At 62.7% G+C, this 57,671-nt stretch carries 51 protein-coding genes and 1 tRNA gene (1 of these 52 running past the window's edge); 20 read left to right on the top strand and 32 right to left on the bottom strand.

Annotated features, from left to right (window positions below; translation table 11 throughout):
• From metK to DKB74_RS05435, 3 genes are all read right to left on the bottom strand, one after another.
• Positions 1–983 (bottom strand): methionine adenosyltransferase (metK, locus tag DKB74_RS05425; protein WP_109807148.1); only part of this gene is annotated, 983 nt, incomplete at its 3' end.
• 48 nt (positions 984–1,031) lie between these two features.
• A complete protein-coding gene (locus DKB74_RS05430; RefSeq protein ID WP_109807149.1) occupies positions 1,032–2,240 on the bottom strand; it encodes a hypothetical protein in 1,209 nt (402 codons plus the stop codon).
• A gap of 449 nt (positions 2,241–2,689) precedes the next feature.
• Positions 2,690–3,745: a PLP-dependent cysteine synthase family protein gene (locus DKB74_RS05435; protein WP_109807150.1), complete on the bottom strand. Its 1,056-nt coding sequence runs from the start codon at positions 3,743–3,745 to the stop codon at positions 2,690–2,692.
• Positions 3,746–4,057: 312 nt separating this feature from the next.
• Between DKB74_RS05435 and DKB74_RS05440 the strand changes: the two genes are divergently transcribed.
• A complete protein-coding gene (locus DKB74_RS05440; RefSeq protein WP_161956802.1) occupies positions 4,058–4,912 on the top strand; it encodes a MaoC/PaaZ C-terminal domain-containing protein in 855 nt (284 codons plus the stop codon).
• Positions 4,913–4,931: 19 nt separating this feature from the next.
• Here DKB74_RS05440 and DKB74_RS05445 read toward each other — a convergent pair whose 3' ends face one another.
• Complete coding sequence (locus DKB74_RS05445) at positions 4,932–6,452, bottom strand: class I adenylate-forming enzyme family protein (protein WP_109807152.1); 1,521 nt, start codon at positions 6,450–6,452, stop codon at positions 4,932–4,934.
• Positions 6,453–6,521: 69 nt separating this feature from the next.
• Positions 6,522–7,031 carry a redoxin domain-containing protein gene (locus DKB74_RS05450; RefSeq protein ID WP_161956803.1) on the bottom strand — a complete coding sequence of 170 codons (510 nt, stop codon included), beginning with the start codon at positions 7,029–7,031 and terminating at the stop codon, positions 6,522–6,524.
• A 159-nt stretch (positions 7,032–7,190) separates the two neighbouring features.
• On the opposite strand from DKB74_RS05450, the gene DKB74_RS05455 reads away from it, so the two are divergent.
• Positions 7,191–7,478: a DUF1330 domain-containing protein gene (locus tag DKB74_RS05455; RefSeq protein ID WP_109807154.1), complete on the top strand. Its 288-nt coding sequence runs from the start codon at positions 7,191–7,193 to the stop codon at positions 7,476–7,478.
• 50 nt (positions 7,479–7,528) lie between these two features.
• Here the strand turns inward: DKB74_RS05455 and DKB74_RS05460 are convergent, their stop codons facing one another.
• A complete protein-coding gene (locus tag DKB74_RS05460) occupies positions 7,529–8,704 on the bottom strand; it encodes an alpha/beta hydrolase family protein (protein ID WP_109807155.1) in 1,176 nt (391 codons plus the stop codon).
• 270 nt (positions 8,705–8,974) lie between these two features.
• On the opposite strand from DKB74_RS05460, the gene DKB74_RS05465 reads away from it, so the two are divergent.
• From DKB74_RS05465 to DKB74_RS05480, 4 genes are all read left to right on the top strand, one after another.
• Complete coding sequence (locus DKB74_RS05465; protein WP_161956804.1) at positions 8,975–10,315, top strand: homogentisate 1,2-dioxygenase; 1,341 nt, start codon at positions 8,975–8,977, stop codon at positions 10,313–10,315.
• Between the two features lie 260 nt (positions 10,316–10,575).
• Complete coding sequence (locus tag DKB74_RS05470; RefSeq protein ID WP_109807157.1) at positions 10,576–11,868, top strand: acyl-CoA dehydrogenase family protein; 1,293 nt, start codon at positions 10,576–10,578, stop codon at positions 11,866–11,868.
• A gap of 176 nt (positions 11,869–12,044) precedes the next feature.
• Positions 12,045–13,175 carry an acyl-CoA dehydrogenase family protein gene (locus tag DKB74_RS05475; protein ID WP_109807644.1) on the top strand — a complete coding sequence of 377 codons (1,131 nt, stop codon included), beginning with the start codon at positions 12,045–12,047 and terminating at the stop codon, positions 13,173–13,175.
• 130 nt (positions 13,176–13,305) lie between these two features.
• Positions 13,306–13,734, top strand: coding sequence for a hypothetical protein (locus DKB74_RS05480; protein WP_145960908.1), 429 nt, complete (start codon positions 13,306–13,308; stop codon positions 13,732–13,734).
• 110 nt (positions 13,735–13,844) lie between these two features.
• Here the strand turns inward: DKB74_RS05480 and DKB74_RS05485 are convergent, their stop codons facing one another.
• Positions 13,845–14,795 (bottom strand): NAD(P)H-dependent flavin oxidoreductase, encoded by a 951-nt coding sequence (locus DKB74_RS05485; RefSeq protein ID WP_109807159.1) that lies wholly within the window; start codon positions 14,793–14,795, stop codon positions 13,845–13,847.
• Between the two features lie 143 nt (positions 14,796–14,938).
• Between DKB74_RS05485 and DKB74_RS05490 the strand changes: the two genes are divergently transcribed.
• From DKB74_RS05490 to DKB74_RS05505, 4 genes are all read left to right on the top strand, one after another.
• On the top strand, positions 14,939–15,724 hold the full coding sequence (locus DKB74_RS05490) for an enoyl-CoA hydratase/isomerase family protein (RefSeq protein WP_109807160.1): 786 nt from the start codon (positions 14,939–14,941) through the stop codon (positions 15,722–15,724).
• A 76-nt stretch (positions 15,725–15,800) separates the two neighbouring features.
• Positions 15,801–17,039 carry a thiolase family protein gene (locus tag DKB74_RS05495; RefSeq protein WP_109807161.1) on the top strand — a complete coding sequence of 413 codons (1,239 nt, stop codon included), beginning with the start codon at positions 15,801–15,803 and terminating at the stop codon, positions 17,037–17,039.
• Between the two features lie 19 nt (positions 17,040–17,058).
• Positions 17,059–17,832 carry an SDR family NAD(P)-dependent oxidoreductase gene (locus tag DKB74_RS05500; RefSeq protein WP_109807162.1) on the top strand — a complete coding sequence of 258 codons (774 nt, stop codon included), beginning with the start codon at positions 17,059–17,061 and terminating at the stop codon, positions 17,830–17,832.
• 106 nt (positions 17,833–17,938) lie between these two features.
• The gene (locus DKB74_RS05505) at positions 17,939–19,000 is read left to right on the top strand and encodes an aromatic ring-hydroxylating dioxygenase subunit alpha (RefSeq protein WP_109807163.1); all 1,062 of its coding nucleotides are present in this window, start codon (positions 17,939–17,941) and stop codon (positions 18,998–19,000) included.
• Between the two features lie 64 nt (positions 19,001–19,064).
• On the opposite strand, the gene DKB74_RS05510 is transcribed toward DKB74_RS05505, so the two are convergent.
• From DKB74_RS05510 to DKB74_RS05530, 5 genes are all read right to left on the bottom strand, one after another.
• On the bottom strand, positions 19,065–20,147 hold the full coding sequence (locus DKB74_RS05510; RefSeq protein WP_109807164.1) for a CaiB/BaiF CoA transferase family protein: 1,083 nt from the start codon (positions 20,145–20,147) through the stop codon (positions 19,065–19,067).
• 77 nt (positions 20,148–20,224) lie between these two features.
• Entirely contained in the window at positions 20,225–21,388 is a 1,164-nt protein-coding gene (locus tag DKB74_RS05515; protein WP_109807165.1) for an acyl-CoA dehydrogenase family protein, read from the bottom strand.
• Between the two features lie 48 nt (positions 21,389–21,436).
• On the bottom strand, positions 21,437–23,068 hold the full coding sequence (locus tag DKB74_RS05520) for a long-chain-fatty-acid--CoA ligase (protein ID WP_109807166.1): 1,632 nt from the start codon (positions 23,066–23,068) through the stop codon (positions 21,437–21,439).
• Between the two features lie 44 nt (positions 23,069–23,112).
• Positions 23,113–25,299, bottom strand: coding sequence for a 3-hydroxyacyl-CoA dehydrogenase NAD-binding domain-containing protein (locus DKB74_RS05525; RefSeq protein ID WP_164497921.1), 2,187 nt, complete (start codon positions 25,297–25,299; stop codon positions 23,113–23,115).
• A gap of 23 nt (positions 25,300–25,322) precedes the next feature.
• Positions 25,323–26,528: an acetyl-CoA C-acetyltransferase gene (locus DKB74_RS05530; protein ID WP_109807167.1), complete on the bottom strand. Its 1,206-nt coding sequence runs from the start codon at positions 26,526–26,528 to the stop codon at positions 25,323–25,325.
• 244 nt (positions 26,529–26,772) lie between these two features.
• Here DKB74_RS05530 and DKB74_RS05535 point away from each other — a divergent pair, with 244 nt between their 5' ends.
• The gene (locus DKB74_RS05535; RefSeq protein WP_275658159.1) at positions 26,773–27,579 is read left to right on the top strand and encodes an SDR family oxidoreductase; all 807 of its coding nucleotides are present in this window, start codon (positions 26,773–26,775) and stop codon (positions 27,577–27,579) included.
• Between the two features lie 54 nt (positions 27,580–27,633).
• Here the strand turns inward: DKB74_RS05535 and DKB74_RS05540 are convergent, their stop codons facing one another.
• From DKB74_RS05540 to DKB74_RS05605, 14 genes are all read right to left on the bottom strand, one after another.
• Positions 27,634–28,608, bottom strand: coding sequence for a zinc-binding dehydrogenase (locus DKB74_RS05540; RefSeq protein WP_109807168.1), 975 nt, complete (start codon positions 28,606–28,608; stop codon positions 27,634–27,636).
• 123 nt (positions 28,609–28,731) lie between these two features.
• On the bottom strand, positions 28,732–29,547 hold the full coding sequence (locus DKB74_RS05545) for a TetR/AcrR family transcriptional regulator C-terminal domain-containing protein (RefSeq protein ID WP_109807169.1): 816 nt from the start codon (positions 29,545–29,547) through the stop codon (positions 28,732–28,734).
• 231 nt (positions 29,548–29,778) lie between these two features.
• Positions 29,779–30,777 (bottom strand): zinc-binding dehydrogenase, encoded by a 999-nt coding sequence (locus DKB74_RS05550; protein ID WP_109807170.1) that lies wholly within the window; start codon positions 30,775–30,777, stop codon positions 29,779–29,781.
• A gap of 5 nt (positions 30,778–30,782) precedes the next feature.
• The gene (locus DKB74_RS05555) at positions 30,783–31,673 is read right to left on the bottom strand and encodes an SDR family oxidoreductase (RefSeq protein WP_109807171.1); all 891 of its coding nucleotides are present in this window, start codon (positions 31,671–31,673) and stop codon (positions 30,783–30,785) included.
• A 187-nt stretch (positions 31,674–31,860) separates the two neighbouring features.
• Positions 31,861–32,718, bottom strand: coding sequence for an enoyl-CoA hydratase/isomerase family protein (locus DKB74_RS05560; protein ID WP_161956805.1), 858 nt, complete (start codon positions 32,716–32,718; stop codon positions 31,861–31,863).
• A 475-nt stretch (positions 32,719–33,193) separates the two neighbouring features.
• Positions 33,194–35,371 (bottom strand): TonB-dependent receptor, encoded by a 2,178-nt coding sequence (locus DKB74_RS05565; protein ID WP_109807173.1) that lies wholly within the window; start codon positions 35,369–35,371, stop codon positions 33,194–33,196.
• Positions 35,372–35,686: 315 nt separating this feature from the next.
• Complete coding sequence (locus DKB74_RS05570; RefSeq protein WP_161956806.1) at positions 35,687–36,742, bottom strand: MBL fold metallo-hydrolase; 1,056 nt, start codon at positions 36,740–36,742, stop codon at positions 35,687–35,689.
• Positions 36,743–36,863: 121 nt separating this feature from the next.
• Positions 36,864–37,349, bottom strand: coding sequence for a flavin reductase family protein (locus tag DKB74_RS05575; RefSeq protein ID WP_109807647.1), 486 nt, complete (start codon positions 37,347–37,349; stop codon positions 36,864–36,866).
• A gap of 322 nt (positions 37,350–37,671) precedes the next feature.
• Complete coding sequence (gene leuB / locus DKB74_RS05580; protein ID WP_109807175.1) at positions 37,672–38,715, bottom strand: 3-isopropylmalate dehydrogenase; 1,044 nt, start codon at positions 38,713–38,715, stop codon at positions 37,672–37,674.
• Between the two features lie 28 nt (positions 38,716–38,743).
• Positions 38,744–39,322, bottom strand: a complete 579-nt coding sequence (leuD, locus tag DKB74_RS05585) for a 3-isopropylmalate dehydratase small subunit (protein ID WP_109807176.1) — start codon at positions 39,320–39,322, stop codon at positions 38,744–38,746.
• Positions 39,319–40,767 (bottom strand): 3-isopropylmalate dehydratase large subunit, encoded by a 1,449-nt coding sequence (gene leuC, locus DKB74_RS05590; RefSeq protein WP_109807177.1) that lies wholly within the window; start codon positions 40,765–40,767, stop codon positions 39,319–39,321. The genes leuD and leuC overlap by 4 nt, the downstream gene beginning before the upstream one ends.
• Positions 40,768–40,781: 14 nt before the next feature.
• Positions 40,782–42,077: a dihydrolipoamide acetyltransferase family protein gene (locus DKB74_RS05595; RefSeq protein WP_109807178.1), complete on the bottom strand. Its 1,296-nt coding sequence runs from the start codon at positions 42,075–42,077 to the stop codon at positions 40,782–40,784.
• 4 nt (positions 42,078–42,081) lie between these two features.
• Positions 42,082–43,095 carry an alpha-ketoacid dehydrogenase subunit beta gene (locus tag DKB74_RS05600; protein WP_109807179.1) on the bottom strand — a complete coding sequence of 338 codons (1,014 nt, stop codon included), beginning with the start codon at positions 43,093–43,095 and terminating at the stop codon, positions 42,082–42,084.
• 2 nt (positions 43,096–43,097) lie between these two features.
• Positions 43,098–44,327, bottom strand: coding sequence for a thiamine pyrophosphate-dependent enzyme (locus DKB74_RS05605; RefSeq protein WP_109807180.1), 1,230 nt, complete (start codon positions 44,325–44,327; stop codon positions 43,098–43,100).
• Positions 44,328–44,450: 123 nt separating this feature from the next.
• Between DKB74_RS05605 and DKB74_RS05610 the strand changes: the two genes are divergently transcribed.
• Positions 44,451–44,903 carry an Lrp/AsnC family transcriptional regulator gene (locus DKB74_RS05610; protein ID WP_109807181.1) on the top strand — a complete coding sequence of 151 codons (453 nt, stop codon included), beginning with the start codon at positions 44,451–44,453 and terminating at the stop codon, positions 44,901–44,903.
• An 83-nt stretch (positions 44,904–44,986) separates the two neighbouring features.
• Here DKB74_RS05610 and DKB74_RS05615 read toward each other — a convergent pair whose 3' ends face one another.
• From DKB74_RS05615 to DKB74_RS05625, 3 genes are read right to left on the bottom strand one after another with little or no spacing between them, the layout of a single operon-like run.
• The gene (locus tag DKB74_RS05615; protein WP_109807648.1) at positions 44,987–46,867 is read right to left on the bottom strand and encodes an acetyl/propionyl/methylcrotonyl-CoA carboxylase subunit alpha; all 1,881 of its coding nucleotides are present in this window, start codon (positions 46,865–46,867) and stop codon (positions 44,987–44,989) included.
• Positions 46,868–46,872: 5 nt separating this feature from the next.
• A complete protein-coding gene (locus DKB74_RS05620; RefSeq protein ID WP_109807182.1) occupies positions 46,873–48,480 on the bottom strand; it encodes a carboxyl transferase domain-containing protein in 1,608 nt (535 codons plus the stop codon).
• A complete protein-coding gene (locus tag DKB74_RS05625; protein ID WP_109807183.1) occupies positions 48,477–49,646 on the bottom strand; it encodes an acyl-CoA dehydrogenase family protein in 1,170 nt (389 codons plus the stop codon). The genes DKB74_RS05620 and DKB74_RS05625 overlap by 4 nt, the downstream gene beginning before the upstream one ends.
• 96 nt (positions 49,647–49,742) lie before the next feature.
• Here DKB74_RS05625 and DKB74_RS05630 point away from each other — a divergent pair, with 96 nt between their 5' ends.
• Positions 49,743–50,606 (top strand): LysR family transcriptional regulator, encoded by an 864-nt coding sequence (locus tag DKB74_RS05630; RefSeq protein WP_109807184.1) that lies wholly within the window; start codon positions 49,743–49,745, stop codon positions 50,604–50,606.
• 204 nt (positions 50,607–50,810) lie between these two features.
• On the opposite strand, the gene DKB74_RS05635 is transcribed toward DKB74_RS05630, so the two are convergent.
• Positions 50,811–50,900, bottom strand: a tRNA-Ser gene (locus DKB74_RS05635).
• A 135-nt stretch (positions 50,901–51,035) separates the two neighbouring features.
• On the opposite strand from DKB74_RS05635, the gene hspQ reads away from it, so the two are divergent.
• From hspQ to DKB74_RS05655, 4 genes are all read left to right on the top strand, one after another.
• The gene (gene hspQ, locus DKB74_RS05640) at positions 51,036–51,416 is read left to right on the top strand and encodes a heat shock protein HspQ (protein ID WP_109807185.1); all 381 of its coding nucleotides are present in this window, start codon (positions 51,036–51,038) and stop codon (positions 51,414–51,416) included.
• A gap of 141 nt (positions 51,417–51,557) precedes the next feature.
• The gene (rplU, locus tag DKB74_RS05645; protein ID WP_109807186.1) at positions 51,558–51,929 is read left to right on the top strand and encodes a 50S ribosomal protein L21; all 372 of its coding nucleotides are present in this window, start codon (positions 51,558–51,560) and stop codon (positions 51,927–51,929) included.
• 31 nt (positions 51,930–51,960) lie between these two features.
• Positions 51,961–52,230 (top strand): 50S ribosomal protein L27, encoded by a 270-nt coding sequence (gene rpmA / locus DKB74_RS05650; RefSeq protein WP_109807187.1) that lies wholly within the window; start codon positions 51,961–51,963, stop codon positions 52,228–52,230.
• 179 nt (positions 52,231–52,409) lie between these two features.
• Positions 52,410–52,973, top strand: coding sequence for a GNAT family N-acetyltransferase (locus tag DKB74_RS05655; protein ID WP_109807188.1), 564 nt, complete (start codon positions 52,410–52,412; stop codon positions 52,971–52,973).
• An 18-nt stretch (positions 52,974–52,991) separates the two neighbouring features.
• Here DKB74_RS05655 and DKB74_RS05660 read toward each other — a convergent pair whose 3' ends face one another.
• Positions 52,992–54,053 (bottom strand): NAD(P)H-dependent flavin oxidoreductase, encoded by a 1,062-nt coding sequence (locus tag DKB74_RS05660; protein WP_109807189.1) that lies wholly within the window; start codon positions 54,051–54,053, stop codon positions 52,992–52,994.
• Between the two features lie 47 nt (positions 54,054–54,100).
• Positions 54,101–54,958 carry a metal-dependent hydrolase gene (locus DKB74_RS05665; protein ID WP_109807190.1) on the bottom strand — a complete coding sequence of 286 codons (858 nt, stop codon included), beginning with the start codon at positions 54,956–54,958 and terminating at the stop codon, positions 54,101–54,103.
• A 51-nt stretch (positions 54,959–55,009) separates the two neighbouring features.
• Between DKB74_RS05665 and DKB74_RS05670 the strand changes: the two genes are divergently transcribed.
• The 3 genes in view from DKB74_RS05670 to proB are tightly spaced (at most 33 nt apart) and all read left to right on the top strand, a layout consistent with a single transcriptional unit that may run on beyond the window.
• Positions 55,010–55,615: a TetR/AcrR family transcriptional regulator gene (locus tag DKB74_RS05670; protein ID WP_109807191.1), complete on the top strand. Its 606-nt coding sequence runs from the start codon at positions 55,010–55,012 to the stop codon at positions 55,613–55,615.
• A gap of 33 nt (positions 55,616–55,648) precedes the next feature.
• Entirely contained in the window at positions 55,649–56,713 is a 1,065-nt protein-coding gene (gene obgE / locus DKB74_RS05675; RefSeq protein WP_109807192.1) for a GTPase ObgE, read from the top strand.
• Positions 56,695–57,671, top strand: the 5' portion of a protein-coding gene (gene proB, locus DKB74_RS05680; RefSeq protein WP_109807193.1) for a glutamate 5-kinase. The gene runs 169 nt beyond the window's last position; the window shows 977 of its 1,146 coding nt (coding positions 1–977); its start codon is at positions 56,695–56,697; the stop codon falls past the right edge of the window. Before obgE ends, proB begins: the two co-directional genes overlap by 19 nt.

Here is a 57,671-nt window from a genome sequence, read left to right on the forward strand (position 1 = left end):
TCGACATAGAGCGACAAGGGCTTGCTGACGCCGATCGCATAGGCAAGCTGGATCGTGCAGCGCTTGGCAAGGCCGGCGGCAACGATGTTCTTGGCAAGATAGCGCGTGATATACGCCGCCGAACGATCGACCTTGGTCGGATCCTTGCCGCTGAACGCGCCACCGCCATGCGGGGCCGCGCCGCCATAGGTGTCGACGATGATCTTGCGCCCGGTAAGCCCCGCATCGCCGTCCGGACCGCCGATTTCGAAGCTGCCGGTCGGGTTGATGTGATATTCGGTCGCATCCGACAGCAGTTCGGCCGGGATCACATCGGCGATCACCTGCTTCACATAGGATTTGAGCTCGGCCTCCTTCTCGCCAGCGTCATAGCCCTTGCCATGCTGCGTCGAGACCACCACCGCCGTGCACGCCACCGGCTTGCCGTCGCGATAGCGCAGCGTCACCTGGCTCTTGGCATCGGGCTCAAGGAACGGTGCCGCGCCCGAATGGCGGTCGGCCGCCATCCGCTCGAGAATCTGGTGGCTGTAATAGAGCGTCGCCGGCATCAGGTCCGGCGTGTCGTCGATCGCATAGCCGAACATGATGCCCTGATCGCCCGCGCCTTCGTCCTTGTTGCCCGCGGCATCGACGCCCTGGGCGATATGCGCCGACTGGCCGTGCAGGCGGTTTTCGAAGGTCAGCGTTTCCCAGTGAAAGCCGTCCTGCTCATAGCCGATCGCCTTCACCGTATCGCGGACGGTCTTTTCGATCTCCTCAAGCGCGCCCGGTGCCCATTGCCCGTCCTCATACACGCCCTTGCAGCGGATCTCGCCCGCCAGCGCCACGAACTGCGTCGTCGTCAGCGTCTCGCACGCGATCCGCGCCTCCGGATCCTTCGACAGAAACAGGTCGACAATCGCATCGGATATCTGATCCGACACCTTGTCAGGATGGCCTTCAGAAACCGATTCGGACGTGAAAAGATAGCCGTCACGCGTCATGTCGCGTTCCCCTCCTCGCAGAATTGAAAATGGTTTTGCCCGGGCGCGCTATTGCGCGGCGTTGCGGGAAATGACGTAGCTTTCGTCGTTGAACCAAAGCTCGCCATTCTTGCGCAGCACAGCGCGCGTCGCTTCGAGATAGTTCGAGTTCGACATCGCGTCGGCGAGCCGCTCATCCTCGATCTGCGCCACATAGGTCGCGGCATTCCACGCCGCGAGCAATGTCGAGGTGCCGATCGTCCCGGTATCCGCGTCGATCTCGTCGGGCAGCGTGTGCATTTCGTAGCGGAACAGCGCCTGCGCGTTGGGCAGGCTGTCGAACCGATAGTTTTCGCCATCCGGCCCCATCGCTCCCCGCGTCGCTTCGAGCAGGTCTCGGCGCGACGTGGTGAAGGGATCTTCGGCCGGCCAGACGCGCTGGATGATCTCAAGCCCCGGATCATTCCCCGCCGAATGGATGCCGAGCAGGCGCCCGCCGGGACGCAGGCTGCGGGCGAGCGGCGCCAGCACGCGCTTCGCCTTGAATTCGGTTTTCGCGCGCAGCCGGAACGGCTGGCTGGCGAGCACCAGATCATAATCCGCCACCGGTGCTTCGCGGCGCGGGATCACGTCATCGAGCATGAAGGCGCAATCCTCGCGATAGAGGATCAGCGTGGTCGGGGTTTCGGGAATCAGGCTGCCGGTCTTTTCGGAGACTTTCGTCTTCCAATGTTCGGCAAGGAAAGGCTGAAGTTCGAGGATCTGCCGTTCGAATTCTGCAGTGGTCGAACCCTTGAGCGCGACCGTTTTCCACACCATCCGCTCGCGCGCTTCGGGCTTGTTCGGGACGAGCCAGGGCGCTTCGGAATAGGAGATGTTGGTGATCGCCATCACGGTTTCGGCATGTTCGAACAGCCGGTCGGGCATCTTGTCGAGCGTCAGCCGGACATCCTCCAGGCTGATCTCCTTGCCCGCAATCAGGAAGGGAAAGCGCGGGAAGCGATGGTGCATGGCCCGCATGACCCGCGACAGCACCGTGCCGTCGCCCATCCCGGCGTCGAAGAAACGTACCGCCGGGGGCTGCGGTGTCAGATATTCCAGTTCCTGCGCCACCCGGTCGGCAACCATCCATTTTTCCGAACAGGTGTTCACGAACATCAGATATTTCTGACGATTGTCGTAGAAGCGGAAGTTCTGCTCCTCTTTCTCGACTCCGCCCTTGGTATCCGCGCCCTTGATATCGCTGGATTCAATGACCGTTTTTTCAGCCACCGCCATTCCGGTTTCCTTTCAGAATTTCCCGCCCCGTTTGTTTTGTTGTGGCGATCCGAAGACCGCATGATCCGGGGAAGGATCGAAGCATCCACTTGAATTGATGGTCTAAGGGTTCTGGGAAACGCGGATCGGGTAAACCACATTCGTGCCCAATTCTGATCGTGGGCATCGTCCCACCGCAGCGACGGCGAAAATGCGTGGTTTCGGATCGTAATCAGAGACGAATCGCCGCTGGGAGGAAATCTCCCCGGCTTTTTGATGCCAAAATCGTGGGACGCCGACGATGCTTCGACACCGGCCGCGCGCAAGACACGCTAAAGCGCCAGCCTATGCACCTGAAAATTCAGCAATATTGGCCGTTATAAAAGGGGAAGGCGCACCGTTCCGCCCCCCATTCGATGCGTGGGCACAGGCTCGATCGACTGGATCGCGTTCGGATATTCCGCGCCGGGTCAGCCGAGCAGTTCGGCGATACGGCGCGCGGGCGCCTGCCACGCGATACCGCGTTCGGTCAGCCACGCATCGTCATAATAGGTTTCGCTGTACCGATCGCCTTCGTCGCACAGCAAGGTGACGATGCTGCCGCCCTGCCCCGCCTGTGCCATCTGTTCGATGAACTGCGCGCAGGCCCACAAATTGGTGCCCGTCGATCCGCCGACGCGCCGCCCCAGCACGTCCGACAGCGCCCGCATCGCGCCGATGCTGTCGGCATCCTCGACCGCGATCATGTCATCGACCACGCCCGGCACGAAGCTGGGCTCGACGCGCGCGCGACCGATCCCTTCGATGCACGAGCAGGCGCCCGGCGGCAGTGCCGTCATCGCGCGATCGTGAAAGTGGCGATGGAAGATCGAATCGACCGGATCGGCGACGCATAGCCGCGTTGCGAGCCGACGATAGCGGATATAGCGCCCGATCGTCGCCGAAGTGCCGCCCGTCCCTGCGCCGCAGACGATCCATTCGGGAACCGGATGCTCTTCCTTCGCCATCTGCGCGAAGATGCTTTCGGCGATGTTGTTGTTGCCGCGCCAATCGGTCGCACGCTCGGCATAAGTGAACTGGTCGAGATAATGGCCGCCGGTTTCGGCAGCGAGCTGTTGCGCGGCCTGATAGACGGTGCGCGGATCGTCCACCTTGTGAATCTCGCCGCCCTGAAACCGGATCGCCTCCAGCTTCGGCGCGGCCGTCGTCGCGGGAACCACCGCGATGAAACGCAGGCCGAGCATCTTGGCGAAATAGGCTTCGCTGACCGCCGTCGAACCCGAAGAGGATTCGATCACGCACGTATCCGGGCCGATCCACTGATTGCACAGCGCATAGAGAAACAGCGAGCGCGCCAGCCGGTGTTTGAGGCTGCCGGTCGGGTGGCTGCTTTCGTCCTTGAGATACAGCGTGATGTCCGGAAAGCGATCGAGCTCCATGCGGATCAGATGCGTATCCGCCGAACGGTTGAAATCCGCCTCGATCTTGCGGATCGCTTCGTTCAACCAGTCGCGTGCGTTGCTCATTCGGACTCCCAGGGGATTTGCGCAGAGGCGCCGGCAAATCCATGCGATACATGTGAAAGGATCGAAGTGCCGCTGTGGGAAACGCGCGCCGGATGGTCAAGTGCACGGAAAGCGTCGGCGGAAAGGCTGGCCCACGGCCTCAAGCGGCAAAGCGACAGGACGACAAGGAAATGGCGTGGAGTCCACGACGGGTTCCGTGCGCGGGATCGGTTGCGTTGTATAATATCCCTATTAATATCATCGCCCCGAGCCCCGGCCCGATCGATGAAGCAGCATGCCGGCCGGTCGGGCACGAAACCAGAAAGCCTGACCATGAATGCAGACGAGGTGATCGCTTATCGCTTCGAGGATATCGAGCAGACCTATTCGGAGCGCGATGTCATCCTCTATGCGCTGGCGACCGGTTACGCGACACAGCCTCTCGATCCGCGCCACCTTCGCTACCTCTATGAAAAATCGCTGATCACGGCGCCGACATTTGCCAATGTTCTGGGCTTTCCGGGTCTGTGGATGAAGGATCCGCGCGTCGAGATCGACTGGGTGAAGATGCTCCATGCCGAACATCGCATGACGCTGCACCGCCCACTGCCCCCGGCGGCCTCCACGGTTTCGACCAACCGCGTGACGGGCCTGCGCGATCTCGGCCCGCGCGGGGCGATGGTGCAGTATCAGACCGACATTGCGCTGGCGGAAGAGGGCGAACCGCTTGCCACCCTGATCACCTCGGTGATCGCGCGCGCAGATGGCGGATGCGGCGACTGGGGCGAGGCACCGCCTCCCTTGGAACAAGTCCCCGAGCGCAGTCCCGACGCCACGCTCGAACTCGCGACTAGCGAGATACAGCCGCTGCTGTACCGCCTGTCGGGCGACCTGCACCCGATCCACATCGACCCTGCCGTGGCAAGCGCAGCGGGCCTGCACCGCCCGCTGCTCCACGGCCTCGCGACCAAGGGCATGGCGGGCTATGCGCTGTTGCGGCAGTTCTGCGATCTTGATGCGGCGCGGCTCGTGTCGATGGCGGTGCGGTTTACCCGCCCGGTGATGCCCGGCGACGTGCTGCGGTTCGAATTCTGGGGCGAGGCGCCGGGCAAGATCCAGTTCCGCGCGGTGGCCGTCAACGAAGGGGATGCACCCGTGCTGGACCGCTGCGAAGCGGTGGTCACCTGACCACGCGCCCCGGCCCCGCTCACTCGAAGCGCTTGCGCAGTTCGCGCTTCAGGATCTTCCCATAGTCGCTCTTGGGAAGCTCTTCGATGAAGAAATAGTCCTTCGGCCGCTTGAAGCGCGCGATGTTGTCGAGGCAGATCTGGTCGAGTTCATCGCGCTCCACCGACTGCTCCGGCTTGGCTACGATGAAGGCGACCACGTCTTCACCCCATTCGGGATGCGGACGCCCGACCACCGACACCTCGAAAACGGCGGGATGGAGGAGCAGCACCTCTTCGATCTCGCGCGGGTAGATGTTCATCCCGCCCGAGATGATCAGGTCCTTGGAGCGATCCTTGAGCGAGAGATAGCCGTCCTCGCTGACGCAACCGACATCGCCGGTGTAGAGCCAGCCGTCGCGCAGCGCCTTGGCGGTCGCTTCGGGGTTTTCCCAATAGCCTGCCATACAGACATCGCTGCGCACCACGATCTCGCCGATTTCGCCGGCGGGAAGATCCTTGCCGTCTTCGTCGACGATCCGGAACTCGGTGCCGGTAAAGGCCGTGCCGACCGACGAGAGCTGCTCCTCGTAGCGCGGATTGTCGACATTCGCGTGCAGGTGTTTGGGCAGAACGGAGATCGCACAGGGCGCTTCGCCCTGCCCGTAGCCGCCGACCAGCTTGGGACCGAACTTCGCCAGCGCGAGCTTCAGATCCTCGAAATACATCGGCGCGCCGCCGTAGAAGATCGTCTTGATCGCATCGAGATTGGCGTTGGCGAAGGCCGGATCATTGACCAGCCGCCCCACGATCGTCGGCACCGCGAAGAACATCATATTCTCGTAATGGTGGGTCAGATCGGCGATTTCCGCCGCATCGAAGCCGCCGCTTTTCGGGATCACATGATGCGATGCCTTTGCGATGTGCGGCAGCGATTCAAGGCCCGAAGCGTGCGACAGCGGCGCGACATGGAGCATGCAGTCATACTCGGTCAGGCTGTCCACGTCGGAGAGATAGCGCAGCATCATACCGCGCAGCGAACGATGGGTCAGGGTCGCGCCCTTGGGCCGGCCCGTGGTGCCGCTGGTGTAGAATATCCATGCCGGGTCGAGGTCTTCGGCATCCGCCATCTCCATCGGCGGCGTATCGAACAGCGCGCGATACTCATCGCTGCCGGCGATCACGATCCGCTCCAGCGAAGGCACATCGTCCGTCAACGAAGCGAGTTTGCCCGCCAGGTCATCCGAGGTGAAGAACCAGCGCGCGCCCGAATTTGTCAGTGCATAGCTGATCTCGCGCGGGTGCAGCTTGGCGTTCATCGGCACCGCGCACAGGCCGGCGTGCCAGATGCCGAACATGATCTCGAGATATTCGGGCGCGTTGCCCATCGCGATGCCGACCCGGTCGCCCCTGGCGAGGCCCTGTGCCCCGAATGCCGCTGCGAGCCGGGCCGCGCGTTCGCCGAACTCGCCATAGGTCGCGTAAAGCTCCGTCCCGAGGGATATTGCGGGGCGGCCTGCAAAGGAACGGGCCGAGTTCTTCAGCAGGACTGCAATGTTCATGCGTGGAGTCCTTGTTGGGGAAAGGCGCGTCAGGCTGGCAGCGATCGCCCGAATGGCAGAACGCGCGTGTCAGGCATTTCCGCGGGTGGGAAAGCCCTGATCCGCCAGCAGTTTGAGACCGGTCAGCAGCGATTCCAGATCGGGACGGCCGCAGGAGACAGAGCTCTGGATGGTAAGGAACAGCGCGCCATCGGGCCGGACCAGCCACAGCGCAGGCTCGCCGAAATACAGCTCTTTCCCATCGCGGGTGAAGTGCGAGGCGAACAGGCCGCAGGCTTCGATCTGCTGCCGCGTCAAGCCATAGCCGATCGCGATCTTGTCGATCCCGTTATCCTTGGCCCAGGCCTTCGCGACCTCCTCCGGGTCGACGCTGACCCCGGCGAGGTCGATGCCGAGCTCCGCGAATTCGCCATGCAGCCCGTTGAGCTGTTGCATGAAGCGAGTGCAGAACCCGCAAAAGGCGCCCCGGTAGAACGAGATCAGACGGAGCGATGCGCCGGTGCCCTGATCGAGCGACCATGAGCCACCTGTTACCAGCGGAAACGCCAGTTTCGGAACCTGTTGCCCGGGCTTAAGCACGCGACCATTCCCTGACCGCGGCACATTGTCGACCGATCACAAAGACACCTCATCCTGTAAATTGCTTGTCTTTTTATGGCGGCGATCCTCATAGTAATTATCCCCCCTGTCAAGATCGCGATACGCGTCAGGGCCCAAATCAAAAGGGAGATATTGCCGATGACCGCCTACATCGTTTTTACCCGCGAGCGGACGCGAAACGCGTCGGACATGGAGGCCTATGCGCCGCCTGCCCGGGCGAGCCTTGCCGGCCATGAATTCGATCGTCTGGCCGCCTATGGGAAATGCGAAACGCTGGAAGGCGCGCCGATCGAAGGCGCGGTGATCTTCGCCTTTCCGAGCATGGCAGCGGCCAGGGCCTGGTACGATTCCCCGGAATATACCGAGGCCCGCAAGCACCGCCACCTCGGCGCAGACTATCGCGCCTTCATCACCGAAGGCGTCTGATTTGTAGCGGCGTCTCGCAAGGGAGAATTGCGAGACGCCGCATCCCGATGTCAGTCCACGAAGCCCCGCGCATCGAGCCAGCCGTGGATCAGGTCGATCGCGTCCGCCAATTCCTGCGGCTGATCGACGTAATAGTGGTTGGCGCCCTTCATGAGCTTGTATGTTTTGTCCTCGCCGGCATAGGCGTTGAAGAACCGCTTCGTGTGCGTCCCCGGGATTGCATCGTCGGCGGAATTCTCGATCGCCAGCATCGGGACCGAGATGTTCGGCGCGTGAATTTCGGCATGGGCATTGGTGTCATCGAACGACCATTGCGACAGCCATGCACGGGTATTCGAAAAGCGCCCCACCCCGGCCGGGCTGCTGTTCGCGGTCTTGGGATCGCCCATGAAGCACCAGTTGATGCGCCGGTCGTTCGGGTCGATGGTCGCGTCGAGGAACAGCGGGTTGGCAAGCGTGCGGTGGGTCAGCATGCAGCGCTCGATCTCGTCGGTCGTGCCGGTCCGGATCAGCTCCAGCGTTTCCCTGGCCAGCGCCGTGCGGCGGCGCATCCGCGCGAGCTGGCTCTGGCGGAAATGCTCGAGGTAATCCGCGCTGTAGGGCGGCTTGTTGGGGTTGCGCGGATCGTAAAGATCGAGTTCGACATCGCGGATCGCCGGGTTGTGCTCATCGACCACCGACGGGTCGATAAAGTCGCGCAGGATTTCCGCGCGGGACAGGTGCGCGGCGTGGAAAATCATCGCGTCGCCCGGGATCATCCCGGTAAGGTCGACCGGATCGCCTGCGGGCGTCTGGGTGATGGTCGGCTTTTCGGCCATCGCCTGGTAGAACGCAGTGAGCGATCCGCCGCCGGACCATCCGGCGACCACGATCTTCTCATAGCCCATCCGCTCCTTCATATGGTGCACATAGACGGCATAGTCGCGCACGACGTTTTCCATGATCAGCGCGGATTCGTTGCGGTTGTAACGGCTGCCTGCGCACAGGACATGATAGCCCATCCGCACCAGCTCCATCGGCAGGGGCAGGTGGTGCACCGTCGATGCCGGATGCATGTAGATGATCAGCGTCTTGGACGGCTTTCCGATCGGGCGGAACAGGAACCCGTCGAGTTGTACGTTGCCGGCCGAACTGCGGAAACCATAAACGTCGCGCGTGGCCAGGCTGTCGTTATACGCCAGGCTTATCAGCGTACGATCGATTTCGAATTGTTCTTTTTGTGCCATCGGCCAATCCTCTCGGTCCGGTCCGCAAGTCGCTGCTCAGGCGCAATTTCGCCGGCAACGCTGGGGACTCTTTTCGTTCAACACGCGCCACTGCCCGCCACTACGGACGTCAGGCTTCACCACCTTGCAGCGGTTCGCTCAGCGGCTTTCCCTTGGCTTACACCATGGCAAAACATTTGCCAGCCCTATAAATTGATGATAACGATTCAAGCCGATAAATACGGCTGAACCGGCCCTGTCGAGGCCAGTATGCGCGAGAGGATCAAGCACATGAACGACATTGCGGATGCCAAACAATTTGCGGCCACCGGAGAAGCGCGCGGCGCGCTGAAGTATCAGGTTGGCTTCGGCAATGAGTTCGAGACCGAGGCGGTGGCCGGCGCGCTCCCGCAAGGCCAGAACAGCCCGCAGAAAGCGCCCCACGGCCTTTATAGCGAACTCGTTTCGGGCACGGCTTTCTACACGCCGCGACACCTGAACCGGCGCAGCTACACCTTCCGCATTCGTCCGTCGGTGTTCAGCATGGATTACCAGCCGTGGGACGGCGGCGCCGATTTCCGCACCCCGCCGCTCGACGTGCCGCCGTTGCCGAACCGCATGCGCTGGCTCCAGCGCAAGGACGAGGGCGTGAACGCCGACTTCCTCGAAGGCATCACGACCTTGATGGGCTGCGGCTCGCCCAATGTTCACGAAGGCATCGCGGTTCATTTCTACCGCGCGACCAGGTCGATGGAGAACCGCGTTTTCAGCAATGCGGACGGGGAAATGCTCATCGTCCCGCAACAGGGCGATCTTCGCATCGTGACCGAATTCGGCGTGATCGAAGCGGGCCCTTGCGAGTTCGTGCTGATGCCGCGCGGGGTGAAATTCCGCGTCGAGCTGATGGGCGCCTTTGCGCGCGGCCTGATCTACGAAAACTATGGCCATCCCTGGGTGCTGCCCGATCTGGGCCTCATCGGCTCGAACGGCCTCGCCAACCAGATCGACTTCCAGGCCCCGGTCGCCAGCTTCGAGGATAAGGGAGTCCAGACCCAGTTGATCCACAAGCTTGCCGGCAAGCACTGGACGGTCGATCTGGATCACTCGCCCTTCGATGTGGTCGCCTGGCGCGGCAGCCTTACGCCGTTCAAGTACGACATGCGCAAGTTCGTCGCGATGAGCACGTCGACCGTCGACCATCCCGATCCGTCGATCTTCTGCGCGCTCACCTCCCCCGCGCACGACATGAGCGGCTGCAACGCCGACTTCATGATCCTCCCGCCGCGCTGGATCGTTGGCGACAAGACGCTGCACCTGCCCGGTTTCCACCGCAACACCGTAGCCGAAATCAGCAGCATCGTGTGCGGCCTGCCAGAGATCAATGGCATGGATCTGAATGGCAGCATCGGCGTGACCAACAACTGGACCCCCCACGGGCCCGACGCCAAGGCGTTCGAAGCGGTCCGCGCGGCCGAAAACCTCGATCCGCACAAGGTCGAAAACCTCATCTCGATTCTGGTCGAGACCCGCTATCCGCTCGAATTCACGCAGGCCGCGATGGATATGAAAGAGCGCATTCGCGACATCAACGCGGGGCTGAGCGGCTACGTCAAACGCTTTCCCGAGGGCTGATCGCCAGGCGCCCCGTGCGTGCGTTTCCGGCATCGGCCAGCGGGGTCGATGCCGGGCAAGCCGCAAGGATCGCCATCAGCGCAATCATCGCAGGATCGGGAGCGATTCCGGCACAGTGAAACCCGCCCGGGGCAAGCGGAAAACCATGCCCAATGGGCGCTGCAAGCCGCGGAACTGCGCTCCACCCGGGGATTGACCGTACAATTTTATTTTATTACCCTATTAAATCTTAGGAGAGAGGTGCTCTGCGGGAATCGACAATGTCGAATTTCGGCAGGTTGCCGTGGTTCAACTTCAGTCAGGCGGAAAAACAAATGTCGAGCAAACCCGCAATAATGCAACCTTTGGCGACCTCGGATAGCGAGGACGTGCGCGAGGAAATCGTCAAACGTGCTCGCGCCATGATTCCCGATCTCATCGCCCGTCAGGCAGAGACCGAAGAGCGCACCTATTACGGGCCGGAAACGCATGAAGCGTTCAAGGAAGCGGGCTTTTACCGCATATTGATGCCGAAGAAGTTCGGCGGCCTCGATCTCGATGTTATGACCTATTACCGTGTCGTTCAGGAGATCGCGATCGGTTGCCCGTCGACCGCGTGGCAGTTCTGCCTTGGCTCGGCGCACGCGGTGACGCTGTGCGGCATGATCGACGAGGACGCCCAGAAGGAAATCTTCGATCTCGACGAGCCCTTCATCTGCGCGATGACCACCCGCCCGCAAGGCGAAGCGCACCGCCAGCCCAATGGAGACTGGATATTGAACGGGGTGTTCAATTTCTGCTCCGGCGCGCCCTACTCATCGCACTTCATGAGCCACACCATGGGCTTCGAAGCCGACGGCAGCGAGATCGGCGTCATCACCTTCGTCGCACCGCGCAGCGAATGGACGATGCTCGATGACTGGGGAGGCTCGCTCGGATTGAAGGGTAGCGGATCGCACAGTCTCGAATTCAAGGACGCCCACATTCCCGCTTCCTATGTGAACGAAGATGCGATGATCATCACGCATCGATTGCCGCCGAAGGGCCAGGGAGGCCCCGATTTCGACAATCCACTCTATTATGGCGGCACATTGAGCCTCTGGTTGCTCGAACCCACGGCGCTGACCCTCGGCATGGTCAAGGGAGCGCTGGACGAGTGCACCATGTTCATGAAGAAGAAGACGGTCCCGGTGCCGCCGATCACACTGAAAGCGGAAAATCCTGATTTTCAGCGCTGGTATGGCTCCGCCGCGGCCAAGATCGCGACGGCAGAGGCGGCTTACGCGATTGCTTGCGAAAAATGGACCGAGGACGCCCGGCTCAACATGCAAGGCCGCCTGACACCGGACATGACGCTTGAGATCACGTCGAACGTGATATGCGGCGAGGTGATGGAAATGTGCTGGGAAGCCATGCAGTTGCTGTACCGCGTGGCCGGAACGACAGCGATCTTCAACGGTCAACGGTGGCAACGGATTTACCGCGACCTGTCGACCGCCCGCTCGCACGGCTTCAATACGCGGTTCGATCAGATCCATCGCGATTTTGCCGGTCGGTTGCTCGAAGAGCATTGAGGCAACGCCGACCAGCGCGCGAAGCCTGACGCGCGCACCGTTCGGATAGGGTGGGATGGATTTCGGGGCGGCACCTTGCCGCCTCGATCATAGCCAGCCGCATCCAGCCTCTCGGTTGAAAGGGGCTGGCGATCCGCCCGGCCATCGCAACCGAACCAACTTCAATGGAACGTCAAATGATGTTGTCCGACCAGCAATGCATGATCCGCGATCTGGCGCGAAAGATCGCCAGCGAGGTTCTTGCTCCCACCGCTGCCGAGCGCGATCGCACATCGGCATGGCCGACCGACGAACTCGCAACGCTTGCCGCGCAGGGCTTCATGGGGATGACCGTGCCCGAGGAATTTGGCGGGTCGGACACGGGATTTCTCGCCTATTGCCTAGCGATCGAAGAGATCGCCGCTGCGGATGCCGGGATCAGCACGATCGTCCATGTCCACAGCCTGGGCGCAACGCATATCGTCGCGAAACATGGCAATGCCGAGCAGAAGGAACGGCTTCTTCCGGCCATGGCGGCGGGCGAGAAAATCGGCGCCTTCCTGATGACCGAACCGCAAGCCGGGTCGGACACCTCGGCGATCCGCACCACCGCCCGCCGCGACCGTGACGATTTCGTGCTCAATGGGACGAAGCAATTCATCTCGAACGGCAGCGAGGCCGGGCTGGCGATCGTCTTTGCGCGCACCAATCCCGATGCGGGCAAGCGCGGCTTCACCACGTTCCTGGTCGAGCCGCCTGCCGAGGGTTATGTCGTCAGCCGCATAGAGGACAAGCTGGGCCAGCACACCGCCCACGTGGCGCAGATCCAGCTAGACGAGCTGCGCGTGCCCATGGCGAACGTTCTGGGCGAGGTCGATGGAGGCTACGGCATCGCGATGTCGGGGCTTTCCGATGGCCGCATCTCGATCGCGGCGCAGTCGGTCGGTATTGCCAGAGCCGCTCTGGACGCTGCGGTACATTATGCGCGCGAACGCGAGGTTGCGGGCAAGCCGATCATCGAACAGCAGGCCATCGCCTTCACACTCGCCGAAATGGCGGCGCAGGTCGATGTTGCGAGGCAATATTACATCCACGCCGCGCGCCTGCACGAGGCCGGCCTGCCCTGCGCTAAGGAAGCGTCCATCGCGAAACTCTTCGCAAGCGAAATGGCCGAGAAGGTCTGCTCGGAAGCGCTGCAGATCCATGGTGGCTATGGCTATCTGAGCGACTTCCCGGTCGAGCGCTATTATCGCGATGCCAGGGTTTGCACGATCTACGAAGGCACGAGCCACATCCAGAAGCTCATCATCTCGCGCAACCTCGACTAGGGCGCTTCGACACATTCCAACTTCATCGAACGGCCGCTTTCGGGACGTTCGGCATGGACTTGAGTGACCGACATTTGGGAGAAAAGCGGACGTTCTGGCAAGCTTCTGAAACTATGCGTATGATCCGTCCATGATTGACATACGAACCTGTTCGCGTTTCGCTGTGCTGACCGCATCTTGCATTGGTCTGATCTCAGCAGCACCGCCGAACGAAGTGCCCGGGAGGGGCGTTCTCTGCCTTGGAACGTTCATCTATTTCGTAGAGAAGGTGGGGAGCCAATGCCATGCGGGGCAAGACCCTGAGTTTCAGGCGAGGATCGCAAGCTACTCGCAGAGGTTCGATGACTACATAGTCCGCAACACAGGCGGAGACCCGGCTGTGCTTGAGAAGTTCAAGGAAAGTCAGAACCTCAACAGTGAGGACCACCGTTATATCTGCGAAGGCGATGTTGCCGAAAGCTACGATATCTTCAAGTCAGCAGACGCTAGTGAACTTGATAGTGCTGTCGATGAGCTTCTAGCTAATGATGGCCCGCCCAGCTTTGGTGATTGCGTCTAACATCAGTCCATGTTCGCAATTGGGCCGTGTCCGGAGAAGCAGCTTTTCCGTGGCACACCCCGCAGGCGGCCTGTTCTGAATTTGTCCACGCGACCCAAACTACCCTGACGTCACCCGCCCAGGCGTTGCAGGCTCGCCTTTCGCGCCGCATCGTAATCCCGCTTCATGCGATCGACGATGCTCGCGACAGGCTCCGCCCGGTCGATGTCGCCGACGCCCTGCCCCGCGCTCCAGATATCGCGCCATGCCCGTAGCGCCTTGGTGCCCTTCTCCGCGTGGAACGGCCCGTCATGTTTCGCCTCGGGCTTGAAGCCGCTGCGCGCGATGCTTTGACGCAGCATATTGGCGGGCATGCCGGTGAGCGCGGCGGTCAGCTCGATATCGTCGGCGCAGCTGTCGATCAGCATCTGGCGATAATCTTCCTCCGCCATGCTCTCGGTCGCCGCGATGAACGGCGTGCCGATATAGGCGAAGTCCGCCCCCAGTTCCTCGGCGACATGGATGGTGTGGCCGTTCGAAATCGTTCCAGCGAGCACCAGCGGCCCGGCGAAGAACTTCCGCACTTCGGTGACGAATGCGAAGGGGTTGAGCCAGCCGGTGTGCCCGCCCGAGCCGGCACACAGCAGGATCAGCCCGTCCACGCCGGATTCTGCCGCACGCCGGGCATGCTTGACCGAGGCGACGTCGGAGAAGACCAGCCCGCCATAGTCATGCACCTGATCGACCACGGGCCCGGGATTTCCGACGCTGGCGATCACCAGCGGCACCTTGTGCCGGACCAGCAGAGCAAGATCGTCCGGCAGCCGCTCGTTGGTCGGGTGCACGATCAGATTGGCCGCATAGGGGGCGGCATCCGCTGTCAGCTCCGCGGACAGGGTTGCGAGCCACTCGTCGAGAATCGCAGGCGTCCTCGCGTTGAGCGTGGGAAACGACCCGACGATACCGGCCCGGCAACAGCCGATGACCAGTTCGGGCCCGGACACCAGAAACATCGGCCCCGCCAGCACGGGCAGAGTGAGTTTCGCGCGCAAGGTCGACGCAATAGCGGGGTCACCAATCATGGTTTCCGCATAAGAATGCGTGCGAATGATGGCAAATTTATTTTGAGATATAACAATTAATCTGTTGCACTCAGGCCCATCAAGGGAAATAGCTGTCGCCACCGCCCGATAGAGGCGTCGCCAAGGTAATTTCGGAGAGAGACATGTCTGACCAAAGCGTCCTGGTAGAGACGCGTGACGGCGCGGTGTGGATCACGCTCAACCGCCCGGCTTCGCTCAACGCGATCACGCCCGATATCGTGGCAGGCGTCATGGACGCGCTGGCGCTGGCCGAAGCTCCGGACATCAAGGCGGTCGTGGTAACCGGCACCGGGCGCGCGTTCTGCGCGGGGGCCGACCTCAAATATGTCAAGGAGACCTCGCCGGGCGACGAAGCCGCCACCGCGAAGTTTCTGGGCAGCCTTCTCGACATGATGGACGCGCTCGAAGCGTGCCCGCGCCCGGTGATCGCCGCCATCAATGGCATGGCGCTGGCGGGCGGGCTGGAAGTGGTGCTGTGCTGCGATCTGGTCATTGCCGCACGCTCGGCAAAGCTGGGCGATGCGCACGCCAATTTCGGTCTGCTGCCAGGCGGTGGCGGATCGGTACGCCTGCCGCGCAAGATCGGCCCGACCCGCGCGAAATATCTGATGTTCACCGGCGATTTCGTCCCGGCTGAAGACCTCGTCGCCTGCGGTTTGGTCAACGCGGTTGTCGACGATTCCGAACTGATGTCCACCGCCGAGGGGCTGGTCGCCAGGCTAGGCGCCAAGAGCTCGCTGGTGCTGCGCCGGATGAAGGCGCTGGTCGACGATGGTCTCGAACAGCCCAAGGACGTCGCGCTCCGGTCCGAACTGCTCGTCTCCGAAATCCATGTGCACAGCCATGACCTGAAAGAGGGCCTCGCCGCCTTCGAGGAAAAGCGCGCGCCCTCGTTCATCGGTCGCTGACACGCGCCTCACAGGCCAGAAAATTGACAGTGCCATCAAGGCACGCACCCGCACGCTGAAATTGGGAGCCGGAACAATGGAAGATATCTACGTCGTCGGGATCGGCATGACGCCGTTCGGCCGCCTGCTCGATAAGGACATCAAGACGCTGACCCGCGAAGCGGTGAGCGCAGCGCTGGCCGATGCCGGGATCGAGGCGTCGGCGCTGGAGGCGGCCTATTTCTCCAATGCGACGCAAGGCCATATGGAAGCCCAGCACATGGTGCGCGGCCAGATTGCGCTGCGGTCCATGGGGATCGAGCAGATCCCGATCGTCAATGTCGAAAATGCCTGTGCCAGCGGCAGCTCCGCACTGAACCTCGCGGTCAATGTCCTCAAGGCAGGCGAAGCGGACATTGCGCTCGCCGTGGGTGCGGAGAAGATGTTCTCCAAGGACCGCGCGCTGATGTTCGGGGCCTTCGACAGCGCGTGGGACGTCAGCGACAAGGACGAGATCAGCAAGAACCTGATGGCGCTGGGCGAAGGCATCGTGCCACCGCCGGGCACCATGTCGGACAAGCCCTACAGCGTGTTCATGGACGTCTATGCGGCGTTCTCTCGCCTCCATATGGCGACCTTCGGGACTACGCAGCGCCAGATTGCTGCTGTGGCGGCCAAGAACCATCAGCACTCGGTCGAAAACCCGCTGTCGCAATACCGCGTGCCCTATACCATCGACGAAGTGCTGGCCGCACCGCCGATCACCTATCCGCTGACGCTGCCGATGTGTTCGCCGGTTTCCGATGGCGGTGCAGCCGTCGTGCTGGCGACCGCAGCGGGGATGAAGCGTCACGGCATCGACCCATCGCGCGCGATCCGCGTGCTGGCATCGGTGGTGCAGACCGGCAGCGATCGCGACAAGACGGACTTTACCAACCACTGCACCGCACGCGCCGCCCGGCGCGCTTACGAGAAGGCGGGTGTCGGCCCCGCCGATATCTCGGTGGCCGAGGTGCACGACGCCACCGCGATGGGCGAAATCATCCAGATCGAGAATCTGGGCCTGTGTGCGCTCGGCGAAGGTGGCCCCGCGAGCGAGCGCGGCGAGACCACGCTTGGCGGCCGCGTGCCGGTCAATCCGTCGGGCGGGCTGGAATCGAAGGGGCACCCGGTCGGTGCCACCGGCCTTGCCCAAATCTACGAACTCGCGGCGCAGCTGCGCGGCGAGGCGGGCCCGCGTCAGGTCGAAGGCGCGCGGCTGGCGATCGCGGAGAATGGCGGCGGATTGCAGGGCATTGAGGAAGCGGTCGCCTGCGTCACCATCCTCGGCAAATAGCGGACGGAAGGAACTTTCCATGGAACTTCAGGGCAAAACCGCCGTCGTGACCGGCGCAGCCTCCGGGCTGGGCCTCGCGACCTCGAAGCAGCTCGCCGCCGCCGGTGCGCGGATCGCAGCGTTCGATCGCGACGAGGAGAGGCTGCAGGCGCTCAAGGCAAACCTTGGCGATGCGTGCCTGACGCGGATCGTCGATGTCGTGGACGAGACAAGCGTGAAGGATGGGATCGCCGCCGCCGTTGCCGAATTCGGCGCTATCCATGTTGCAGTGAACTGCGCGGGCGTCGCGGATGCCGCGAAAACCGTGTCGCGGGGCGAAGTCTTCCCGCTCGCAACCTGGAACAAGGTGATCGGGATCAACCTGACCGGCACCTTCAACGTGATCCGTTTTGCCGCGCTGGCGATGAGCACCAACGAGCCTGACGCCGAGACCGGGGAACGCGGCGTCATCATCAACACGGCCTCGGGTGCCGCGACGCAGGGACAGGTCGGCCAGGCCGCCTACGCCGCCAGCAAGGCAGGCGTTGTCGGGCTGACCCTCCCCGTGGCGCGCGATCTGGCGCAGCTGGCCATTCGCGTCGTGTCGATTTCACCGGGCTTGTTCAACACAGCGATGGTGGCGGGCATGCCCGACAATGTGTCGCAGTCGATTATCGACCGGATGATCCTCTATCCCGAACGGATGGGGCAGCCCGCGGAATTCGCCAGGCTGGCGCAGCATATTGTCGAGAATGCCTATCTGAACGCGACGACGCTGGATCTGGATGCCGGCGCCCGGATGACGCCGCGCTGATCGCTGGACTGGAGGCAATGCCAACTTGTAGTTTTTTAATGGTGCTGTAAATTACGCGAAAGCTCAGACCGAAAAAAGAGTCGGCAACGCGATTGGAGAGGCAAAGATGAACTACCTGCGAAATGCGTGGTATGCTGCGGCGTGGCTGGACGAGATCGACGACAAGCCACTCGCCCGGACATTTCTTGAAGAACCGGTGGTTCTCTTTCGCGATACGTCGGGTGGTCTCGTCGCCCTGGCCGATCGCTGCCCGCACCGCTTCGCGCCTCTCTCGCAGGGAAAGATCGTCGGCGATGCGATCCAGTGCCCCTATCACGGGCTGCGGTTCGACGGCCAGGGCAGCTGCGTTTACAACTATCACGGCCCGGTGCCGAAGGCTGCCAAGGTGCCAAGCTATCCCTTGATGGAACGCGATGGGCTGGTGTGGATCTGGATGGGCGATCCTGAGCTGGCCGATGAGGACAAGCTGCCTGATTTCGGAAGCTTCACCACCGACAGCGATTATGCCTTCGCCCATGGATATCTCCCCGTGACGGGCAATTACCAGCTGGTCGTCGATAACCTGCTCGACCTGACCCATGGCCAGTTCCTGCATACCGCGTTCGGCAGCCCCGATTCCACGAAGTTCGACACCAGGTGGGAAGGCACGACCGTGCACGCCAATTATCGCTTCGATGGAGAGGTGATTGCCCCTGCGGTGCAGCCGTTCTGGGAGAGCGAGTCCGCGACCTGCGACCGGTGGGCAGATATGCGCTGGGAAGCGCCAAGCAACCTCTATCTCGAAGTCGGTGTGAAGGAATGCGGGGAGTCGCGCGAGGGCGCGATCCTGTTCCCCGCAACGCATTTCCTGACCCCCGAAAGCGCAACCAGCACCCACTATTTCTGGATGCTTGCCCGCAATCGCCGGGTCGACGACGACGCCATCACACAATTGGTCTGGCAGATCACCGACAATGCCTTCCGCAACGAAGACGAACCGATGATCGCCATGGTGCAGGAGCGGATGGCGGGCCAGGATTTCGACGATCTCAAGCCGATCTTCCTGACCACCGACCGGGCGGCCGGGCGAGCCAGACAGATACTCAAGAAGCTGATCGACGAGGAGCGCTCTAGCGCAGCATCGGAGCCGGAAGCGAAATCGGAAAAGGCTCTCGCGAGCGCGAAATAGCCGACGCCTTGGTGATAGCGCGCTTCCTCGGGGCCATGCTCCGAGGAAGCGCGACTGGGTTTCTCTAACGCGTCCAGCGCGCCAGCATCTCGTCGACCGTGGGTTCGGACTCGACGCGGATCGAGGATGGCGTGCCCGACATGCGCGGTGCGGGTGCAGGTTGCACGACGCCCGCGCGTTTGACGAACGTGCCGCGCGCGACATTGTGCGGGTGGCGCTCTGCCTCTTCCCAGTTCAGCACCGGCGTGACGCACGCGTCGGTCCCGTCGAACAGCTGCGCCCATTCGTCGCGGGTGCGCTGGGCGATCCGTTCGGCGAACAGCGCCGCCATTTCCGGCCAGGTCCTGCGGTCATTCTGCGGCATGTCTTCCGGCAAGCCGAGGCCGCGCAGAAACGCACGGAAGAAGGCAGGCTCCAGCGGGCCGACGGCGATATATTCGCCATCCGCGCATTCGTAACAGCGATAGAAGGGTGCGCCCCCGTCGATCAGATTGTCCCCCCGCCCCTCGCGCCACATGCCGCTGGCGCGCCAGGCGTGGAATACCGAGGTCATCATGCTGACCCCGTCGACCATCGCCGCATCGACGACCTGTCCCTTGCCGGTGGTGCGGGCCCTGACCAGCGCCGCCAGCACGCCGGTCAGCAGGAACATCGACCCGCCGCCATAATCGCCGACCAGATTGAGCGGCACCGGCGGCGGCGATCCGGGCGACCCCATCGCCCACAGCGCGCCGGTGATCGACAGATAGTTGAGGTCATGCCCGGCCTGCTGAGCGAGCGGCCCGTCCTGCCCCCACCCGGTCATGCGCCCATAGACGAGCGCCGGATTGGCCTCGAAACAGGTATCGGGCCCGAGGCCGAGCCGCTCCATCACACCGGGCCGCATTCCTTCAAGCACGATGTCGGCGCGGGCGACCAGTTCAAGCGCCTGATCGCGCTGGGTCTTGAGGTTGAGTTCGATGGTCCGGCGTCCACGGTGGAGCACCGAAGCGCCAACATCGTCCCAGGCATCATCCGCGCGCTTCGGACGCGTGATGCGGAGGACTTCAGCCCCCATGTCGGCGAGGATCGTCGCGGCCAATGGGATCGGCCCGATTGCCTCGAATTCGATCACGCGCACGCCAGCCAGGGCACCGGGTTCGGTCACGTCGTAAATCCCTCCATCATGTCATTGTCGTCGCGCAATATCGGACAGGTCGCACCTGCCCCGCTGGCACCCAGCACCTAAGGGTTGGTCAGCTTGCGCTCGTCGAGGCCAAGTCCGCGGCCGATGATCTCTTTCATGATCTCGCTCGTCCCGGCGAAGATCCGGCTGATGCGCGCGTCGGTGTACAGGCGGCTGATCCGGTACTCCTCCATGTAACCGGCGCCGCCGTGAAGCTGGACGCACTCGTCCATCACCTGGGCTTCGACCTCGCTCGCATGCAGCTTGCATTTCGCAGCATCTTCACCGCTGAGTTCGCCGGCGTTGAGCAGCAGCACGCACTGGTCGATGAATGTCTGCGCGACATCGAGCTTGGTGCGCATTTCGGCCATCTTGAACCGGCTGTTCTGGAAGGTACCGATGGGCCGGCCGAAGGCTTTGCGCTCAGTGACATAGTCGAGCGTAAGGTCGAACGCGACTTGCGCAGTGGCCATGAAGCCGATCGCGGCAACCAGCCGCTCCTGAGCGAGCAGGCGCGTCAGATAGCGGAAACCCTGCCCCGCCTCACCAATCAGGTTCCTCGCTGGGACGACGACATCGTCGAAGAACAGTTCCGCAGTATCCTGCGACTTGAGGCCCATCTTCGCGAGCTTGGCCCCCCGTTCGAAACCCTTCATCCCGCGCTCGACAATGAACAGGCCCATTGCATGGGGTTTGTCGGGGTCGGTCCGCGCCGCGACGATGACGACATCGGCAAGGATGCCGTTCGAAATATAGGTCTTGGCCCCATTCAGCACCCAGTCGTCGCCGCGCTGCACCGCCGTGGTCCGCATCCCGGCAAGATCGCTGCCGGTCGACGGTTCGGTCATCGCCACGGCCAGGATCGTCTCGCCGCTGACGATGCCGGGCATCAGCCGATCCTTCTGCTCGTCATTGCCGAGCTTCGCGATATAGGGCGCGACCAGATCGCTGTGCAGGTGAATGTAGAAGCCGATATCGCCGTGGCGCATATTCTCTTCGACGATGATCTGCTCGAAGCGGAAATCATCGACGCCCGCGCCACCATATTTTTCGTCTGCCCAGGTGCATAGCAGCCCGGCTTGCCCCGCCTTGGTATAGACCTCGCGATCCACGATGCCCGCTTCGCGCCAGCGCTCGGCATGGGGCGCGACCTCTGTCTGCATGAAGGCGCGTACGCTATCGCGAAACTGCTCGTGCTCGGGCTCGAAGATCACACGTTGCATGGCATGATCTCCCCGCTCGTAATGCTGCCTTGAGTTACCGAAACCATCTTATCCAACCTGTTCTACGTAACGCGCACGCAGCGCTTTCTTGTCGAGCTTGCCGACGCTGGTCTTTTCCAGCTCGTCGACGATTTTGATCTTCTCCGGCACGCCGTAGCGCGGAATGGCACCCGCCTCGGCGGCCTCGGTCAGTCTGGCACGTATCGCTTGGACATCGAGGTCGTAACCGTCCTGCGGCACGACCAGCGCCATCGGCCGCTCGCTCCAGCGGACATCGGGCACCGCGATCACCGCGCTTTCGGAAACGCCTTCGACCTGCGAGATCAGGCTTTCCAGCATCAGCGAGGATATCCATTCGCCGCCAGACTTGATCACGTCCTTGACCCGGTCGGTGATCCGCAACGCGCCGTCTGCGCCGAACTTGCCGATGTCGCCCGAATGCAGCCAGCCGCCGCGCCACAGTTCCTCCGACGCCTCTTCATTGCGCCAGTAGCCGCGCGTCAGCCACGGGCCACGGAAAACGACTTCGCCCTCCTCCCCCACCGCCGTGGCGCTGAGATCGGGATTGGCGGTCCGCACATCGCACAACAGGATCGGGCGACCGGGCCGGGTGCGCAGTTGCAACTGCTCCTCAAACGGAGCGGCGACTTCGGTCGCGGTCAGGTGATTGATGGTCTGGACCGCGCAGGCCTCCGACATGCCGTAGCCGCTGAAAATGTCGATGCCGTGTTGGAGCGCGGCGCGGGCCAAGCCTTCGGGCAGTGCCCCGCCCCCGATCAGCATCTTCTTGCCCGAAAGATCGACCTTCCGGACCTTCGCCTCATCGAGCATCATCCGCAGAACCGAGGCAACGCAGTGCGAGAAGGTGACGCCCTCCTCCTCGATCAGCCTGAGCAGCGTGTCGGTCTTGTAGCGCCCCGGATAGACCTGCTTGGTGCCGAGCAGCGTTGCCGCATAGGGAAAACCCCACGCATGGGCGTGGAATAGCGGCGTGATCGGCATGTAGACGTCATCGGCGCCGAACCGGCCCTGCGCGGGTGCGGTGCCGAACGTCGCGAGTATGGACATCGTGTGCAGGAACAGCTGCCGGTGCGAGTAATAGACGCCCTTCGGATTGCCGGTGGTGCCCGACGTATAGAACATCGTGGCGCGCGAGCGTTCGTCGATCTCGGGGTAATCGAACTCGGGCGCGGCGGCATCGGTGATGGCGTAGAATTCCGCCATCTCGACGCCGGGCGGCACTTCGAAATCACCGGCATCGCCGACAACGATGATCCGTTCCAGATTCAGGTCCGGATCGCCAGCCGTCAGCATCGGCAGGAAATCGGGATGCGCGATGACCGTCTTCGCGCCTGCATGATCGATCGTGTAACGGACCTGATCGCGCGACAGGCGAATATTCACGGTCATCAACACGCAGCCCATCGACGGAATGGCGTAGAAGCATTCCAGATAGCGATGCGTATCCCAGTCCAGCACGGCGACGGTCTCGCCCTGCTTCACACCGCACGCCGCCAACGCGCCCGCCAGTTTCGCCACCCGGTCCGCGAACTGCGGATAGGTAAAGCGCAGCCCGCTCGCATCCACGATCTCACCGGCAATGGTCGACCGGTTGGCGGTCGGCATGAGATGGCGGACAATCAACGGATAATCTCCGTTCGGCATCTCACCGATCATCATGACTCTCCCTTTGGTATTTTTCTTATATCTCGAACCACCGGTACTCAGGCGTCCGCAAGCGCGTCTCGCTTCTGCGCGGCGGCCTCGCCCTTGTCCGCAGCCGCGTAGAACTGCGTGCCGTTGCTCGCCATGTCGCGCAGCATTTTGGGCGGAGCGAAGCGTTCGCCATAAAGCTGCGCCAGGCGATCTGCCTCCCGCACGAACGCAGGCGCGCCCACCGTATCGATGTAGCTGACCGTGCCACCGGTCCACAGCGGGAAGCCCCAGCCGTAAACCGAGCCGAGATCACCATCCTCCGGCGTCTCGATCACGCCCTCCTCCAGACAGCGGACGGTTTCGAGCGCCTGCGTATAGAGCAGCCGGGCCTTGAGATCCTCGATGTCCCAGTCGTCGGTCTGCGGGAAATGCTCGGCGAGACCCGGCCACAGCCGCTTCGCGCCATCTTCGGGATACTCGTAGAAACCACCGCCGGCCTTGCGGCCACCACGGCCAAGCTCGTCGCGCATCCGGCGCAGCGTCGCAACGCCAGCAGGGACGAGATAATTGTCACCTTCCTGCGCGATCGCCTGATCGACAATCGCCAGCGGCAGATCGAAGCTCAGCTCGTCAAGCAGTGTGAGCGGCCCGACGGGCATCCCGATGGCCTTGGCGGCATTCTCGATCACGGCGGGCGGCACGCCCTCACCCAGCATCGCAGCGCCTTCGTGGATCATCGTCTGGAAAACCCGGCTGGTGTAGAAGCCGCGGCTGTCGTTGACGATGATCGGCGTCTTGCGGATCTGGGCCACGAAATCGAGCGCCTTGGCCAGCGTTTCGGGCGCCGTCTGGTGCCCCATGATCAGTTCGACCAGACTCATCCGGTCGACCGGCGAAAAGAAGTGGATGCCGATGAACTGATCGGGCCGCTTCGACGCCTTTGCCAGCTCACTGATCGGCAGGGTGGAGGTGTTCGAGCCGAACACGGCATGTTCGGGAATGACGGCTTCGGCCTTGGCGGTGGTTTCCGCCTTGATGGCCATGTCTTCGAACACCGCCTCGACGATCAGGTCACAGCCTTCGAGCAGGGCGAAGTCGTCGGTCGCAGTGATCCGGCCGAGGATGGCGTCGGCATCGCTCTCGGCCATCCTGCCCGACGCGATGAGCTTCTGTGTCACCTTGGCGGAATACTGACGCCCCTTCTCCGCGCTCGGCACATCGCGGTCGAGCAGGACGACATCGATACCGGCCTTCGCCGAAACAAAAGCGATGCCCGCGCCCATCATGCCCGCACCAAGCACACCGAGTTTGCTCACCTTGGATTTCGGCACATCGGCAGGACGCCAGGCGCCCTTCTCCGCCGCCTTGCGGCTGATGAAGCTGGTGCGGATGATGTTGCGCGCGACCGGGTTCCCCAGCAGCTGCGCGAAATACTTGCTTTCGACCGACAGGGCCTTGTCCATCGGCAGCTGGGCGCCCTCGAACACGGTCGAAAGGATCGCCGGGCCTGCAGGCAGGTTATAGCCCTTTTTCGCCAGCTTAGCCGCCGCCATCGAATAGTCCGCAGCATCGCTCGGCACCAGCAGGCCGAGCTTCTGCGGCGGCGGAGCGCGCTTCACGTCCCACGGCTTGACCGGATCGGGGTTGGTCGCGAGCCAGGCCCTGGCGCTGGCTTCTGCTTCGCCGGGGGCAACCACTTCATCGATGATCCCCAGTTTCAGCGCTTCCTCGACACCAACCTGCCTGCCAGACAGCAGCAGGTCCAGCGCGACCTTCACACCCGCGATGCGCAGCAGGCGCTGCGTCCCGCCCGATCCGGGCAGGAGCCCGACATTGACCTCGGGCAGCCCCACCGCCGTACCCGGACGATCCACCGCGATCCGGCGATGGCAGGCCAGCGCCAGCTCGAAGCCGCCGCCAAGGGCCAGACCGTCAAGGATCGCAACCCACGGCTTGCCCGACTGCTCGATCGCGCGGTGCATGGCGGTTGCGCCTTGCGAGAACGCGAAATGATCGTGCATCGTCGCCCGGTCATAGGCTCCGACCAGAAACTTGAGGTCCGCCCCCGCCATGAAGGCGGGCTTGGCCGATGTCAGGATCACGCCGCTGACATCGTCATCGTTGGCGAGGGTCTCGATCGCCGCAGTCATCTCGCGGACGAAATCCTGCGAAACGACGTTCATGGGGGCGTCGGCATTGTCGAGGACGAGCGTGGCCACACCATCGGCGGCCTTGGAAATCTTGATGTGTCGCATGGTCTTAAGCTCCGATGGGGCGATCAAACGCGCTCGATAATGGTGGCAGTGCCCAGGCCATTGGCCGCGCACAGCGAGACGAGGGCGGTGCTGAGGTCACGCCGCTCCAGTTCGTCGAGGACGGTGCCGAGGATCATCGCCCCGGTCGCGCCCATCGGGTGCCCCATGGCGATCGCGCCGCCGTTCACGTTGATCTTGTCGTGTGGAATGTCGAGCGTGCGCATGTAGCGCAGCATCATGCTCGCGAAGGCTTCGTTCAGCTCGAACAGGTCGATATCGTCCTTGGACATGCCTGCGATGGACAGGGCCTTCTCGCTGACCGCCGCCGGGGCGGTGAGCATGATCGTCGGCTCGGACCCGATGCTGGCATAGCTGCGGATCTTCGCGCGCGGCTTCAGGCCTGCGTTCTTGCCGAACTCCGCCGAGCCGACGAGGACGATGCCCGAACCATCGACAATGCCCGAACTGTTGCCTCCGTGGTGGACGTAGTCGAGCTGTTCGACCTGCGGATAGCGATCCTTCACCACGGCTTCGAAGCCAGCCTTGCCGAAGCCTTCGAAGGCGGGCTTCAGCTTGGCGAGCTGTTCGAGCGTGGTGCCCGGCCTGATCGCCTCGTCATGGTCCAGCAGCACCTCGCCCAGAACATCGCGGACCGGCACGATAGCGCCGTCGAAACGGCCTTCCGCCCAGCTCTCTGCGGCACGCCGCTGGCTTTCGATCGCATAACTGTCGACATCTTCGCGTGTATAGCCATCGAGCGTCGCGATCAGATCGGCGCCAATGCCCTGCGGCGCATAGTGATTGCTGAAGGTAATAGCAGGGTCCGCCGCCCATGGGCCGCTATCGGTGGCCAGTCTCGTCCGGCTCATCGATTCGACACCGCCGCCAATGCCGCCCTGAACCATCCCGGCCATCACCTGGGCCGAAATCAGGTTTACCGCGTCGAGCGCCGAGGCACAGAAGCGATTGATCTGCTGGCCGCCCACGCTCTGCGCATAGCCCGCGTTGAGCACCGCCGCGCGCGCCAGCACACCGCCCTGCTCGCCCACCGGCTGCGCGCTGCCGAGAATGACATCGTCGAGCAGCGCGGTATCGAGGTCGTTGCGGTCGCGCAGCGCTGCCAGAAGCTGGCTCGCCAATTCGACCGAGGTGACTTCATGAAGTGAGCCGTCGTCGCGGCCACGGCCACGCGGCGTGCGGACATGATCGTAGATTAAAGCCTCTGTCATCCTGCATCCTGCTGTTGTTTTATTCGCCGGATGGCTATCGAGAACACGCTCGAAAACGGCCATCCCGACAGGGTATTTATTGACATGCCTATTAAGACGAATATCGTCAACCGCAATCAGTCGATATGGTCAGGGCGGATCCGGTAGCCGCGCGAGCCGCGCCTTCTCGCGGAGCACCTCACGAAGCGCTACGACACCAGCTCGGGTCGAATTATTCAGAATCATAACAATTGGAGAATGCAGAATGGCTGACACGGCCCATGACACGGCGAGCACGGATATCGCCGAGCTCTTCTCGCTCACCGGAAAGGTGGCGCTGGTTACCGGCGGGGCGCGCGGTCTCGGCAAGATGATCGCCGCTGGCCTGTTGCGCGCTGGCGCAAAGGTCTACATCACCTCGCGCAAGGAAGATGACGCCCTCGCCGCCGCAGCAGACCTCAGCGCACTAGGCGCGTGCGAGGCGCTGCCGGGCGATGCCGGAAGCCCTGAAGGAATAACCGCATTGGCCGCGCTCTTCCGCCAGAAGGGCGAAACAGCGCTGCATATCCTCGTCAATAATGCAGGCCGGACCTGGGGCGCTCCGTTCGAGAGCTTTCCGGACAAGGCATGGGCCGGCGTGATGGCAGTCAATGTGCAGGCGCCGTTCCGGCTGATCCAGGAACTGCTTCCCGAACTGGAAGCGGCGGCCAGCGCGGGCGACCCGGCGCGCGTGATCAACATCGGTTCAATTGCCGGCACCGTGGTGAACGATCTGCAAGCGTACAGCTATGGCGCGAGCAAGGCTGCAATCCACTATCTGGGCAGCCAGCTCGCCGCCGAGCTCGTTTCGCGGAACATCACCGTCAACACCGTGGCACCCGGCTATTTCCCGACCGACATGACGGCGCATCTGCAAGACGAGGACTCGGGCCTCAGCAAGAAAATCCCCCTGCGCAGAATGGGGAGCCCCGCCGATATTGCAGGCGCCATCATCTATCTGTCGAGCGCGGCGGGCGCCTATCTGACGGGTATCGTCCTGCCCGTCGACGGAGGCATCGCCGGAACGCGCTGAGCTGAATCGGGCGGCGGCGAAACCCGTCGCGGGAGCGCCCCGCCCGTTTTCAGCCTATTGCACCTTGATGATGTGCCGCCCCATGATCTCGCCGCCAAGGCGAGCAATCAGGCCGGGGGTTTCGTCGAAGGAATAGCGGCCTTCGATCGGCACCGAGATCTTGCCACTGGTGGCCAGCGCATCGAGGTCGGCGATCGCCTGGCTCCGCTCTGCCGCCGTGCGATTGGGGAGCGCGGCCCCCATCACGCTATAGGTCCGGTTGATCATGTCGATCGGGCTCAAGGTGGGAAATCCTGCCGAAATGCCAATCAGGACGAGCCTCCCCCCGAAAGCAATGCCCTGCACCGCCGCGTCGCACGGCTCGCCGCCTACGGGATCGAAGATCACGTCTGCCCCGCGCCCGCCGGTCACCTCGCGGACCGCCTCGCCGATATGCGCCTGACTAGTATCGATGACATGATCGGCGCCCAGTTTCCGGCAGAATTCGGCCTTGGCCTCTCCGCGAGCGGTCGCGACGACCGTTGCCCCCAGCGCCTTGCCGAGTTCGATCGCTGCCGACCCGCTGGCACCCGAGCCGCCCAGCACCAGCAGCGTCTCGCCTTCGGCAAGCTTGCCCCGGCTGACCAGCCCGACATAGGCCGTGTGATAGGGAACGACGAAACCCGCCGCCTGCTCGTCATCGAGCGCGCCGGGCACCGGGAACGTGTCGATTTCCTGCGCGACCGCATATTCCGCAAGGGCACCGGCCTGGTTCTTGTACATCGTGCGCGCCATGACGCGCTGGCCCGGAGAGAAGACGCTGTCCGGCCCGGTGGAATCGATCGTCCCGGAGAAGGAATGTCCGGGGATTGCGGGGCATTCGGTCACGAAGGGGTAGCGGCCCTGCACCGACATCTGGTCGGGGAGGCCCAGCCCGACGGCGCTCACCTTGATTACGACTTCGCCGGGTCCTGCAACCGGCTTGTCCATGTCCTTCAGTTCCAGAACATCGAGCGGTTCGCCAAATTTCGCGGCCTGCCACGCAAACATATCTCTCTCCTCAACTGCGTTCTGAACGACGCATAATTGAGACGGGAATAAAATATCTGGCGGCGCGATGCCACTGGAATTTTTGCAAATCCCGGAGAGATGAAGCTGCCCCGGCGGCAGTGCCTATTCGGCGGAGGTTTTCCGCTTGGCCTGGGCGGCTTTCGCCGTGTCGGACACGCCTTCGATCTTGCGGTCACGCTCGATGCCCAGCAGGAACATGGACATCCCTTCCTCGAACAGCTTGTCTGCGTTGAGTTCGAGCGGGGCGACCTTGCCGAAAACGATGTTCTGCGTCCGCTCAGGGTCGAGGCTCGCGAGCTTGTCTTCGAGGAACTGGCGATGGTCGGCGGGCAGCAGGGCGTGCGAGGCCTGATGCGCAGTAGTGATCACAAACTCATGGATGAGTTGCCCGTAAATGCCCGTGCGCTCGGCGGAAAGTCCCGCCGCGCGCACGCTGCCGACGAACCGGTCGAGCGTTTCGGCACCGTAATCCCGATCGCGGAAAGCGGTGAGTTGAAAAACCCGGAACTGGTGGTTCAGAACAAGATAGGCGGCAATCCCGGGATAGGCCACGAGATGATCGAAAATGGCCCTGGACGAATTTCGCACGTCCTGTTCCCAGTCGCCGGTTGGCTCCGGCCACTTCCCGATCAGGCTCTTGTAGAACAGGTTCATGATGCCCGACGTCAGCCAGTCGCGCCCGCCGATATAATAATGGATCAGCGCCGGCGTGACTTCCAGCGACCGCGCGACAACCACGATCGACAGGTCCTGCAGTGCCACCGTCTTCGAAAGCTTGAGCGCCTTTTGCAGGATGCTTCGCCGGCTGACACCGCCTTTTTCGTTGGCGGACGGACGCCCCGGCCGCCGCCCCGCGCCCCGCGCCGGCTTGCGGTGCGGCTTGCTCGCATCGTCTCCGCTGGTCTTCTTGCCGCTCAAGCCCCCAAGCCCCTATCTTCAAACGAATAACGGCGCGGCATTCGGAATCCACACCCGTAACCCACTCTCTGTCAGACGGATTACCGCAATGTAAAGGTCCGCATTGAGGCAGGTTGGACGATCATCGTACTTTGATAAGCGTTTGGGGCAAGCCGATCTATGCAAGCGCGCAGCCGGCGGGGCGTGCGATCGACCGCCGCATGGCAACCCGAAATCGGCCCGGTGCTTTCCTCAGCGGGTGACCAGAACAGGCCGGAGCCCTGCCGAGGAGTCGTACGCCATGGCCTCCTCGATCTGGTCGAAGCCGAACTCCTTGCCGATTCTCGTCGCGAGCAGCGGATCATCGATGAGCGCTTCGATATCCCGGGTCGCCGCAGCCAGCTTTTGGGGGTCCGCCAACGTCTCCGTCTCGAGCACCGAGTAGCGCTTCATTGTGAGGTTTTTCTCGATGATGTGCATGGTGGAGAACACCGCGGGCTTTGCCGCACCCATGATCCCGGCGACGTAGATTGTCGCGCCTTCGGGCAGTGCCGGCACGATACGGCCGAACAGTTCGCCGCCGACACCGTCGAACACGGCAGTCGTGTCGAGGCGAGCGGCCAGTTCCCGCAATTGTTCCTCGAAATCTCCCTCGCTTGTCAGCAAAACGTTCTCGATCCCCTTGTTGACAAGCGCGTCACGCGAGGCTTCCGAGCGGACGAGGAAGATCGCCGGAATGCCCATCCGGCGGGTCAAGGCCGCGGCAATCAATCCGGTTGCCGAAGACCCCGCCGTGGCGATGATGCCGCGGTGCCCTTCCCCCTGCACCTGCGCCAGAAAGGCATAGATGGTCAGGACGTTGGCGAGCGAACCATTATAGTCTCGCACCCGCACGTTATCGGGCAGGATGAGGCAGGTCTCATAAGGAACCTGCGCCGTCTCGCACCACAGGCCCGTCGCCTCGGCGCTCGGCTTGAGTGCTTTGTAGATGGCCACCTTGCGGCCCAGATATCGCTCCGGAACACCCGCCCCGATCGCAGTGATGGTGCCGCCTCCGTTCGAGCCATAAATATCGTGCAGCGCGGTGGCCCAGGTGCCGTTGGGCAGCGGGTGGCCGAGGAAGAACTTGTCCCCGTGCATGATGCTGGCCGAGTCCATGCTCACAAGCACATGACCAAGCGCGGGCTCCGTCGGCGTCGGCACTTCACGGACTTCGAGCGACCGATCGTCGGTATAGCAGATTGCTTTCATGGCCTTCACACTCCCTTGCCGGCGGACAGATCGGCATAGGCCTTGGTCGCGAATTGCTCGAAGGTCGTGGCCGGGCGTCCGAGCAACCATTCCAGCGTGCGCGGATTGCCGACGAAGTCGTACTGTTTGTACCACGCCATGATGGAGCGGATGATGTCCTCCTGATGGCTGAAATCGCTGCCGGGCTCGCGATCCGCCCATAGCGCGTTGATCAGGTCGTCAGCCGTCCCGGGAGCGGGGGTGATTTCGCGGCCCATCACGCGAGACAGGATCTGCGCCATGCCTGCATGGGTGAGCTTGTCCGGCCCGGCGAGTTCATAGGTCGCGAAGTAGTGGGCCGAGCCTTCGATCAGCACCTTGGCCGCCACATCGGTCAGATCCTCGAGCGAGAGATAGCTGTGCACGCGGCTGTCATCTTCATGGAAGAACGGCAGTGTGCCTGTGTGCATGGCCGGGGCGACATAGACTTCCGGTGTCATGAAATCGCAGGGTCGCAGCGCGGTGAAATTGAGGCCCGATTTGACTAGCGCCAGCTCATGATCGAGCTTGTAGCGGTGCTGGATGATGTCGATGAACGGCTGCAGCAACGACAGCAGGACCACGTGCCGCACGCCGACCTTTTTCGCGGCCTCGACCATGGCATATCCCATCGCCAGCTCGCGCGGATGGGCCCCGGGGCCGATATGGTAGACAGCCTCGCAGCCATCGAGCGCGTCGGCATAGACTTCGGGATCGCTAAGGTCGCCGACGAAGACTTCCTTGGCACCCAGACGGAGCACTTCTTCGTCCCGCCCCGGCGTTCCGCGCGCGCCCCGGACATCGAAGCCGGCCGCAGCCAGCTTGGGGATCAGAAGCTTGCCTTGATGGCCATAGGCAGCGGTGACAAGAACCTTCATTGCAACTCTCCCTCAATCGACTGCGCGCTTTTTCGAAAGCGTTCTTGCCAGCCGAAACAATTGTTATATTTGTTAATTCATGACGGCCTTCAGGCCGCCAGAGCCTGCACGCCGCCATCCGGCGGCTCGCACCGAGTGGTCCGGGGCCGCCGCATCGCAGGACGCGGCAGGCCCGGGCCCGCCGGGATCATTTCATTTCGAAATAGCCCGACTTGCCGGTCACGACATCCGGCTGACCGTCGATCGACGCGGGGCGGATCAACGCTGCGGTGATCTCATGCGACAGGTGCAACGCAAATTCGCGGGTGAAGAGGTTCTTCCAGCGTTGCCGCGCGACGTTGGTTGTCAGCGCCCGTACCTCGCGCGGGCGAGCCATGAGATGCCGCGCCATTGCCCAGGCTTGCTTGAGCAGCTCTTCGCGGGGCACGATGTCGCTCACCAGGCCCCAGTCCAGCGCCTGCTGCGCGGTGACCGGCTGGCCGAGGAACATCGCCTTGTTCGCGCGCTTCAGGCCCATCAGTTCCTGCAGGATCAGGTAGTTCCCGTCGCCGGGCACGAGGCCAAGCGTGAAATGCGGTTCGACGAAGGTCGTATCGGGCGTGCACAGCGTAAGGTCCGCCAGCAAGGGGGTTTCGGCGTGGAAACCCGGCCCGTTGATCGCGCCGATGACCGGGATGTTCACGTTCCAGATCAGCTCCTCGACGATCTTGGTCCCGTCGGTATGAAACATATCGTAGATCAGGTCGGTGAACGGCGGCGGCGCTTCGCCGTCGATTTCCTGGCCGACACTGGTGTTGTGATCCACCGACTTGACCCAGTAATCGCCCGTCCCGGTGAGGATCATGACCTCGTTCTTGCGGTCGGCACCGACCGCGCGGAACATCTGAGCGAAGGCGCGGTGCATCTCGAGGCCGAACAGGGCTTCCTCGCCATTGGTATGCACGCGTACCTCGATGATGCCATCTTCGCGCTTCATCTTGAAAAAGGGAGAGAGGCGTTCAGAGTAGCTCTCAAACGCTTCGTCCGGCAGGAACCTGGTCACCATTTCAATATCCTTCCCAATGAATCGTTCTGACGCGACGTGGCCACGTTCGGTGGCCTTCTCTCCGCCGGATGTCGGCTGCTTCCGGACCATCCCGACCAGCATGGATCGCGGGCCCGCATGGCTGAAGCCACGGCCAGTAATTAACGTACATAACAATAAAAATGCAGGCAATCGATATATGGCGCTGGTTGGCGGATACGCGCCCCAATCGGCGTTGCGGCAAGGCAGCGATGACGTCGATTGCCGGTCACGGCCCTCAGGGGGGCGACCTGCATTTTCGGAACCAGGCGTTGCTGATCGGCCCAGGGTCTCGTGGATAGGCCCGTACCGATCGGCAAAGGTCCACCGACCATGGCGCAAGCGGCCGCAGGGAAGCGCCGGCGGAAATCTACCCTCCCGCCGGCGCCCTGCATTGTTGTCGTCTCGCAGATGCTCGGCTGGCGATCTTTAAACGATCGCCAGCGATCATCGGAGCCTAGAAGCTGTACCCCAACGTCACGCCATAGGTGCGCGGCGGAGCAGGCTGCGCGATGTCGGACCCTCCGGCCACCCCGGCCTGGTAGGTGTAATAGTAGGAGTCGGTCAGGTTGCTGCCCCAGACCGAGAGACGAAGCCCGTCGTCGCCTTCCCAGCCGAGCGAAGCGGAAAGCACCACATGCTCATCCACGAAGAGGCGGTTGTCCAGTTCGTTATAGGCCTTGCCGGAATACAGAAGATTGCTGCTAAGCCTGATCGCCCCGCCATTGACCGGCTGACGATATTCGAAGCCGATATTGCCCGAGAGTTCGGGAGCATTGGGCAGGCGATTTCCCTTGGCATTATAGGTTGGGTCACCAGTGTCGTTGAAGCCACTGGGCAGACGTTCCGTATTGGGAGCACCCGGAAAATCGCCGATCTCCGTGTGCAAATACCCACCATTGGCACGCAGAGTAAGTTCCCGTGTGACCCTTCCGGTCAGTTCCACTTCGACGCCGTAGAGCTTTGCAGACGGCCCGTTGACGGTCGAAACAACGCCAGCGACCACGCGCTGAAACTGGATGTTCTCGAAATCATAGTAGAAGGCCGAGCTATTGAATATCAGCCTTCGGTCGAGCAACTGCGTTTTCAGGCCGACCTCATAGGCGTCGAGCTGTTCGGGCAGAAAACCCGTATTGAACGAAGGCGCGGTCCCGAGAGAGAAGCCGCCCGATTTCGTGCCGCGGTTATAAGAGATATACCCCAGCACCTCGGGACTGAATTTATAGTCCAGAGAAACCCGCCATGTCGGCTTTTCGGTTACAATCTTCTTGGTCTGTTCGGGGTCGAGGGCAATGGGCGAGTCCGAGATATATTGGGACCCCGTATAGGTCACCTCGTCCCGGGTATACCGAATCCCCGCGGTCAAACTAAGCTGGTCCGTCAGCGGATAGGTGCCTTGCGCAAAGCCCGAGATCGACCGGGTCTTGTCCACGCCGAACAACGACACGCCGGGAAGCGGCGAGAATGCAAGGCCCGTGATTTTGGTCGGATCGATTTCTGCGTCGTAATTATAGTAAAAAACGCCGGCAAGCCACTGAAAGTCCGAGTCCGAGGGAGCCAGCACATGGAATTCTTCGGATATCATCCGCGTATCGATGACGAAATCACCCCTGACGATGGGCAGCGGCGTAGTGTCCTGGTCGATCACCTGAGTCGCGTCGAATTTCGAATAGGCGGTAATGCTCCGGACCATGAACGGTCCGAAATCATGCGTAGCGGTAAGCGATCCGCCATAGCCCTCGCCATCGACGAACGCATCGGCATTGCCGGCGGTCTGGTATCGCCCCTGAAATCCCAGACCCGCGCCCGGGGGGTTCTGGAGGGCAATATTGTGGTGATTGAACTTACCGTAATTGCCCGCCAGGGTTATTTCGGTCGCATCCCCCGGCGTGAACAACAGCTTCCCGCGCGCGTTGAAATCGCGAGCATAATAATCGTCCGTGCCGAGTGTTACGTTGCGGCCCCAGCCCTCATTCTGATTTTGATACTGGACCGCCAGATTTGCTGCCAGACTGTCCGTCAGGCCGCCTGAAATATAGGCCGACGAACTTACGGTTTCGTAATTGCCATAGCTGACATCGAAATCCATCTCGGGATCGAAGCTTGGCGCCTTGGTGATAACCTGCACCACGCCGCCCGTCGCGTTGCGACCGAAAAGCGTGCCTTGCGGCCCCTTGAGCACCTCGATCCGCTCGAGACCGTTGAATTCGAACACATTGGCATAGACGGACGGCTGGTAGACGCCGTCAACATAGATCGCGACGGAGCTTTCAGCGGCAATATCCGCCGAAGAAGATCCGATCCCGCGCAGGAACGGAGCGGCAGCACCAACCGACTTGACCACAACCAGGTTCGGAACGACCGACTGAAGCTGCGACGTGCCGGTAATCCCGGTATTTTCCAATGTGGAGGAATCGACCGCACTGATGGAAATCGGCACATCCTGAAGGCGCTGCTCGCGCCGTTGCGCCGTGACGATAATAACCCCGGCGTCCTGATCGGCTTCATCAGCCCGATCGTTTCTGCCAACCGTGTCTTGCGAAGGCTGCGAATTGCCCGCCGTCTGTGCCAGCGCAGGCTGAATCATGAAAGTGAAGGCCGAAGCCCCGCTCAACAATAATAGCTTTGCCCTCATCCGATTATCCTCTCCCAATATTTATTTTTATTTGCTCGCAATAAAATTGCTGCAATTTTTGTTTGCCAGCTACTTCGCGCCCAATTGTGGAGCACGATTTTTGCCGAAGAAAATTTTTATGATAGGGGGATTAATTTGTCAAGGCGCTTGAGGCCCCTCTCAAAATCATCTGACGGGACTTACGAAGAACGCGATGTCCTTGTTCAGCACAGTTTCCCGCCCCCTCTGAAGCGACGCGCCACGAACCGGTCGAGATGCCGGACGTCAGGCTGAGATTTCCTTCCGACAAGAGCCGAATGCCCTTAAGTCAGGATCTCAGAATTCACTGCCATCGCGCGCAATCACCACGACACCGCCAAACACGTCGCGCACACCCTGCACATACCCGCGCATGTCGTATTCGCTGTCCACACCCGGCCCGACATGTGTCAGAACGACCATCTTCACACCGGCTCGCGCGGCCAAACGCCCCACTTCATTGGGGGTCAAATGTTCTTCGCGCTGATGGTCGATCGTGGGCTTCAGCTCGGCGTCGGTGGCACCTGCGAACGCGGTCTTTTTCATGATCTCGATCACCGCATCCAGGTCGATCACTTCGCTTACCAGCACATCCGCGCCCCTGGCGAGTTCCACGACCGCGTCCGACGGGCCGGTATCTCCGGTAAAGACGACCGAGCGATCGGGGGTGTCGAAACGATAGGAGTAGGACCGGGCCGCGCCCAGCGGCCGACGTCCGTCGGGCATGGCGCTATAATGCGTATTTTCGACTGCGGTGACGCGAACCTTGTCGTCTTGATAGATGACGGCAGGCCCGGTGACATCAATATCGTGCGGCCTGACCAGTTCTGAGATCGTCGGGGATGGCGGTATCTGGGCCGTGTATATCCCTTCGGGGATCGACAGGTATTTCTCCGCGTCGCTGACGAACGTGCCGGTCGCCGGCGGCCCGTAAATATCGATCGGTTTCCCGGCACGGGCGATCCAGGAGTACCCCAGTAGTGGGGCAAGTCCTGCGACATGGTCGAAATGCAGATGGGTGATAAATATACGTTCGATTTGCGCCGGTTGGATGCCAACCATCGCCAACTGATGTGACACGCCCGGTCCGGCGTCGATCAGATAGAGACGCGATCCCACCTGCAGAAGATTGGCCGACCCTGATCGCTTCGCTTGCGCGATTGGCCCGGCCACGGTTCCCAAAGTAATGATACGCGTAGCCTCAGAGGCCGGAACAGCGCCCTCTTGGGCGGTAGCGTCTCCATTGGAAGCAACTACAGCCGGTGCGGAAAAACATGCAATGGCCATAGCGCCGACAAGAGCGGCGCCGGCAAGCAATGGCGTATGTTTCAAACCATTGCCGGTGTTGGGCATTCGGATCATCCTCTACTCCTGAAATTGATCGCGTTTGTAACGATCGGTGCCGCCATGTTTTCAAAACGGTCTATTTTTATTTGAATCGACTAGTCATGTCGCAACATACGCCATGATATACTTATCCCCGCACGTCCTCTATCTTGTGATATTTTCCACCAAAGAACAGTAATGGCAAAGTATCGCGCTCTTTCTCGAGCTGTTCGACTCTCCCTACTACAAGCAGGTGATCGCCGACTTCGTGCACCACCTCCGTCACGCAATCGATCCAGGCCAGAACGCCATCGAGAATGGGCTGGCCCCCGGGGCTCGAACGGTGGCTCAGCCCGGCAAACTTGTCGGGTGAACTCGCGGCGAAACGCTTGCAATATTCCAGCTGTTCGTGACCCAGCACGCTGACGCAGAAGCGCCCCACTTCTGCGATTCCCTGCCAACTCGACGAGGTTTTCGCCGGGCAGAAGCCAACCAGGGGCGGATCGAGCGAGATCGAAGAGAACGAACCGACGACCATGGCATGCTTGCGCCCGTCGGAACCTTGCGCGGCGACCACGCAGACGCCGGTCGGATAGGCCGACAGGACATCGCGAAACTTCCGGGAATCGATCATCGATTCCACGATCTGGCCGCGATCGGATCGGGCGTCCTCCGGGCGCTTCTCGCCGCCATCAGACGGGGCCCGGGCAATGAATCGCAGCCAGCTTGTTCGACATTTGCTTCTCCGCCTGATCTGCAGTTGGGCCAGGGCATCGCACCAGGGCTCGACCTGGTCCCTGACAGCAGAGCATCTCTCACCGGGATCATATTTTATACGGGTAATAAATGACAAGATCGATCTGCGCGGTCAATTCTAGGGTTTCGGCTGAAGGCCAGGCGCACCCTTCGTGGCTGGTCCGGTTCCTCTCGGACGACGCGGGAAAGGAACGCACAGGTCAGATCGCCGCCAGCACGGCGTCACCCATCTGCGCCGTCGTCAATTTTCCGCCGAGGTCCGGTGTGCGGGCACCGTTTTCCAGCGCCTTCGCCACCGCCGCATCGATCCGGTCGGCCTCCGCCCCCATGCCGAGCGAATAGCGCAGCATCATCGCGGCTGACAGAATGGTGGCGAGCGGGTTGGCCTTGCCCTGCCCCGCAATGTCGGGTGCCGAACCGTGAATCGGTTCGTACAGCCCCTTCTGTTCCGCATCGAGCGAGGCTGACGGCAGCATGCCGATCGATCCGGCACACATCGACGCCAGATCGGACAGGATGTCACCGAACAGGTTGCCGGTAACGATCACGTCGAACTGCCCGGGATTACGGACCAGCTGCATCGCGGCATTGTCGACATACATATGGCTGAGTTCGACATCGGGAAACTCGGCCGAAACCTCGATCACGACATCGCGCCACAGCTGCGAGGTTTCGAGCACATTGGCCTTGTCGACCGAACACAGCTTGCCCTTGCGGGCGCGCGCGGTCTCGAAGCCGACGCGGGCGATGCGGGACACCTCGTCCTCGTCATAGGACATGATGTCATAGCCTTCGCGGCGACCCGTCGCGGTCTTGCGCATGGCCTTTTCGCCGAAATAGACATCGCCATTGAGCTCGCGCACGATCACCATGTCGATCGCCTGCGCCACTTCGGGGCGCAGTGCCGAAGCGTCGGCCAGTTCCTTGAACAGGGTCGCCGGGCGCAGGTTGGCGAACAGCGTCAGCTCCTTGCGCAGGCCCAGGATCGCCTGTTCCGGGCGCAGATGCCGCTCCAGCTTGTCGCACTCGGGATCGCCGACCGAACCGAACAGGATCGCGTCGGCGCGCCGGGCGATGTCGAGCGTTGCGGGCGGCAGCGGGTGCCCGGCGGCCTTATAGGCCGCGCCGCCGACCAGGGCGGTTTCATAGCGCAGCTTGTCGCCAACGACCTTGTCGAGCACGCGAACCGCCTCGGCGATGACTTCGGGGCCGATGCCGTCTCCGGGCAGCAAGGCAATCAACATGTCGTGTTCCTCTTCGGTGTCGTTTTGTTCAAAGCCAGGGTCGATCCGCAGCCATTATCGCTTCGAAAGCAGCAATTTCCGCGTCCTGCGCCAGCGTCATGCCGACCTCGTCCAGCCCGTTGAGCAGACAATGCTTGCGGAACGGATCGATTTCGAAGGTGAAGCGGTCCTGGAACGGCGTGGTTACCGTCTGATTTTCGAGGTCGATGGTGATCGGGTCGGTCTTCGCGACTTCAAGCAGACGGTCGACCACCTCCTGCGGCAGGACCACGGTCAGAATGCCGTTCTTGAAGGCATTGCCCGAGAAGATGTCCGAGAAGCTGGGCGCGATGATCGCCTTGATTCCCATATCGAGCAGCGCCCATGCGGCATGCTCGCGGCTCGACCCGCAACCGAAATTGTCGCCCGCGATCAGGATATTGGCACCGGCATATGCGGGATCGTCGAAGATGTTGCCGGGCTCCGCACGGATCGTCTCGAACGCGCCCTTGCCCAGCCCCTTGCGAGTGATCGTCTTGAGATATTGCGCCGGGATGATGACGTCGGTGTCGACGTTCTTGAGGCCGAAGGGGATCGCCCTGCCCTCTACAACGCGGATCGGGTTCATGCGTCGGCTCCCACCGGTTCGAGTTTGCGGACGTCCGCCAGATGGCCGGTCACTGCCGCCGCCGCTGCCATCGCCGGGCTGACCAGATGGGTGCGCGATCCCGGCCCCTGCCGACCGACGAAGTTGCGGTTGGAGGTCGAGGCGCAGCGTTCGCCCGGCGGCACCTTGTCGGGGTTCATCGCAAGGCACATCGAGCAACCCGGCTCGCGCCATTCGAAGCCAGCGTCAATGAAGATGCGGTCGAGCCCCTCTTGCTCAGCCTGACGCTTCACGAGACCGGAACCCGGCACGATCAGCGCCTGGCTAACGTTGTCAGCGACCTTGCGGCCCTTCACCACCGCTGCGGCAGCGCGCAGATCCTCGATCCGGCTGTTGGTGCAGCTGCCGATAAAGATGTTCTCGACCGCAATGTCCTCCATCCGCGTGCCGGGGGTCAGCCCCATATAGTCGAGCGACTTTTGCGCTGCGGCCTGCTTGGACGGGTCGGCAAAGCTCGCCGGATCGGGCACCACGCCGGTGATCGGCACCACATCCTCGGGGCTGGTCCCCCAGGTCAGCGACGGTGCGATGGCGGCGGCATCGATCACGACGACCTTGTCGTAGTTCGCGCCCGCGTCGGTCGGCAGCGTTTTCCACCAGGCCAGCGCCTTGGCCCACTTGTCGCCCTTCGGCGCCATCGGCCGGCCCTGAAGATAGGCGTAGGTTTTCTCGTCGGGCGCCACCAGCCCGGCGCGCGCGCCTGCTTCGATCGACATGTTGGCGACCGTCAGCCGCCCCTCGATCGACATCTCGCGAAAGACGTTGCCGGTATATTCGATGACATGGCCGGTGCCCCCGGCCGCGCCGATCACGCCGATAATGTGCAGGATCACATCCTTGGGCGTCACGCCCTGGCCAAGCACGCCGTCGACGCGCACTTCCATCGTCTTCGAAGGGGTCAGCAGCAGCGTCTGGGTCGCCATGACATGTTCGACCTCGCTGGTGCCAATCCCGAACGCCAGCGCGCCAAGGCCGCCATGCGCCGAGGTATGGCTGTCCCCGCACACAATCGTCGCGCCGGGCAGCGAGAAGCCCTGCTCCGGCCCGACGACATGGACGATGCCCTGCTCGGGCGCGACCGCGTCGATATAGCGCACGCCGAACGCGGGCGCGTTCGTTTCCAGTGCTGCGAGCTGCGTGGCCGACTGGGCATCCGCGATCGGAATGCGACTGCCGTCCGCGTCCACCCGCGCAGTAGTCGGCAGGTTATGGTCAGGTACCGCCAGCATCAGGTCGGGCCGGCGCAGCTTGCGACCGGCAAGGCGCAAAGCCTCGAAGGCCTGCGCGCTGGTGACCTCATGGATAAGGTGGCGGTCGATATAGATCAGACAGGTGCCATCCTCGCGGCGATCGACGACATGCGCGTCCCAGATCTTCTCGTACAGGGTGCGGGGCTTGCTGGTCATGGGCCGTAATCCATTCAATCAACGAACAACAGCGCGGGCGTTTCAAGCAGCCGCTTGATCGCCTGAACATAGCTGGCCGCATCCCAGCCATCGACCACGCGGTGGTCGCAGCTGATCGACAGGTTCATCAACTTGGCGGCGGCGACTTTCCCGTCCCGGAACACCGGCCGTTCCACCACCTTGTTTGGCGCGATGATCGCCACCTCGGGCCGGTTGATCACCGGTGTGGAGGCAATGCCGCCCATCGGGCCGAGCGAGGTGAGCGTCAGCGTCGAGCCCGACAGTTCCTGCGAGGACGCCTTGCCGCTGCGCGCGGCCTCCGCAAGGCGCACGATCTCGCTCGCCAGCTGCCACACATTGCGGCTCTCGGCGTTGCGGATCACCGGCACCATCAGCCCCGCATCGGTCTGGGTCGCCATGCCGAGATGGACCCCGCCCGAACGAGTGACGATCCCTGCCTCGTCGTCATAGCGGGCGTTGATCATCGGGAAGTCGGGCAGCGTCTTGCAGATCGCAGTGATCAGCAGCGGCAGCATGGTGAGTTTGGGCTTGGCCCCGCGCGTCGCGTTGAGGTCGGCGCGCAGTTCCTCCAGCCTGGTGACGTCGATCTCGTCGACATAGGTGAAGTGCGGGATGGCGCGCTTCGATGCCGCCATGCTCTCGGCGATGCGGCGGCGCATGCCGATCACCCGGACCTGTTCGTCCTGGCGCTGGCCACCGGCAGGGCGATAGCCGCCGCCGGCATTGTAGCTGAGGAACTGGTCGAGATCGCCGTGGCGCACGCGGCCATCTTCGGCAGGTTTCACCTGCGCCAGATCGATGCCAAGGTCCTGCGCGCGCTTGCGCACTGCGGGGCTGGCGAGAACTTTCGCCTCGGTCTTCGGTGCGCTCTTTTCGACCGGCTGGTTGGGCGCAGGCTCGGGATCGGCTTCGTGCGCGTCGTCTGCATCGTTCGCATCGGGGTTTTCGACCTCGATCCGTTCCTCGACCTCGTCATCCTTCGGCGCAGGCGCGGCTTCAGGCTCGGCGGCCTTGGCGTTGTCCTCGGCCACATCGTCGGGAATTGCGCCCTCGATCTCGATGGTGACGAGCATCGACCCGATCGGGATCGTGTCACCCACCTCGCCCGCGATCTCCAGAACCTTGCCCGCGACCGGGCTTTCCATTTCGACGGTCGCCTTGTCGGTCATCATGTCGGCGATCTGCTGGTCTTCCTCGACCATGTCGCCAACCCTGACGTGCCAGGCGACGATCTCCGCCTCGGCGATGCCTTCGCCAATGTCTGGCAGGTTGAAGGTGAATTTCGCCATGAGATCAATCCTGCATCACTGTCTTGAGCGCGGTGGCAACGCGCTTTGGTCCGGGGAAATAGTCCCATTCGAAGGCATGGGGGTACGGCGTATCCCAGCCCGCCACGCGTTCCACCGCCGCTTCGAGCCAGTGGAAACACCGCTCCTGCACCAGCGCCGAGAGTTCGCCGCCAAAGCCGCCATAACGCGACGCTTCGTGGAGGATCACGCAGCGCCCGGTCTTCTTCACGGACTCGACGATCGTATCGATGTCGAGCGGCACGATCGAACGCAGGTCGATCAATTCGGCATCGACGCCGCTGTCCTCGATCCCCGCAAGCGCGACATGGACCATGGTGCCGTATGCAAGCACCGTCGCCGCCTCGCCCTCGCGAACAACCGCCGCCTTGCCGAGCGGAACGGTATAATGCCCCTCTGGCACCTCGGCATCGGCGTGCCCCGCCCAGGACTTTACCTCCTGATCATGGCGGCCATCGAACGGTCCGTTGTAGAGCCGCTTGGGTTCGAGGAAGATCACCGGATCGTTGCATTCGATCGATGAGATCAGCAGTCCCTTCGCATCATAGGGATTGGACGGAATGACCGTCTTCAGTCCGGTAATGTGCGCGAAGATCGCCTCCGGGCTCTGGCTGTGGGTCTGCCCGCCGAAGATGCCGCCGCCATAGGGCGACCGCACGGTGATCGGCGCCCAGAATTCGCCCCCGGACCGATAGCGCAGCCGCGCGGCTTCCGAGACGAGCTGGTCGAACGCGGGCAGGATGTAATCCGCGAACTGGATTTCTGGTACGGGCCGCAGGCCATAGGCGCCCATGCCGATCGCGGTGGCGATGATGCCGCCTTCTGATATCGGCGCGTCGAAACAGCGCTTGAGCCCATGCTTCTGCTGCAACTTGTCGGTCGCGCGGAACACGCCGCCGAAATAGCCGACATCTTCGCCGAAAATCAGCACCTTGGGGTCGCGGGCCAGCATCACGTCGAGCGCGGAATTGATCGACTGGATCATGTTCATCGTGGCCATGATCAATCCTTCGCCTCGCGCAGTTGCTCGACCAGGCGCCAGTCGGGTTCTTCGAAAACGCCCTCGAACATCTGTTCGATCGGCGGTTTGGATTTGCCCAGCGTGCCGATCTTCTCGGCCTGCTTCACGGCGGCGCGCACGGCGGTGTCGAGTTCGGCGGCCAGCGATGCGTGGCGTTCCTCATCCCACGCGCCAATCGCGATCAGGTGGCGCTTCAGCCGCTCGACCGGATCGCCCAGCGGCCATGTCGAGGGTTCGTCCGCCGGGCGGTACTTGGTCGGATCGTCCGAGGTCGAGTGGCCCTCCGCGCGATAGGTGAACAGCTCGATCAGCGTTGCACCGCGGTTGCTGCGCGCCCGTTCCGCCGCCCATTGCGTCGCGGCCCAGACGGCAAGGAAGTCATTGCCGTCGACCCGCAGGCCCGGGATGCCGTAGCCGATTGCCTTGGCGGCAAAGGTCGTCTCTTCGGCGCCGGCGATCCCGGCGAAGGAGGAGATCGCCCATTGGTTGTTGGTCACGCACAGCACGACAGGCGCGTGATAGACCGACGCGAAAGTCAGCGCCTCGTGAAAGTCCCCTTCCGCCGTGGTCCCCTCGCCAATATAAGCCAGCGCAATCTTGTCGTCTTCGGAATAGGCCGACGCCATCGCCCAGCCCACCGCATGGCCGAACCGGCTGCCGACATTGCCCGACAGCGAATAGAAGCCATAGTCGCGCGCCGAATAGAGGATCGGCAATTGCCGACCCTGCAACGGGTCCTGCGCATTGTTGAAAATCTGGTTCACCAGATCGGTCAGCGGATAGTCGCGCGCCATCAGCCAGCTGAGGACGCGATAGGTGGGAAAGCTCATGTCGCCGCGATCGAGCGCCAGCGACTGCGCGGCTCCGATCGCCTCTTCGCCGGTGGATTTCATGTAGAAGCTGGTCTTGCCCTGGCGGTGCGCTCGGAACAGGCGGTCATCGAACGCGCGCGTCAGCATCATCGCGCGCAGCCCCTTGATCATCGTGTCCGTCGGCAGCCTGGGGTTCCACGGCCCGACGGCACCGTCCTGCTCGTCCAGCACCCGGATCAGCGTGTAGGGCAGATCGCGAAGCTCGTGCTCGGGCGCGCCGATATCGGGGCACCGCACCGCACCGGCAGCCGGTATCTCGAAATGATCGAAACTGGGTTGCTCGCCCGGCCGCGCATTGGGTTCGGGCACGTACAGACTCAGCTTGGCACGGTTTTTCATCGCCTCTCCTCCGCACGAGGGTAGCGGAGCGGAGGGAGGAGAGATTTTTCCTATTTATTCCGGATTTGAAATTAATTAGGATGATAATTTCATAAAGCCAGGAATTTTAGGATAGATTGACGGATGGACGATGCTGACCGACGAATTCTGCGTGCAGTGCAGGCGCATCCCGATCTCCCGATCACAGAGCTCGCCGAAAAGGCGGGCCTGTCGCACACGCCGTGCTGGCGCCGTCTGAAGAAGCTGGAAAAGGAAGGCATAATCTCTGGCCGTGCGATTCTGCTCGACCCGAAAAGTCTGGGGCTCGTCATCAACGTGTTCGCAAATGTGCGGCTGAAGCAGCACGATGAGGAAACGCTCGATGCATTGGAAAAGGTGGTCCACGTCCATCCGGAAATCGTCGAGGTTTTTTCGATGAGTGGGTCCAGCGACTATGTGCTGCGCGTCGTCGCCAGGAGCGTCGAGGATTATGAGCGCTTCCTCAAAAAGGTCCTGCTGCACCTCCCGGGTGTCAGCTCGGTCAATTCCAGTTTCGCGCTGAAGACGATCAAGATGACGACGACGCTGCCGGTTTGACAGCCGGCACTCGCCCGCTGGACGCGATGGATCGGATCTTTCGATTGCCGGCCAGCGGGAAATTACCGGCCAGCGGCCGCGCGCTATTGCGCAGGCTCCACAACGCACAGCACCGCATCGACCTGCACCTGTCCGCCGGTGCTGGCGGCAAGATCGGTCACGGTCCCGTCGAACGGCGCGGTGAGCGCGTGCTCCATCTTCATCGCTTCGAGCACCATCAGCCGCTGACCGGCAGTGACGCTGTCCCCCTCGGCCACATCGACCGCGATGACCTTGCCCGGCATCGGCGCGAGGATGGCACCGTCAGCGGCGGTGGCGGTGCCGCCTTGAACACGCCAAGGCGTGATCGCGTATGTCTGACCTGCCTCGTTGACGAGCGCCATTCCAGAGGGTTCGTCAATGCGTAAATCTGCGCCACTCCAATCGCCGACAGACACCTCGACAGCTTCTCCGTCAGCCAAAACGAGCGCACTTTCCTTCGGCGAGGCGTTTAATCGCAGACCTATCAAGCCGCCGTGCCAAGGGTGGTCCTCATATTCGCCGACGTTCCATCGCAACGTCGTGAGCGCCTCACGCAAGGCTTTTGCCGTAGGCTTCGATGGCGGAAGCAGGTTGTCGCCTTTGCGCTCAATGAAGCCAGTCTCAAGATTGGCTGAACGGAAATCGTTATCTGAAGCGGCCAGATAGAGAAAGCCAGCGTTCGAGCGGACAGGATAGACATTGATGTTCGCAAGCTTCGCCAAGAGTCCGTCTATGGCTAAGCCGCGATCCTCTGCGTGCACAACCAGCTTAGCGATCATTGGGTCGTAGTAAGGCGAAACCTCGTCACCTTGCTCCACGCCCGTCTCGACCCGACCTGTCCCTGCGTGAAGGCTGAGAAAATTAAGCCGCCCAGTGCTCGGCAAAAAACCCTTCGCTGGGTCCTCCGCATAGAGCCGCGCTTCGATGGCGTGGCCGTTGATGGACAGCTCGTCCTGCTTCTTCGGGATCGGCTCGCCCGCCGCGACGCGCAGCTGCCATTCGACCAGATCGACCCCGGTGATTTCCTCGGTCACCGGATGCTCGACCTGAAGCCGGGTGTTCATTTCCATGAAGAAGATGCGATCCGCGCGCAGGCCCTCGCTGGCATCGGCGATGAATTCGATCGTGCCGGCGCCCTCGTAGTTCACCGCCTTGGCGGCGCGCACGGCGGCGGCGCAGATTTCTTCGCGGGTCGCTTCGTCCATGCCCGGCGCGGGCGCTTCCTCGATCACCTTCTGGTGGCGGCGCTGGAGCGAGCAGTCGCGTTCGAACAGGTGGACGACATTGCCGTGGCTGTCGCCGAACACCTGCACCTCGATATGGCGGGGCGAGGTGATCCATTTTTCGAGGATCACGTCGTCATTACCGAAGCTGGCCTTTGCCTCGCGCCGACAGGATTCGAGCGAGGACAGGAAATCGCCTTCGGCATCGACCTTGCGCATCCCCTTGCCGCCGCCGCCCGCGACTGCCTTGATCAGCACGGGATAGCCGATCGCGTCGGCCTCCTGCTTCAAGCGTTCGGGGCTCTGGTCGTCGCCGTCGTAGCCGGGCGTCACGGGCACGCCCGCTTCGCGCATCAGCTTCTTGGCGGCGTCCTTCAGCCCCATCGCGCGGATCGAGGACGGCGGCGCGCCGACCCAGATCAGGCCTTCGTTCTGCACCGCCTCGGCGAACTCGGCGTTCTCGGAGAGGAAACCATAACCCGGATGGATCGCCTCCGCGCCCGTCTGCTTGGCGGCAGCGATAATCTTCTCGCCGACCAGATAGCTCTCGGCAGCGGGAGACGGCCCGATATGCACCGCCTCGTCGGCGGAGCGCACATGCAGCGCCTTGGCATCGGCATCGGAATAGACCGCGACGGTGGCGATCCCCATCTCGCGCGCGGTGCGGATGATGCGGCAGGCGATTTCGCCGCGATTGGCGATCAAGAGCTTCTGGATCATGGGCATTACATCCTGAACACGCCGAAGGCTGGGCGATCCTCTATCGGCGCTTCGAGCGTTGCGGCGAACGCCAACCCCAGCACGTCGCGGGTCTGGACGGGGTCGATCACGCCATCATCCCACAGGCGCGCGGTGGCGTAATAGGGGTTGCCCTCGTCCTCGTATTTCTGGCGGATCGGCGCCTTGAACGCTTCGGCCTGCTCCTCGGTCCAGCTATCCGCGTCGCGGTGGACGGTGGCAAGCACGGACGCCGCCTGTTCGCCGCCCATCACGCTGATCCGCGCATTGGGCCAGCTGAACAGGAAGCGCGGGCTATAGGCGCGGCCCGCCATGCCGTAATTGCCCGCGCCGAAGCTGCCGCCGATCAGGATCGTGACCTTGGGCACGGTGGCGGTGGCGACCGCCGTGACCAGCTTCGCGCCATGCTTGGCGATCCCTTCCGCCTCGTATTTCCCACCGACCATGAAGCCGGAGATGTTCTGGAGGAACAGCAGCGGGATGCGCCGCTGGCACGCCAGTTCGATAAAGTGCGCGCCTTTGACCGCGCTTTCGGAGAACAGCACGCCGTTGTTCGCGAGCACCGCGACCGGCATGCCCCAGATGTGCGCGAAGCCGCAGACCAGCGTGGAGCCATAGTCCTTCTTGAACTCGTGGAACTCGCTGCCGTCGACCAGCCGCGCGATCACCTCGTGCACGTCGTAGGGTGCGCGGACATCCTCGGGGATCAGCGCGTAGAGGTCTTCGGCGTCGAACTTCGGCGGGCGCGGGTCTTGCAGCTTTATGTTGGTGGCGCCGCCGGTGTTATCGCCAAGGTGCGACACGATATCGCGCACGATGGTCAGCGCGTGCTCGTCGTTCTCCGCCAGATGATCGACCACGCCGGATTTCTTGGCATGCAGGTCGCCGCCGCCCAGATCCTCGGCGCTGATCTCCTCGCCCGTCGCGGCCTTCACCAGCGGCGGTCCGGCGAGGAAGATCGTGCCCTGATTGCGGACGATCACGCTCTCGTCGCTCATCGCGGGCACGTAAGCCCCGCCCGCGGTGCAGCTGCCCATCACACAGGCGATCTGCGGAATGCCCAGGCTGCTCATCTGCGCCTGGTTGAAGAAGATGCGCCCGAAATGCTCCTTGTCCGGGAAAACCTCGGCTTGGTAGGGAAGATTCGCCCCGCCGCTATCGACCAGATAGATGCACGGCAGGCGGTTCTCCTGCGCGATCTCCTGCGCGCGCAGGTGCTTCTTGACCGTCATCGGGTAGTAGGAGCCACCCTTCACGGTCGGATCGTTGCACACGATCATCACCTGCCGCCCGCTGACGCGCCCGATGCCGCAGATCATGCTCGCGCCGTTGACGTCGCCTTCGTACATGCCGTTGGCGGCCAATTGCCCGACTTCGAGGAACGGCGAGCCCGGATCGAGCAACCGCTCGACCCGCTCACGAGGCAGCAGCTTGCCGCGCGACACATGCCGCTCACGATGCTTCTCGCTGCCACCCAGCGCGGCTTGCGCAACCTTCTCGCGCAGCTCGGTCGCCAGCGCCTTGTTATGCTCGAACCGCGCCTTCGCGTCCGGCGCGTCGCGGTCGAGCTTCGAGGTGAGGACGGGGGCGGTCATCCCGCCGCCCCGATCAGTTCGCGGCCGATCAGCATGCGGCGGATTTCGTTGGTGCCCGCGCCGATGTCGAGCAGCTTGGCGTCGCGCATGTAGCGTTCGACCGGCCAGTCGAGCGTGTAGCCCGCCCCGCCCAGCGCCTGCACGCTCTCCGCAGCAACGCGGAAGGCGTTTTCGCTCGACAGCAGGATCGCACCCGCCGCGTCGAAGCGGGTGGTCTGGCCGGCATCGCAGCTCTTGGCGACCGCATAGGTATAGGCGCGCGCCGATTGCAGCGCGACATACATGTCCGCGACCTTGGCCTGCATCAGCTGGAAGCTGCCGATCGGCTTGCCGAACTGGGTCCGCTCGCGAAGATAGGGGATCACCGTGTCGAGGCACGCCTGCATGATGCCGAGCTGGATGCCCGAGAGCACCACCCGCTCGTAATCGAGCCCGCTCATCAGCACGCCCACGCCGCCGCCGACCGGGCCCATCACGCGGTCCTCGGGAATGCGGCAATCGTCGAACACCAGCTCCGCCGTGGGAGAGCCGCGCATCCCGACCTTCTCGATCTTTTGCCCGATCGAGAAGCCCGCATCGCCCTTTTCGATCAGGAAGGCGGTGATGCCGCGCGATCCGGCCGCACTGTCGGTCTTGGCATAGACCACCAAAGTATCGGCATAGGGCGCGTTGGTGATCCAGAACTTGGTGCCGTTGAGCACATAGCCGCCGTCCACCGCCTCGGCCTTGAGCTTCATCGAGACGACGTCCGACCCGGCGCTCGCTTCGCTCATCGCGAGGCTGCCGACATGCTCGCCGGAAATGAGCGGACCGAGGTACTTTGCCTTCTGCGCGTCGGTGCCCCAGCGGCGGATCTGGTTGACGCACAGATTGGAATGCGCGCCGTAGCTGAGACCCAGCGAGGCGCTCGCGCGGCTGACTTCCTCGACCGCGATCACATGTTCGAGATAGCCGAGACCGAGCCCGCCATCAGCCTCGTCAACGGTGATGCCGTGCAGGCCCAGCTCGCCCATCTGCGCCCATAGCTCCTCGCGCGGAAACCAGTCCTCGCGGTCGATCTTCTCGGCCAGCGGCGCGATCTGCTCATCGGCAAAACGGCCCACACTCTCGCGGATCATCTGGGCACTCTCACCCAGCTGGAAATCGAAATCGGGGGTGGCGCGCATGGTAAAGGCCTCTCTTCGGAATCTTGCGACTGGTCTAGACAACCGGACAACGAATTGAAAATTGATATGATCCTATCTTCCGGATAGGAAATATCTATGATCAAGCGATCCCACATCCGCCAGTTCCTGGCGCTGGTCGAAGCGGAATCCTTCACCGTCGGGGCAAGCCGGATCCATGTAACACAGCCAACGCTTTCGGCCGGCATTGCGGATCTCGAACGGATCGTCGGAGCCAAGCTGTTCCTGCGCAGCAAGCGCCGCGTCAGGCTGACAGAAGCCGGGCAGCGTTTTCTGATCCTTGCCCGCGACATCGATCAGAACTTCAGGAAGGCGGACCGGTTCAGCAAGCGAACGATCGAACGCTGGCCGGACCTGCGCATCGGCCTGATCAGGACGCTTGGCAGCGAGATGATGGAGGCGCTTGTGGCGCCGCTTTCATCGCGCTTCTCGATCGAGATAACCGAGGGCTCCGATGCGGAATTGCGCAGTTTGCGGAGCAAGGATCGGCTCGATGCGATTGTCACCACGAAACGAGAGGCCGACACCGAAGAACAGACGATAACGCTGGTTCGCGAACCCTATGCGATGTTCGTGTCCGACAATCATCCGCTGGCGAACGAGCAACAGGTCGAGCCCGAAAGGCTGGCGGGGGAAACGATGATCGCCCGTCGCAACTGCGAGATTCTGCGCGAGACCAGCCAGTTCTTTACCAGGCACGGAGTCCGCCCCAAATTCGCGATGCGGAGCGAGAATGACGACTGGTGCATGAGACTGGTCGCTGCTGGCGTCGGAATAACGACGGCACCCTTGTCGCTGCGGGTGGAGAGAACGACACCCATTGCGGTGAGCGGCTATGATTTCAATCGCACCATCGCCATGATGTTTTCCGCGCAATTTGCCGATTCAAAAATGCGCGAAGAACTGGCGGCGCATATAGGCACGGCCGAAAATCAGCTGTGAGTGTACATCCAATCGCGAGCAACGCAGGGAAGCACGTCGGCCTGGAAAGCCCGATGATGGAGAAAGTGGGACGAAGTTCGAATTCGAAGCCAACGGCCTCAAGCAGCAAAGCGTCAGGCCAGCAAATACTGGCGGAGAGTTCGGGACGAAGTTCGAACTCGGAGCCAACGGCCTCAAGCAGCAAAGCGTTAGGCCAGCAAATAATGGCGGAGAGGGTGGGATTCGAACCCACGTTACGGTTGCCCGTAAACCGCATTTCGAGTGCGGCGCATTCGACCTCTCTGCCACCTCTCCGCGATGGGTCAGCGCATCGATTCGCAAAGCAAATCCGACACACCGGTCGATTGGAGGGCGGGCCATTAGCCCGAAGCGAAACGCTGCACAAGCCCTGGTGCTTGTGCGCCGCCGCGAAATACCTAGATTGAAGCCATGACCCGGCTTTTCTCCACGAGCGATTCGCTCGAAACGGGCGTTCCCATGCCTCCTGTCGCGCATGCGCGCTTTTCCATCGGCGAAGTGGTTCGGCACCGCCTGTTCGATTTTCGCGGCGTGATCTTCGATGTCGACCCGGTCTTCGCGAACAGCGAGGAATGGTATGAGGCGATTCCCGAAGATGCCCGCCCGGCCAAGGACCAGCCCTTTTACCATATCCTCGCCGAGAATATGGATTCGACCTATGTCGCTTATGTCAGCCAGCAGAATCTGGAAGTCGACGAAAGCGATGAGCCGGTCGATCATCCGGCGATCGGCGGCCTGTTCGATCGCATTTCCGACGGCCGTTACCGGTTGAAGAGCGTGCACCGCCACTAAGGCACGCGCCGATCGACAATTTCGGGGCATTTCCTCCGCGTGGGTGGTTGACTTGCCCAGACCTTTCGCTTACCCGCCGCCTTCCTCCTGCGGAGACCCATGTCTTCGCGGGCACATGCAGTTTGAAGAAGAGAAAAACCGATGTTCGCAGTGGTGCGCACGGGCGGCAAGCAGTATCGCGTTGCCGCAGGAGACAAGATCGTTGTCGAGAAGCTCGACGGTGAGGCCGGTTCGTCGGTCACGCTGGACGACGTGCTGCTCGCCGGCGAAGGCAGCGAATTGAAGCCGACCGACGGTCTGACCGTTTCGGCCGAGATCATCGCGCAGGCCAAGGGCGAGAAGGTCATCGTCTTCAAGAAGCGCCGCCGCCATAACTATCGCCGCAAGAACGGCCATCGCCAGCAGCACACGATCCTGAAGATCGTTGCGATCGGCGAGGAAAAGAAGAAAGCCGCCAAGGCAAAGAAGGCCGATGCCGCTCCGGAAACGGATGCGCCGGCCGCCGAAGCCTGAGCCGCAACTGAGATCTGAGGAGTAGTCACTCATGGCACATAAGAAAGCAGGCGGTTCGTCGCGCAACGGTCGCGATTCGGAATCCAAGCGCCTTGGCGTGAAGAAGTTCGGTGGCGAAGCTGTCGTCGCCGGCAACATTCTCGTGCGCCAGCGCGGCACGAAATTCTATCCGGGCACGAATGTCGGTATCGGCAAGGACCATACCCTGTTCGCGCTCACCGACGGCCGTGTCTCGTTCAAGCAAGGCAAGCTTGGCCGCAAGTTTATTTCGGTAGACGCGATGGCGGAAGCCGCCGAGTAACATCGGGCGACCAACCGGGTTGCCCACCAGGGCAGACCCGGGTTCGGCACGCGAACCAGACCAAAAAAGGGAGACGGGTCCGCCCCGGCTCCCTTTTTTCATGCTCCCTCCCCTGCGGATTGCAACCGGCGCGTCACGGCGATGCGTCAAGTGCGCCGCATCGCCTGAGGAGAGTCGACATGTTCGTGCGTACACGCAGACTGATGTTGCGGCCCGGCTGGATCGAGGACGCACCCGAGCTTACCCGCGCCATGGCACATGAGCGTGTCGTGAAGAATATCTCGCGGGCGCCATGGCCCTATCGGCTGAGCGATGCCGAGGAGTTTCTGCGCGGCTGGACCGATCCGATGCTGACGCGCTTCCTGATCGTCGCGCATGAAGGCGGCGCGACACCGATTGTCGGCATGATCGGCGTCGAAGCACGCGATGACGGCACGCATGAAATGGGATATTGGCTCACGCCCGATGCCTGGGGCCGCGGCTATGCCACCGAAGCGGGCCATGGCGTGCTGGCTGCGGTCCGCACCATGGGCGTGCGGCACGTCGCGGCGGCCCATTATCTCGACAATCCTGCGTCGGGAAAGGTGCTGCGCAAGCTGGGCTTCCGGCCGACCGGCGAAGTGCGCAACGTGCATTCGCGCGGGCGCGGGACCGAATCCCCCTGCGCCTATTATACGCGCGATCTCAACGAAGCGCGGGCATCGGGCGATGATCCGGATGACGATGTTCGCATGGCGGCATGACAGCGCCGCCATGCCGGATCACCGATTGATCGCTGCCATGAACTCGTCGCGAAGCTGCGCCACCAGCTTTGCGGCGGGCATGGCACGGGATAGCGGCGCCCCCTGCCCCGCCCATTGCACACCGAAACCCGCCTCGCCGCTTGCTTTGGCTGCGGCATTGAGCGCCTTTCCTGCGTCATAGGCGCGCGGATAATCTGGCGGCGTCACCCCGGACAGCTGGGTTTCGAGTGCGGTGAAACGATTGGCCAATGCCCGGGCAGGACGACCCGAAATCAATCGGGTCATCCGGCTGTGGTGCGCCGCGCTGCTTATCAGGGCGGCGCGATAGGCGTCATCGGCAGCGGATTCGGGACAGGCAATGAAGGCAGTGCCCAATTGTGCCGCAACAGCGCCCAGCGCGCGTGCGGCGGCAATCCCGGCTCCATCCATGATTCCACCGGCGGCAATGATCGGCAGTTCGAAGTCGCGCACCAGCAGCCGCGTCAGCGCCATCGTCCCCAGTGCGTCATCGCGACTATCGGGATCGAATATGCCGCGATGCCCGCCCGCTTCGATCCCCTGTGCAACCAGGGCATCGATGCCGCAATCGCGCGCACGTTTCGCTTCGGCAAGGCTGGTGACGGTGGCGAGCAGGAACATGCCTGCCTGTCTGAGCGCTGCGATCACTGCCGCGTCGGGCAGTCCGAAGTGGAAGCTGACAATCGGAGGCCGCAACGCGAGCAGCATCCGCACCATCGCCGGATCATCGGCAAAGCTGTTGTAGATGGTGCGCAATTGCGCCGGCGGTTCGGCACCGAACTCGGCAAAGACCGGCGCCAGGGCCGCCAGCCAGGCCGTTTCACGCTGCGCATCGGTCCGCGGCGTCGCGTGGACGAAGAAATTGACGTTGAAAGAACCGCCCGTGCGCGCCCGCACTGCAGCGATCATCGCCGCAGCGCCATCGGCATCGGTGGCGCCAACGCCGATCGACCCCAAGGCGCCCGCTTCGGAAACCTGCGACGCCAGTTCCGGCGTCGACACCCCGGCCATCGGCGCCTGCACCAGCGGCACGGTCAAACCGAAACGGTCGAGAAAATCCATGGGACGCTATCTGGTAACGCCCCATGGACCGCGCAAGCGCCGGCCGATCAGGCAGTGGCGGCATCCGGCAACATGGCGTCGGCATAGTCGCTTTCCGCCTTGCCGATCAGCGCGCGATCATCGTGTTTCCAAGGGTGGAAACCGGGGAGGAAAAAGGCGAAATACTGGCCCAGCACCTTGCGGCCCATGCCCGGATTGCCGAACACATAGCGGAACACGCGCCAGCCGACCCGCGGACCCGTCAGGCCGTCCTGCCGCAGCAATTCCATGATCCCGCGCTTGCGGCCGCCCAGGAATCGCCAGGTGGTAAACAACATCACCTTCGCGCGGACCCGCCAGCGCCGCCACCCGCTCCAGTCGCGGGTTGCGTGCAGCCAGGTGTCATAGGCGACGCCCTTGTGCTCGATTTCCTCGATCGCATGCCAGCGCCACAATTTGGCGGCTTCGGCATCGGCGCCTTCCAGATAGCGCGGATCGGCAAGCAGCTCGTGCGCGAGGATCGCCGTGAAATGCTCAAGGCACATGGTGGCCGCCAGGCTGGCAATCGCGGGATGCGCTTTGGTGAGATCGATCTGATCCTGCACATCCGCTTCGAGCAAGCTGATATCATAGCCCTCGCCCGTAACATGCCGGTTGAACGCGACATGCTCGCGCGTGTGCATCACTTCCTGTTTGGTGAAGGCAGCGATTTCGGCCTGCAGGCGCGGCGGCGTGCCTTCGCGGAACTTGCGCACGCTGTCGATGAAAAAGCCCTCGCCCTTGGGAAAGGTGACCGAAAGCGCGTTGAAAAAGGCGGTCGCGACCGGATCGCCGTTCAGCCACCAGCGACGCTGGGCGATACCGCGTCCGAAGCGGCGGTCGCGCGGCGTGATCGAAAGATCGGCCGGGGTTTTTGCTTTCACCACGATAATCCTCCAGGAATGTTTCGAACCGGAAAATGGGTTTTACTTACAACAATGTCAACAGTGAGAAAACGGCTCTCGCCGGAGGAATCGCGCGACCTGGCGCTGGAAGCCGCACGTGATTTGCTGATCGAGGCGGGGCCCCAGGCTGTGACGTTGAAGGCAGTCGCGGGACGCATCGGGCGCACCCACGCCAATCTGCTGCACCATTTCGGTTCCGCCGCCGGGCTCCAGCAGGCGCTGGCCGAGAGCATCGCGAAAAGCGTCACCGCCAGCGTCAGCGAAGCGATCGCCCGGGCACGCGCAAGCGACCAGAATCCGCGCGAAGTCGTCGATCTGACGTTCGACGCATTCGACAAACAGGGCGCCGGGGCGCTCGCCAGCTGGATGATCCTGTCGGGGAATCGGGACGCACTCGATCCCATTCTCGAAGCGATTCATCGGCTGGTGGACATGATCGCAAAGGATTTATCCGGCGACGAACCGGCGCTTCGCAAGGAAACGCTGCATCTGGTGCTGATGGCGCTAGGCGATGCGTTGCTGGGAGAGGCAATGGCGACTGCGCTGGGGCTTTCCCGGGGTACCGCGCGGGAGATCGCAACCGACTCGCTGCTGGCCGCGCCGCTGCTGGGCGGGAAGGACGAACAAGCCACCCCCTAGCCCTTTGGCGCGTTCCCGCCTACATCGCGCGCCATGCATTTTCTGGATCAGGCAAAGATTTATGTCCGGTCGGGCCATGGCGGCCCGGGATCGGTTAGCTTTCGCCGCGAAAAATTCATCGAATACGGTGGCCCTGACGGCGGTGACGGCGGCAAGGGCGGCGATATTATTTTCGAAGCCGTGCCCGGGCTCAATACGCTGATCGATTTCCGGTACACCCAGCATTTTCGCGCGCAACGCGGCAAGGGCGGATCGGGATCGAACAAGACCGGCGCAGGCGGCGACGATCTTGTGATCAAATTGCCGGTGGGCACGCAGATCCTGGCCGATGACGAGGAACGCAGCGTGCTGGTGGACCTGACCAAGGTTGGCCAGCGTGTCGTCTTCCTGCGCGGCGGTGATGGCGGGCGCGGCAATGCCAGCTACAAGACCAGCACCAATCGCGCGCCGCGCCAGCACGGCACCGGATGGCCGGGCGAGGAAGCCTGGGTGTGGCTCAGGCTGAAGCTGCTTGCCGATGCGGGACTGGTCGGTCTGCCCAACGCCGGCAAATCGACCTTCATCAACGCTGTCACCAATGCCAAGGCGAAGGTCGGCGAATATGCCTTTACGACCACGCGCCCGCAATTGGGCGTGGTCAGCCACAAGGGGCGCGAATTCGTGATCGCCGACATTCCCGGCCTGATCGAAGGCGCCGCCGATGGTGCGGGCATCGGCGACCGGTTTCTGGGCCATATCGAACGCTGCCGCGTGCTTCTCCACCTGGTCGATGCGAATGGCGAGGATGTCGGCGAAGCCTATCGCGTGGTTCGCGAGGAACTGGAAGCCTATGGCGCCGGTTTGATGGAAAAGCCGCAGGTGATCGCGCTCAACAAGACCGATCTGCTCGACGAGGAACTGATTGCCGCGATGGCGGCGGAACTTCGCGAAGCCAGCGGCGCTGAGGTATTGCCGATCTCCGGCGCGACGGGCGCCGGCGTTCAGGCCGTGCTCGACAAGCTGATCGAAGCGATCGGCTCCGCCGATTCCAGCCTTCCGGCTGTTGCCCAACCCGATGAAGAGGATGACGAACCGCGCCAATGGTCGCCACTAGCATGATTGAAAACGCCGAACGTTTCTCCCCTGCCCGCTGTGCGCGGCTGATCATAAAGGTCGGCTCGGCGCTGCTGGTCGGCCCGGATGATGAGGTCCGGCGCGACTGGCTGGTTACGCTGACCGCCGATATTGCCGAACGGATGCGCGCCGGCCAGCAGATCGCCGTGGTAAGCTCGGGCGCGATCGCGCTGGGTGCGCGACGGCTGGGCCTGCCGGGCGGCGGGCGCAACAGCCTGGAAGACGCGCAGGCATCGGCCGCGCGCGGCCAGATCGCGCTGGCACAGGTATGGGCCGGCGTGCTCGACAATGAAAAGCTTCAGGCGGCGCAGGTACTGGTGACGCTTGGCGATCTTGAGGATCGGCGGCGCTATCTCAACGCTTCCGCGACGCTCGACCGGCTGTTGTCGCTGGGCGTCATTCCGATCATCAACGAAAACGACACGGTAGCGACCGAGCGCATTCGCTTCGGCGACAATGACCGGCTGGCGGCACGCGTCGCGCAAGCGGCCGAAGCCGATGGCGTCATCCTGCTGTCGGATATCGACGGCCTCTATGACAGCAATCCGCACAGCAATCCCGACGCGAAGCTGATCCCGACCGTCCCCCAGATCGACGCGAAAATCCAGGCGATGGCCGACACGAAATCTTCGTCCGGCATGGGTTCGGGCGGCATGGTTTCGAAGATCGAAGCCGCCAAGATCGCCGCAAGCGCGGGCATCGACCTGGCGATCATCAGCGGCCATGCCGATCATGCGCTGAAAAACTTCTTCGACACGGGGCATGGCACGGTCTTCTATGGCGAAGGCACCCATGGCGCGCGCAAGGCATGGCTGGCCGGCGGTCTGACCGAGGAAGGCATCATCACCATCGATACCGGCGCCGTCGCGGCGTTGAAGAACGGCAAGAGCCTGCTTCCGGCGGGCGCGCTGCGGATCGAAGGCGATTTCAGCCGCGGCGATCT

Source organism: Stakelama portus (assembly GCF_003171655.1).
GTDB lineage: Bacteria > Pseudomonadota > Alphaproteobacteria > Sphingomonadales > Sphingomonadaceae > Sphingomonas > Sphingomonas portus.

Bases quoted from the DNA above. Each gene is read 5' to 3' on its own strand.
- DKB74_RS05595 (WP_109807178.1), bottom strand. From the start codon at position 42,077: ATGGCGAAATTCACCTTCAACCTGCCAGACATTGGCGAAGGCATCGCC.
- DKB74_RS05440 (WP_161956802.1), top strand. From the start codon at position 4,058: ATGAATGCAGACGAGGTGATCGCTTATCGCTTCGAGGATATCGAGCAG.
- DKB74_RS05610 (WP_109807181.1), top strand. From the start codon at position 44,451: ATGGACGATGCTGACCGACGAATTCTGCGTGCAGTGCAGGCGCATCCC.
- DKB74_RS05470 (WP_109807157.1), top strand. From the start codon at position 10,576: ATGTCGAATTTCGGCAGGTTGCCGTGGTTCAACTTCAGTCAGGCGGAA.
- DKB74_RS05535 (WP_275658159.1), top strand. From the start codon at position 26,773: ATGGCTGACACGGCCCATGACACGGCGAGCACGGATATCGCCGAGCTC.
- leuB (WP_109807175.1), bottom strand. From the start codon at position 38,715: ATGTTGATTGCCTTGCTGCCCGGAGACGGCATCGGCCCCGAAGTCATC.
- DKB74_RS05560 (WP_161956805.1), bottom strand. From the start codon at position 32,718: ATGGTGACCAGGTTCCTGCCGGACGAAGCGTTTGAGAGCTACTCTGAA.
- DKB74_RS05570 (WP_161956806.1), bottom strand. From the start codon at position 36,742: ATGCCCAACACCGGCAATGGTTTGAAACATACGCCATTGCTTGCCGGC.
- DKB74_RS05630 (WP_109807184.1), top strand. From the start codon at position 49,743: ATGATCAAGCGATCCCACATCCGCCAGTTCCTGGCGCTGGTCGAAGCG.
- DKB74_RS05660 (WP_109807189.1), bottom strand. From the start codon at position 54,053: ATGGATTTTCTCGACCGTTTCGGTTTGACCGTGCCGCTGGTGCAGGCG.
- DKB74_RS05460 (WP_109807155.1), bottom strand. From the start codon at position 8,704: ATGGCACAAAAAGAACAATTCGAAATCGATCGTACGCTGATAAGCCTG.
- obgE (WP_109807192.1), top strand. From the start codon at position 55,649: ATGCATTTTCTGGATCAGGCAAAGATTTATGTCCGGTCGGGCCATGGC.
- DKB74_RS05600 (WP_109807179.1), bottom strand. From the start codon at position 43,095: ATGGCCACGATGAACATGATCCAGTCGATCAATTCCGCGCTCGACGTG.
- DKB74_RS05505 (WP_109807163.1), top strand. From the start codon at position 17,939: ATGAACTACCTGCGAAATGCGTGGTATGCTGCGGCGTGGCTGGACGAG.
- DKB74_RS05625 (WP_109807183.1), bottom strand. From the start codon at position 49,646: ATGCGCGCCACCCCCGATTTCGATTTCCAGCTGGGTGAGAGTGCCCAG.
- DKB74_RS05475 (WP_109807644.1), top strand. From the start codon at position 12,045: ATGATGTTGTCCGACCAGCAATGCATGATCCGCGATCTGGCGCGAAAG.
- DKB74_RS05540 (WP_109807168.1), bottom strand. From the start codon at position 28,608: ATGTTTGCGTGGCAGGCCGCGAAATTTGGCGAACCGCTCGATGTTCTG.
- DKB74_RS05455 (WP_109807154.1), top strand. From the start codon at position 7,191: ATGACCGCCTACATCGTTTTTACCCGCGAGCGGACGCGAAACGCGTCG.
- DKB74_RS05465 (WP_161956804.1), top strand. From the start codon at position 8,975: ATGAACGACATTGCGGATGCCAAACAATTTGCGGCCACCGGAGAAGCG.
- rpmA (WP_109807187.1), top strand. From the start codon at position 51,961: ATGGCACATAAGAAAGCAGGCGGTTCGTCGCGCAACGGTCGCGATTCG.
- hspQ (WP_109807185.1), top strand. From the start codon at position 51,036: ATGACCCGGCTTTTCTCCACGAGCGATTCGCTCGAAACGGGCGTTCCC.
- DKB74_RS05430 (WP_109807149.1), bottom strand. From the start codon at position 2,240: ATGGCGGTGGCTGAAAAAACGGTCATTGAATCCAGCGATATCAAGGGC.
- DKB74_RS05435 (WP_109807150.1), bottom strand. From the start codon at position 3,745: ATGAGCAACGCACGCGACTGGTTGAACGAAGCGATCCGCAAGATCGAG.
- DKB74_RS05525 (WP_164497921.1), bottom strand. From the start codon at position 25,299: ATGCGACACATCAAGATTTCCAAGGCCGCCGATGGTGTGGCCACGCTC.
- DKB74_RS05620 (WP_109807182.1), bottom strand. From the start codon at position 48,480: ATGACCGCCCCCGTCCTCACCTCGAAGCTCGACCGCGACGCGCCGGAC.
- DKB74_RS05550 (WP_109807170.1), bottom strand. From the start codon at position 30,777: ATGAAAGCAATCTGCTATACCGACGATCGGTCGCTCGAAGTCCGTGAA.
- DKB74_RS05480 (WP_145960908.1), top strand. From the start codon at position 13,306: ATGATTGACATACGAACCTGTTCGCGTTTCGCTGTGCTGACCGCATCT.
- DKB74_RS05530 (WP_109807167.1), bottom strand. From the start codon at position 26,528: ATGACAGAGGCTTTAATCTACGATCATGTCCGCACGCCGCGTGGCCGT.
- DKB74_RS05445 (WP_109807152.1), bottom strand. From the start codon at position 6,452: ATGAACATTGCAGTCCTGCTGAAGAACTCGGCCCGTTCCTTTGCAGGC.
- leuC (WP_109807177.1), bottom strand. From the start codon at position 40,767: ATGACCAGCAAGCCCCGCACCCTGTACGAGAAGATCTGGGACGCGCAT.
- DKB74_RS05520 (WP_109807166.1), bottom strand. From the start codon at position 23,068: ATGATGATCGGTGAGATGCCGAACGGAGATTATCCGTTGATTGTCCGC.
- DKB74_RS05615 (WP_109807648.1), bottom strand. From the start codon at position 46,867: ATGATCCAGAAGCTCTTGATCGCCAATCGCGGCGAAATCGCCTGCCGC.
- DKB74_RS05515 (WP_109807165.1), bottom strand. From the start codon at position 21,388: ATGCAACGTGTGATCTTCGAGCCCGAGCACGAGCAGTTTCGCGATAGC.
- DKB74_RS05565 (WP_109807173.1), bottom strand. From the start codon at position 35,371: ATGAGGGCAAAGCTATTATTGTTGAGCGGGGCTTCGGCCTTCACTTTC.
- DKB74_RS05495 (WP_109807161.1), top strand. From the start codon at position 15,801: ATGGAAGATATCTACGTCGTCGGGATCGGCATGACGCCGTTCGGCCGC.
- rplU (WP_109807186.1), top strand. From the start codon at position 51,558: ATGTTCGCAGTGGTGCGCACGGGCGGCAAGCAGTATCGCGTTGCCGCA.
- DKB74_RS05670 (WP_109807191.1), top strand. From the start codon at position 55,010: ATGTCAACAGTGAGAAAACGGCTCTCGCCGGAGGAATCGCGCGACCTG.
- DKB74_RS05500 (WP_109807162.1), top strand. From the start codon at position 17,059: ATGGAACTTCAGGGCAAAACCGCCGTCGTGACCGGCGCAGCCTCCGGG.
- DKB74_RS05485 (WP_109807159.1), bottom strand. From the start codon at position 14,795: ATGATTGGTGACCCCGCTATTGCGTCGACCTTGCGCGCGAAACTCACT.
- DKB74_RS05605 (WP_109807180.1), bottom strand. From the start codon at position 44,327: ATGAAAAACCGTGCCAAGCTGAGTCTGTACGTGCCCGAACCCAATGCG.
- DKB74_RS05575 (WP_109807647.1), bottom strand. From the start codon at position 37,349: ATGATCGATTCCCGGAAGTTTCGCGATGTCCTGTCGGCCTATCCGACC.
- leuD (WP_109807176.1), bottom strand. From the start codon at position 39,322: ATGAACCCGATCCGCGTTGTAGAGGGCAGGGCGATCCCCTTCGGCCTC.
- DKB74_RS05555 (WP_109807171.1), bottom strand. From the start codon at position 31,673: ATGAAGGTTCTTGTCACCGCTGCCTATGGCCATCAAGGCAAGCTTCTG.
- DKB74_RS05655 (WP_109807188.1), top strand. From the start codon at position 52,410: ATGTTCGTGCGTACACGCAGACTGATGTTGCGGCCCGGCTGGATCGAG.
- DKB74_RS05490 (WP_109807160.1), top strand. From the start codon at position 14,939: ATGTCTGACCAAAGCGTCCTGGTAGAGACGCGTGACGGCGCGGTGTGG.